40 protein-coding genes and 3 pseudogenes are annotated in these 57,671 nt (G+C 44.2%); 18 read left to right on the top strand and 25 right to left on the bottom strand.

The features are described from left to right. Nucleotides 1-114: 114 nt before the first annotated feature. Nucleotides 115-930: a phosphate ABC transporter substrate-binding protein gene (locus AB4517_RS01390; protein WP_017064361.1), complete on the top strand. Its 816-nt coding sequence runs from the start codon at nt 115-117 to the stop codon at nt 928-930. An 80-nt stretch (nt 931-1,010) separates the two neighbouring features. Here AB4517_RS01390 and AB4517_RS01385 read toward each other — a convergent pair whose 3' ends face one another. The 3 genes from AB4517_RS01385 to AB4517_RS01375 form a co-directional block, all read right to left on the bottom strand. Further along, nucleotides 1,011-1,697, bottom strand: coding sequence for a MaoC family dehydratase (locus AB4517_RS01385; RefSeq protein WP_017059493.1), 687 nt, complete (start codon nt 1,695-1,697; stop codon nt 1,011-1,013). Between the two features lie 334 nt (nt 1,698-2,031). After that, entirely contained in the window at nt 2,032-5,184 is a 3,153-nt protein-coding gene (locus tag AB4517_RS01380) for an efflux RND transporter permease subunit (protein WP_372147775.1), read from the bottom strand. 11 nt (nt 5,185-5,195) lie between these two features. Further along, nucleotides 5,196-6,332, bottom strand: coding sequence for an efflux RND transporter periplasmic adaptor subunit (locus AB4517_RS01375; protein ID WP_017059491.1), 1,137 nt, complete (start codon nt 6,330-6,332; stop codon nt 5,196-5,198). 259 nt (nt 6,333-6,591) lie between these two features. Here AB4517_RS01375 and AB4517_RS01370 point away from each other — a divergent pair, with 259 nt between their 5' ends. Further along, nucleotides 6,592-7,035: a dCMP deaminase family protein gene (locus AB4517_RS01370; protein ID WP_017059490.1), complete on the top strand. Its 444-nt coding sequence runs from the start codon at nt 6,592-6,594 to the stop codon at nt 7,033-7,035. A gap of 86 nt (nt 7,036-7,121) precedes the next feature. On the opposite strand, the gene AB4517_RS01365 is transcribed toward AB4517_RS01370, so the two are convergent. The 3 genes from AB4517_RS01365 to pepT all read right to left on the bottom strand — a co-directional run bounded on the left by AB4517_RS01365 (nt 7,122) and on the right by pepT (nt 9,877). Beyond that, nucleotides 7,122-7,964 carry a mechanosensitive ion channel family protein gene (locus AB4517_RS01365; protein ID WP_102320731.1) on the bottom strand — a complete coding sequence of 281 codons (843 nt, stop codon included), beginning with the start codon at nt 7,962-7,964 and terminating at the stop codon, nt 7,122-7,124. Between the two features lie 136 nt (nt 7,965-8,100). Beyond that, nucleotides 8,101-8,568, bottom strand: a complete 468-nt coding sequence (locus tag AB4517_RS01360; protein ID WP_136979234.1) for a DM13 domain-containing protein — start codon at nt 8,566-8,568, stop codon at nt 8,101-8,103. Nucleotides 8,569-8,644: 76 nt separating this feature from the next. Further along, nucleotides 8,645-9,877 carry a peptidase T gene (pepT, locus tag AB4517_RS01355; protein ID WP_017059487.1) on the bottom strand — a complete coding sequence of 411 codons (1,233 nt, stop codon included), beginning with the start codon at nt 9,875-9,877 and terminating at the stop codon, nt 8,645-8,647. Between the two features lie 348 nt (nt 9,878-10,225). Between pepT and AB4517_RS01350 the strand changes: the two genes are divergently transcribed. From AB4517_RS01350 to AB4517_RS01340, 3 genes are all read left to right on the top strand, one after another. After that, nucleotides 10,226-10,372 (top strand): hypothetical protein, encoded by a 147-nt coding sequence (locus tag AB4517_RS01350; protein WP_017059486.1) that lies wholly within the window; start codon nt 10,226-10,228, stop codon nt 10,370-10,372. Nucleotides 10,373-10,745: 373 nt separating this feature from the next. After that, complete coding sequence (locus AB4517_RS01345; protein WP_032545660.1) at nt 10,746-11,798, top strand: aldo/keto reductase; 1,053 nt, start codon at nt 10,746-10,748, stop codon at nt 11,796-11,798. Between the two features lie 175 nt (nt 11,799-11,973). Further along, nucleotides 11,974-12,708, top strand: coding sequence for an RNA methyltransferase (locus tag AB4517_RS01340; protein WP_017067486.1), 735 nt, complete (start codon nt 11,974-11,976; stop codon nt 12,706-12,708). Nucleotides 12,709-12,805: 97 nt separating this feature from the next. Here AB4517_RS01340 and fdxA read toward each other — a convergent pair whose 3' ends face one another. Next, nucleotides 12,806-13,129, bottom strand: coding sequence for a ferredoxin FdxA (gene fdxA, locus AB4517_RS01335; RefSeq protein WP_017064356.1), 324 nt, complete (start codon nt 13,127-13,129; stop codon nt 12,806-12,808). Nucleotides 13,130-13,382: 253 nt separating this feature from the next. Between fdxA and AB4517_RS01330 the strand changes: the two genes are divergently transcribed. Continuing rightward, the gene (locus AB4517_RS01330) at nt 13,383-15,014 is read left to right on the top strand and encodes an NAD(P)/FAD-dependent oxidoreductase (protein ID WP_048606003.1); all 1,632 of its coding nucleotides are present in this window, start codon (nt 13,383-13,385) and stop codon (nt 15,012-15,014) included. Between the two features lie 124 nt (nt 15,015-15,138). On the opposite strand, the gene AB4517_RS01325 is transcribed toward AB4517_RS01330, so the two are convergent. Further along, complete coding sequence (locus tag AB4517_RS01325; RefSeq protein ID WP_017064354.1) at nt 15,139-16,599, bottom strand: hypothetical protein; 1,461 nt, start codon at nt 16,597-16,599, stop codon at nt 15,139-15,141. Between the two features lie 197 nt (nt 16,600-16,796). Then, entirely contained in the window at nt 16,797-18,452 is a 1,656-nt protein-coding gene (locus AB4517_RS01320; RefSeq protein ID WP_372132857.1) for an ABC transporter substrate-binding protein, read from the bottom strand. A 400-nt stretch (nt 18,453-18,852) separates the two neighbouring features. On the opposite strand from AB4517_RS01320, the gene AB4517_RS01315 reads away from it, so the two are divergent. From AB4517_RS01315 to AB4517_RS01305, 3 genes are all read left to right on the top strand, one after another. Next, a complete protein-coding gene (locus tag AB4517_RS01315; RefSeq protein ID WP_372147774.1) occupies nt 18,853-20,049 on the top strand; it encodes a DEAD/DEAH box helicase in 1,197 nt (398 codons plus the stop codon). Nucleotides 20,050-20,182: 133 nt separating this feature from the next. Then, nucleotides 20,183-20,584 (top strand): PPC domain-containing DNA-binding protein, encoded by a 402-nt coding sequence (locus tag AB4517_RS01310; protein ID WP_372147773.1) that lies wholly within the window; start codon nt 20,183-20,185, stop codon nt 20,582-20,584. A gap of 70 nt (nt 20,585-20,654) precedes the next feature. Then, complete coding sequence (locus AB4517_RS01305; protein ID WP_017059480.1) at nt 20,655-21,278, top strand: PolC-type DNA polymerase III; 624 nt, start codon at nt 20,655-20,657, stop codon at nt 21,276-21,278. Nucleotides 21,279-21,350: 72 nt separating this feature from the next. Here the strand turns inward: AB4517_RS01305 and AB4517_RS01300 are convergent, their stop codons facing one another. Beyond that, entirely contained in the window at nt 21,351-22,187 is an 837-nt protein-coding gene (locus tag AB4517_RS01300) for a DUF6279 family lipoprotein (protein WP_372147772.1), read from the bottom strand. A gap of 303 nt (nt 22,188-22,490) precedes the next feature. Here AB4517_RS01300 and AB4517_RS01295 point away from each other — a divergent pair, with 303 nt between their 5' ends. Then, nucleotides 22,491-22,664 (top strand): hypothetical protein, encoded by a 174-nt coding sequence (locus AB4517_RS01295; RefSeq protein ID WP_017064349.1) that lies wholly within the window; start codon nt 22,491-22,493, stop codon nt 22,662-22,664. A gap of 140 nt (nt 22,665-22,804) precedes the next feature. On the opposite strand, the gene dbpA is transcribed toward AB4517_RS01295, so the two are convergent. The 10 genes and pseudogenes from dbpA to AB4517_RS01245 form a co-directional block, all read right to left on the bottom strand. Beyond that, a complete protein-coding gene (gene dbpA, locus AB4517_RS01290; protein WP_017064348.1) occupies nt 22,805-24,184 on the bottom strand; it encodes an ATP-dependent RNA helicase DbpA in 1,380 nt (459 codons plus the stop codon). A gap of 148 nt (nt 24,185-24,332) precedes the next feature. After that, complete coding sequence (locus AB4517_RS01285) at nt 24,333-25,241, bottom strand: aldo/keto reductase family oxidoreductase (RefSeq protein WP_017059476.1); 909 nt, start codon at nt 25,239-25,241, stop codon at nt 24,333-24,335. 217 nt (nt 25,242-25,458) lie between these two features. Beyond that, nucleotides 25,459-26,046: a hypothetical protein gene (locus tag AB4517_RS01280; RefSeq protein WP_372147768.1), complete on the bottom strand. Its 588-nt coding sequence runs from the start codon at nt 26,044-26,046 to the stop codon at nt 25,459-25,461. Between the two features lie 210 nt (nt 26,047-26,256). After that, nucleotides 26,257-27,201: a PstS family phosphate ABC transporter substrate-binding protein gene (locus tag AB4517_RS01275; protein ID WP_017059474.1), complete on the bottom strand. Its 945-nt coding sequence runs from the start codon at nt 27,199-27,201 to the stop codon at nt 26,257-26,259. Beyond that, nucleotides 27,201-27,839 carry an OmpA family protein gene (locus AB4517_RS01270; RefSeq protein WP_017059473.1) on the bottom strand — a complete coding sequence of 213 codons (639 nt, stop codon included), beginning with the start codon at nt 27,837-27,839 and terminating at the stop codon, nt 27,201-27,203. Before AB4517_RS01270 ends, AB4517_RS01275 begins: the two co-directional genes overlap by 1 nt. Further along, nucleotides 27,839-29,152: a TolC family outer membrane protein gene (locus AB4517_RS01265; RefSeq protein WP_017059472.1), complete on the bottom strand. Its 1,314-nt coding sequence runs from the start codon at nt 29,150-29,152 to the stop codon at nt 27,839-27,841. The genes AB4517_RS01270 and AB4517_RS01265 overlap by 1 nt, the downstream gene beginning before the upstream one ends. Before the next feature lie 34 nt (nt 29,153-29,186). Continuing rightward, nucleotides 29,187-30,512 (bottom strand): HlyD family type I secretion periplasmic adaptor subunit, encoded by a 1,326-nt coding sequence (locus AB4517_RS01260; RefSeq protein WP_017059471.1) that lies wholly within the window; start codon nt 30,510-30,512, stop codon nt 29,187-29,189. After that, the gene (locus tag AB4517_RS01255; RefSeq protein ID WP_372147766.1) at nt 30,505-32,664 is read right to left on the bottom strand and encodes a type I secretion system permease/ATPase; all 2,160 of its coding nucleotides are present in this window, start codon (nt 32,662-32,664) and stop codon (nt 30,505-30,507) included. Before AB4517_RS01255 ends, AB4517_RS01260 begins: the two co-directional genes overlap by 8 nt. 33 nt (nt 32,665-32,697) lie before the next feature. Beyond that, a complete protein-coding gene (locus AB4517_RS01250; RefSeq protein WP_372147764.1) occupies nt 32,698-41,874 on the bottom strand; it encodes an RTX toxin in 9,177 nt (3,058 codons plus the stop codon). Between the two features lie 167 nt (nt 41,875-42,041). After that, a pseudogene (locus tag AB4517_RS01245) lies at nt 42,042-42,503 on the bottom strand (IS5 family transposase); the annotation flags it as partial. 64 nt (nt 42,504-42,567) lie between these two features. On the opposite strand from AB4517_RS01245, the pseudogene AB4517_RS01240 reads away from it, so the two are divergent. Next, nucleotides 42,568-44,102: pseudogene (locus AB4517_RS01240) on the top strand (IS3 family transposase). Nucleotides 44,103-44,141: 39 nt separating this feature from the next. On the opposite strand, the pseudogene AB4517_RS01235 reads toward AB4517_RS01240, so the two are convergent. Beyond that, nucleotides 44,142-44,444, bottom strand: a pseudogene (locus AB4517_RS01235) (transposase); the annotation flags it as partial. Between the two features lie 209 nt (nt 44,445-44,653). Between AB4517_RS01235 and AB4517_RS01230 the strand changes: the two are divergent. The 3 genes from AB4517_RS01230 (at nt 44,654) to AB4517_RS01220 (ending at nt 47,711) form a co-directional block, all read left to right on the top strand. After that, complete coding sequence (locus AB4517_RS01230) at nt 44,654-46,501, top strand: M3 family metallopeptidase (protein ID WP_372147763.1); 1,848 nt, start codon at nt 44,654-44,656, stop codon at nt 46,499-46,501. 263 nt (nt 46,502-46,764) lie between these two features. Continuing rightward, nucleotides 46,765-47,250 (top strand): hypothetical protein, encoded by a 486-nt coding sequence (locus AB4517_RS01225; protein WP_017062728.1) that lies wholly within the window; start codon nt 46,765-46,767, stop codon nt 47,248-47,250. A gap of 137 nt (nt 47,251-47,387) precedes the next feature. Beyond that, complete coding sequence (locus AB4517_RS01220) at nt 47,388-47,711, top strand: hypothetical protein (RefSeq protein ID WP_017062729.1); 324 nt, start codon at nt 47,388-47,390, stop codon at nt 47,709-47,711. 330 nt (nt 47,712-48,041) lie between these two features. Here AB4517_RS01220 and AB4517_RS01215 read toward each other — a convergent pair whose 3' ends face one another. The 3 genes from AB4517_RS01215 to AB4517_RS01205 all read right to left on the bottom strand — a co-directional run bounded on the left by AB4517_RS01215 (nt 48,042) and on the right by AB4517_RS01205 (nt 51,131). Next, nucleotides 48,042-48,245: a hypothetical protein gene (locus AB4517_RS01215; RefSeq protein ID WP_004736343.1), complete on the bottom strand. Its 204-nt coding sequence runs from the start codon at nt 48,243-48,245 to the stop codon at nt 48,042-48,044. A gap of 243 nt (nt 48,246-48,488) precedes the next feature. Continuing rightward, nucleotides 48,489-49,322 (bottom strand): RecX family transcriptional regulator, encoded by an 834-nt coding sequence (locus AB4517_RS01210; protein ID WP_372147761.1) that lies wholly within the window; start codon nt 49,320-49,322, stop codon nt 48,489-48,491. A gap of 204 nt (nt 49,323-49,526) precedes the next feature. After that, nucleotides 49,527-51,131 carry a mechanosensitive ion channel family protein gene (locus tag AB4517_RS01205; RefSeq protein ID WP_017064335.1) on the bottom strand — a complete coding sequence of 535 codons (1,605 nt, stop codon included), beginning with the start codon at nt 51,129-51,131 and terminating at the stop codon, nt 49,527-49,529. Nucleotides 51,132-51,382: 251 nt separating this feature from the next. On the opposite strand from AB4517_RS01205, the gene AB4517_RS01200 reads away from it, so the two are divergent. The 4 genes from AB4517_RS01200 (at nt 51,383) to AB4517_RS01185 (ending at nt 56,036) form a co-directional block, all read left to right on the top strand. Further along, complete coding sequence (locus AB4517_RS01200; RefSeq protein ID WP_017062732.1) at nt 51,383-51,631, top strand: hypothetical protein; 249 nt, start codon at nt 51,383-51,385, stop codon at nt 51,629-51,631. Nucleotides 51,632-52,552: 921 nt separating this feature from the next. Next, complete coding sequence (locus tag AB4517_RS01195; protein ID WP_136974700.1) at nt 52,553-54,616, top strand: protein-disulfide reductase DsbD; 2,064 nt, start codon at nt 52,553-52,555, stop codon at nt 54,614-54,616. Between the two features lie 3 nt (nt 54,617-54,619). Continuing rightward, the gene (locus tag AB4517_RS01190; protein ID WP_372147759.1) at nt 54,620-55,189 is read left to right on the top strand and encodes a protein disulfide oxidoreductase; all 570 of its coding nucleotides are present in this window, start codon (nt 54,620-54,622) and stop codon (nt 55,187-55,189) included. Between the two features lie 127 nt (nt 55,190-55,316). Beyond that, nucleotides 55,317-56,036, top strand: coding sequence for a DsbA family protein (locus AB4517_RS01185; RefSeq protein WP_372147757.1), 720 nt, complete (start codon nt 55,317-55,319; stop codon nt 56,034-56,036). Nucleotides 56,037-56,350: 314 nt separating this feature from the next. Here the strand turns inward: AB4517_RS01185 and AB4517_RS01180 are convergent, their stop codons facing one another. Beyond that, complete coding sequence (locus AB4517_RS01180) at nt 56,351-57,367, bottom strand: succinylglutamate desuccinylase/aspartoacylase family protein (protein ID WP_050632901.1); 1,017 nt, start codon at nt 57,365-57,367, stop codon at nt 56,351-56,353. Between the last annotated feature and the right edge of the window lie 304 nt (nt 57,368-57,671).

The following is a 57,671-nucleotide window of genomic DNA, read 5'->3' as shown; positions in this document are numbered from 1 at the left end:
AGAAAGCTACGACTCATCAAGCGAACAGCTATACATCGAGAGTATGGAATTTCACAAAAGTGTCATATAACCGACCTATCATATGCGACAAATGTTATTAACTAGGAGTTGTTTATGTTACGAGTCGCGCTTGCCTCTCTTTTATCCTTAGCCCTGTCTTCTCATGCTGCTTTAGCACAAGAAACCACTATTTCGGGCTCCACTTCAGTATCACGAGTGATGGATGTATTAGCTGAGGAGTACAACAAGACTCACCCTGATAACTATATTGCGGTTCAGGGCATTGGTTCTACAGCAGGTATTACCATGGTTAATAAAGGTGTCTCTGACATCGGTATGAGCTCGCGTTATTTAACCGACCGCGAACAAGACGAGAAGTTGAAGGTATTTCCAATTGCCTTTGACGGCCTAGCTGTAGTAACTAACCGCTCAAACGCTGTAAGCAACGTTACACGTGAGCAGCTGTTCGATATCTACAAAGGCAAAATCACGAACTGGAAAGCTGTGGGTGGCGCAGATCAGCCTATCGCAGTTGTCACTCGCGAAGCGTCTTCTGGCTCACGCTATAGCTTCGAAAGCTTGCTTGGTTTAACGAAGATCATTAATGACCGTCTAGTGTCTGACATCAACCCAAATAACTTGGTTGTAAACAGCAACAGCATGGTTAAAACGATTGTTAACCATAACCCACACGCGATTGGTTTTATCTCTGTTGGTTCAATCGACCGTTCGATTAAAGCAATTACATTTGAAGGCGTAGAGCCAACATCTAAGAACATTGCTAACCACAGCTATGAATTGGCTCGCCCATTCTTGTTGCTGCACAAGACAGACTCAGTTTCTGACGAGAGCAAAGACTTCATCAAGTTCGTGAAGTCAAAGCAAGGGCAAGACCTTATCGAAGAGTACGGCTACACTCGCATTAAATAAGTGAGTGAGTGAGTTTTATCTTATGAAAAAAAAGAGAGAGCATTAAGCTCTCTCTTTTTTTTGGAATCTATATGGTTCGTTTAGAAGTGAAGTTGAATCACTGAAACGATCACAGCGCCAGGACGACGAATACCTTCGATTTCGACGCGAATTTCGCGTTCAATCTCTAGGCCTTTCTTAATTGGCGTTACTTTTGTTAGCGTACTTTTAGCACGAACATTACTGCCCGATTTAACAGGGTATGGGAAACGTACTTGGTTAAGACCAATGTTTACGACCATCTTCGCTGTTGGGAATTGAGACTTGTCAGGGTCAACACTGTCAGTCAATCGAGGAAGCAGAGATAAAGTTAAAAAACCATGTGCGATGGTTGTTTTGAACGGAGAGTCTGTTTCCGCTTTTTCAGGCTCAGTGTGAATCCACTGCATATCTTCAGTAACAAGGCCGAACTGGTTAATACGGTCTTGACTTACATTGATCCAGTCGCCAGTATGGATGACTTCACCGATCTGTTGATTAAGCTCATCAAACACAAGTTGTGCTTCTGGCTTAAGTACGATCGGCTGTTCCACCGGCATCTCTGGTGCATCTTCATTGACAGCAGGTTTGTGGTGATCACGAACCCACGCAAAGAAATGGCTATTTTGCGTACGATTAAGAAAGTCGCCCCAGTAATCTCTAAGAGCTGGAGACATCCATTGCATAAACTCTGAGTGTTGCGAAGACATGCTATCGCCTCGGTGTTTAAATAAATCAATGACTTTCATAAGAACCTCAATGCACAAAAAATTTCAATATAACTTCGTAATTTTGAAACACTTCACACTATTGTGCAAATGTTTTCGAGCATACAACCGTTAGCTGAACCTTGTTAAAATCATATTAAACATATACTTACCAATAAAACATCATTTTATTACAAAACCCAAATTAGAGTGTTAGCTCTATCACATGACAAACATTTGTTTATATAAAAGGCGTTTTTATTCATAAGTGGAATAAAAAAAGGCTTAGCGCAATGCTAAACCTTAGTTTTTACAAGGAATTAGTTTTCCGAGGGTTGGTCTTGTAAGAGACGAATCTTACAAGACACTCAATCCTCTATTCGTCATCAAGCGGAACCAGCTTGGTATTACCACCGTGTGCTTTCTCACGCTTACGTTGCACGAATGCGTAGAAGCCAGGGATTAGGAACGTACCCGCCAGTAATACACATAACAGGCCGCCGATCAGTGAAATACCCAGAGAGTTCTGACTCACGTGACCTGCGCCCGCAGCGAAGATAAGCGGGAAGATACCTAAGATGAACGACCAAGACGTCATGTTCACAGCACGGAAACGTAAAGTACCGCCCTTCACCGCCGCATCTTCAATCGGTGCGTCTTTCTCTTCACGCTCAACCTTTGCGAATTCCACAATCAAGATTGCGTTCTTCGCGGCCAAGGCTATCAAGAGAACCAAACCTATTTGTGCATAAAGGTTCAGCGGAGTGCCCGTTAGATTCAATGCCAAGAAGGAGCCTAAGGTTGCGACAGGTACCACGAGGATAATCGCAATCGGAATTGTCCAACTCTCGTATTGAGCCACCATAAACAGGTATATGAAGATCAGAGCCAGTGCGAAAGCAAAGATCGCTTGGTTACCTGCTAGTACTTCTTGGTAAGCCATGCCTGTCCATTCGTACTGATACCCCTGAGGCAATACTTCTGCAGCTACGCGTTCCATTGCCGCAATCGCATCACCACTTGAGTAACCTTCTGCTGGTTGACCTTGAATCACGGCACTGCGGTACATGTTGTAACGCCATGCTACATCTGGTTCAAAGATCTGGTCGTAAGTCACCAATGTGCTTAACGGGATCATCTCGCCATTAGACGAACGAACGTGGAATCGTTGTAGGTCGTCCATGCTGCTACGGTGTTCACTGTCAGCTTGCATGGTTACGCGGAAGTTCTTACCAAACATGGTGAAGTCGTTCACGTACAACGAACCAAGGTTACCTTGTAGTGTTTGGAAAATTTCCGACAACGGAATACCTAATTGCTGCGCTTTCTCACGGTCAATATCGACATAGTAGTGAGGTACGTTCGCACGGAAAGTACTGAATGTGTGTGAAATCTCAGGCTGTTTGCTCGCCTCAGCTATCACGTCATTCATCACCATAGCAAGATCAGTACGGCTTCGGCCTAGCGTATCTTCAAGTACAAACTCGAAACCAGACGCGGCCCCCATGCCCGGAACTGCAGGAGGCCCCATCGCAAACACGACAGCTTGAGGAAGTTCAGTCGCAGCACGACCATTAATACGCTGTGAGATAGCCTGAGCAGAGTGTTGACCATCCAGTGCATTACGCATGTCCCAATCGTGAAGCTTGATGAACATTGACGCACCATTCGACGCAGAAGCGCCCGTCATAAATGCGTAGCCGTTAACCAGTGTTACGCCATCAACACCCGGCTCTTGTTCAACCATTTCAAGCAGCTGCTTAGTCACTTCTTCGGTTCGAGACAAGGATGCCGCGTCAGGAAGCTGAACGTTAACCAGCAAAATGCCTTTATCTTCTTGAGGTACAAACGCCGTAGACGTTGTCTTCGCAAAATAAGTCACAGCCGCCAAAGCCACAAAGAAGAAAGTGAACAGCAGAACGCCTTTCTTAACTAAGAAGCCAGCCACTTGACCGTATTTGTTAGTAACAGACTCTAGACCACGGTTAAATGCTTGGTACCAACGCGCCGTGTTACCACCACCCTGCTTAAGAACCAGTGAACACAATGCAGGTGATAGCGTTAATGCGTTAATTGAAGAGATAACAACCGCGATACAGATAGTCAGAGCGAACTGACGGTACATGATGCCAGTAATACCAGGAAGCATTGCAACAGGGATGAATACCGCAAGTAGAACCAAGGTCGACGTAATGATCGGCCCCGTTACTTCTTTCATCGCAATAAGCGTGGCTTTACGCGGTGAAATGGTTGGGTCTTTAGCCATTGTGGTATCAACGTTCTCGATAACCAAGATCGCATCATCTACTACGATACCAATCGCTAGTATCAAACCAAACAGGGTTACCGTGTTGATGGTGAAACCCGTCATCTGCATGATGGCAAACGTACCAATCAAAGATACCGGAATCGCAACTACAGGAATCAAGGTTGCACGCGCACTACCCAAGAACAGGTACGTTACCGCAATAACCAGCAAGATGGCTTCGATTAAGGTCTTTACTACCCCTTTGATCGACTCAGCAACAAACAGTGTAGTGTCGTAACTTGCTTCATACGCCACGCCTTCTGGGAAGTTCTTGCTTAGATTGTCCAGCATCGCCATCACAGCTTTGCCACTTTCCAGCGCATTAGCGTCTGACTGAAGTGACAGCGTTACGATCGACGCATCTTGACCACGGTATTTACCATTACCGTCGTAGAATTTTTTACCAAGCTCAACACGTGCAATGTCTTTTAAGTAAACCGTTGAACCGTCTTGAGTTGCACGAAGAACAACATTTTCAAACTCATCAGCTGTTTCTAATCGGCCTTTTGTTACCAAGTTGAATTGTACTTCTTGTGCGTTGTTATAAGGTGCAGCACCAATACGGCCTGCAGCAACTTGAACGTTCTGCTCTGCCAACGCGCGATTCACGTCTGAAGTGGTGATATTGAGGTTAGCCATTTTCTCAGGATCTAACCAAACACGCATCGCGTATTCACCACCACCCAACACGTTAACTTCACTGATGCCCTTCACACGAGCCAGTTGGTCTTTAATGTTTAGGTTAATGTAGTTGATCAAGAATTGATCGTCGTACTCACCGTTTGGCGAATAGAAGTTCAATACCATCAAAAGGTCTGGTGAACGCTTTTTAACGGTGACACCCACCATTCGAACTTCTTGCGGAAGCTTCGATTCGATTTGAGCAACTCGGTTCTGAACGTTGACCTGAGCCATATCTGGGTCAGTACCAACATCAAAGGTCACATTAAGGTTGTATGAACCATCGTTAGCGCTTTTAGAAGACATGTAGATCATATCTTCAACGCCGTTAACCGACGTTTCTATGGGGTCGGCTATCGCCTGTTCCACCACTTCAGCACTTGCGCCCGTGTAGAATGCCGACACACTGACCGACGGTGGACTAATTTTTGGATATTCAGCCACTGGCAAGATAGCGAGAGAAATCGCACCCGCCAGCGTTAAGATTATGGATATAACAAGGGCGAACTTAGGCCTTTGAATAAAGAAACGACTTAACATAAATAGTCCCCTTACTCAGCTTGTTCAGCAGAAGCTTGAATACGAACAGACATACCATTACGTACACGCTGTAGGCCTTGAGTGATGACTGCGTCGTTTTTCTCTAATCCAGAATGAACAATCACACCACCTTCAACCTGACGACCCATTTCGATGTTTCTGCGCTCAGCAACGGGTTCGGCTTCTCCTTCAACTAATACCATCACGAAGTCGCCTTCGAGGTCGGTTTGCACTGCACGACGAGGAATAGTCACAACATCAATAGGTTGTTTTTCACGTAGATCAACGCGAACGTGTTGGCCTGGAAGTAGTTGCTGATTCGGGTTATCAGCAATCGCACGCATCGCGATCGTACCAGTATTAAGGTTGATACGGTTGCCCAAGAAGTCAAGCTGACCTAGATGTTCGAACGCTTCACCGTTCTCAAGCATGATCTGAACTTCAACACCTGCAGAGTCGCTGCTGCCATCGCCTTCGATGCGGTCCATACCCAGCTCAATACGCTCTCGCTCACTGATGCTGAACGATGCGTGGATTGGGTCTAGGCTAACCAAAGTCGTCAGTACACCTGAAGACGGCGAAACCAGATCACCCGTGCTCACTTTGGTATCGCTAATACGGCCAGAGAAAGGCGCGATGATTTTGGTATGAGAAAGCTGAACATTCGCAGCATTAAGCTGTGCTTGGCTTGCTTCAAGCTGTGCTTGAGAACCTAACAAGTTTGCGGTTAATGCATCGAATTCAGATTGAGAAATACTGCCTTTCGGAAGTAGGTTTTTACCACGGTTAAAATCAAGCTCGGCTTTCTTAAGGTTCGCGTTTGCTTGAGCAACAGACGCTTTTGCGCTTGCAACTTCAGCTTCAAACGAAGATGGCTCAATGGAATATAGCAGCTGGCCCTTTTCGACCATTTGACCTTCATTGAAATGACGGCTTTGTAGGTAGCCAGAAACTTGTGCAGTAATTGCCGTGTCTTCAACGGCTTCAATACGACCGATGTACGACTTACTTTGCTGGTGAGAAACAACGCTAACATCCTGTACAGCTACGAGAGGTAAAGGCGCTTGCTTAGCATTTTGAGCATCTTGCCCACATCCAGCAAGAATAAGAGAGCTTGCAAGAGCCGTAAGGATCAACTTTTTACGCATGGTTATACCGTCACTTATTAGTATTTGAACAGCATAAAATTTACGTAACACCTCTGTTACCATTGTCCGAGGAATATCAATTATAACTGGCCAAAGTGTATCAATATGTTAATTGAAACCAAGTGCTTATAAAGTGATTACAAACACGCTACAATTCCTAAGTAAATCAATCTCTCAGCTTTTGTTCTCTATGGATATTGTCTAACATAATGTATTGTCAGACAGATAAGCATTCACATTTAATTGTTAAGGAATTCTCATGATTTCAAAATGGGCTAAACGTTTCTATCAAATGGCGGAATTGGTCGGTTCTTGGAGTAAAGATCCTTCAACTCAAGTCGGCGCCGTAATCACTAAGCACAACCGCATTGTTTCTGTTGGTTTTAATGGCTACCCACATGGCGTGTCTGATAGTGCGGATACTGATGACAGAGAGATGAAGTACCTCAAGACACTTCACGCTGAAGAAAATGCGATCTTATTCGCCAAGCGTGATTTGGACAGCTGTGAAATCTGGGTGACTCACTTCCCTTGCCCAAACTGCGCAGCGAAAATCATCCAAACCGGTATTTCTGCGGTTCACTGCCCAGAGCAAAGTGAAGACTTTCTTTCTCGCTGGGGAGACAAAATCAAAGTGAGCCAAGATATGTTTGAACAAGCAGGCGTAAAAGTCGATTGGTTGCCACTGGCTGACCTAGATTAAACGAACAGATAGTTAGAACAAAAAAGCCGAGAGTCGATATTATCGCTCTCGGCTTTCTTTTGTTTGGGGCTCAGCGGACTGCAGGATTAAGCACTGACAGGAAATGCTTCAGCGTATGCTTCCATGAAATCTTTACGAATCTCTTGCTCTAGATGAACCGCCTTCTCGGTTGGACAGAAAATCATAAAATGGACTTCTTGCTCACCTGTCGAACTGCTTGTGATATGGATGTGAGGCTCAGAACCCGGAAGGTCAACACCAGCGTGCTTTTCGATCACACCGTTGTAACGGCGAGCAACATCGATAAACTCTTCGCAATGCTCTTCAATTTTCACAATAAGACCCGGCACCATAGGGTATAGGTTTACAAAGTCTTTCACCGTCACAAAAAAGTTATGATAAACATAGCGCTTCATAAAGTTGAGGTTCTTTACCGGATAGGTGAAGAACATACTATTAGGCAGCGTGGCTGTCTTACCAGTGAAGTGATATTGCCCATGATACAAATCGATTTCTTGAATCACAGTCGCCATCAAATTGTGCTCAATCACCTCACCGCTTATTTTACCCACTTCGATCCAGTCGCCGATTCTAAATGAGCGAGAACTCGCACGCTGAATAGAACCGGTGAAACACAAAATGATCTCTTTTGAAGCCACTACTATCGCAACAGCAATGGCCGTGACAGATAGCGCAAACTCGCTGATTTCGGATTTCCACAACACAAATAACGTCACAACAATAATCGCGAATGTGCCGTTTTTGGTTCGTGACATCCAGTTACGTTGGTCTTCACTAAGGAAAGCAACATCACCTCTTATTTGAGATAAGGTGATTCGGCGAATGATTAATATAAGAGTGATAATCAACGCACTAAAAATAAACTTATGAGCGAGTAGAAAATCAATTACTTGCCACAACTTTTCCATTACTTATTCCTTAGCATTACAACAGTTAGCTTTACAACGGTTAGCTCTACAAGAAAGCCGCTAATATCTTTTCTATGAAAAAGCGCTCAACTCCTGAGCGCTCGTTTACAATCTGGTATTAGCCTAGCTAAGGCTATCATTTTATCTTGGCAGAAGTAATAAATTGACCAAAAGTTTCACACCAAATCACAACCGTATTAAATCGATTAAGATCAGTACCTTCGGGAAGCTCAACCATAAAACGGTCGAATGTTTTCACATCTCCGACTCTCAGTAACTCGCTCTTGCTGTCATTGAAAGCTTGCTCGGTTTCAATGAACTTAGGTGAGAGGTAGACCTTGTAATCAGGCCCCGGCGCCAATTCACCTTCAAAAGCGATCGCACTTTCGGATACTGAGACGATGCCTTCTCCCCAGTGCAAGAAGTCACTGTCTTGTCGATCTTTAGTGAACTCGCCCGTGTAGATAGCCTGCTCACTGATCGCTTCAACAGAACTTGAGGAAGGAGAATCAGGCTCAATCAAGATAGGCAATGCGTAAACACCTAGCCCAAAACCAACAGCACCCACGGCTAAGTGGGTGCAAAGTAAAACTAACTTTTTCATCGCGTACTCCCTTATGCTTAAAGAGAGTATTATTGAATACTCTCAAAAATACAAAGAGATATAACGCTCTGATGTTCTATTTTTGGTAATGCGTTGCTGTACGTTGAGACAATTCGACAATCACTTTTACCGCTTGCTCCATGCCTTGAATGGTAATGAACTCATGAATACCGTGGAAGTTGTAACCGCCAGTAAAGATATTCGGACATGGTAGCCCCATGAAAGATAAGCGAGCACCGTCTGTACCACCTCGGATTGGTTTAACCATTGGCTCGACATTGCACTCAATCATCGCCTGCTTGGCCAATTCAATAATATGTTGATGCGGTTCAACCATCTCTTTCATGTTGAAGTAGCTATCGGTTAGCACCAGCTCAACACGGCCTTTCTCAAGGCGCTCATTCAGCTCATCGACTTTCTGCTGCATGAATGCTTTACGCGCTTCTACACCCTCACGTTCAAAATCACGGATGATGTATCCCAGTTCAGAGCGAGCCACACCCATTTCCGCCGATTTCAGGTGGTAGAAGCCTTCATAACCTTCTGTGCACTCTGGTGTTTCTTGCGCAGGCATCATCAATTGGAATTGCGCTGCAATGTTCATCGAGTTCACCATTTTATCTTTTGCGGTGCCCGGGTGAACGTTCACGCCATGACAGATAACATCGGCGCTCGTGGCATTGAAGTTCTCAAATTCCAACTCCCCTACTGGGCCACCATCGATGGTGTACGCCCACTCGGCGCCAAATTTTTCAACGTCAAACAGGTTCGCACCGCGACCAATCTCTTCATCCGGCGTGAAACCAATGCAGATGTCGCCGTGTTTGATGTCTGGATTCGCTTTCAGGTAAGCAATTGCACTGATGATTTCAGCGATGCCCGCTTTGTTGTCGGCACCAAGCAGAGTTGTGCCGTCAGTCGTAATCAGGTCGTGACCATGTAAAGAATCAAGATCTGGATACTGGCTTGGGTTCAAACTCTCGCCACTTTCCCCTAATTCAATCGTTCCACCTCGGTAATCTTTAATCACTTGTGGTTTCACGTTGGCGCCTGATGCGTCAGGAGCGGTATCCATGTGCGCCACAAAGCCAATCGCAGGCACATCGTAATCGACATTCGACGGCAGTTTCGCCATCAAGTATCCATTGTCATCTAAAGACACATCAACTAAGTCTAATGCCACCAATTCTAACTTTAAGGCTTCAGCAAAGGTAATTTGACCCGGTGAACTTGGGCATTGCTGATTAGAAGGATCGGATTTGGTATCAAAAGTAACGTAATTCAGAAAACGTTCTACAAGCTTTTCCATAATTCATCTCACCATGGATTAAGTAATTGATTTACTGACTTAATTATTATGTCGATAAGTGATACATCGTTAAATAAATACGAGCACAGAGTCAGTAGCGAGGGTTTTCATCTTACGCCCCTGACCATGTATGTAATTGCTCTAAATCATTATTGTGCGAAATTAGATGCGCTTCCTATACTTGAAAACAGAGGGTTTCGTCAGTTCAACATTGCATACGGATGATAAGAGATCGCTTTGTACGCATTCTACGCCCTCCGCTCTCAGCCTAACAAAAGTACAAAGTGGATGATGATCACAATTTATCCTTGATGCAGAATCTGTCATACGTTACACGGAGACACAGTTATGACGATTAATAAATATTTCATTTTCTCTCCTCAAGCCTCTGAGGAAACGCTTCGACCAGTATTAACTGAGAAAGAAGTTCAAAGGCAGGAAGCTCTAAGACAGGCGCAGATCCAGGGTGGATTAGACACAAACGCGACCTCGTAACTCAATGAATACCTAGCACTATTAAGACCCCTATAAAAAAGCTCTACGCTCTATCCGGTAGAGCTTTTTTTTATTTTTGATCTGTTCTCCTCTCCCCCACTCCCAAACAAGCTGAACATTAAACCTTCGCTCATTGCTTGTTGTTCTTCACTTCTCGATCACCAATTGGCTCATAGTTTCTCGCGAATGTATTTTCACGCATTGCACACACTAGCTTGCAGCGCTGAGGAATGACTCACTAAACTCCCCGATGCCATACCTTGTCGTGTCATTTTGTGCTAATAATTCATATTCGTTTTCATTCCTCACTCGCCCTCTTTTCAAAACTATAATGCGAGTACCAGAGAACCTAACCACAGGAACCCCGAATTCAATGGAATATTCAAAGCTAGGAAGTAGTCAAATTCCCGTTTCCCGTATCTGTCTTGGCAGCATGACTTGGGGGCTACAAAATACGCAGCAGCAAGCCGACCAACAGATCGAATACGCATTAAGCCAAGGTATTAACTTTATCGATACTGCAGAGATGTACGCGGTTCCACCTTCTCCAGATACCTACGGAAAAACAGAAGCGATCATTGGTAACTGGTTATCGCGTAACCCACAGCGTCGACAAGAGTTGATCATTGCGAGCAAAATTGCCGGGCCAGGGCTTCCTTGGGTTCGAGATGGCGGCCCGATAACGGGTGAAGCGGTGATCGCAGCCGTTGACGCATCATTAAAACGCCTACAAACAGACTATATCGACCTTTACCAACTTCATTGGCCAAATCGTACAACGCCTCACTTTGGTAAGCATTTCCCGAATCACATTCGATTCAGTGATATTGACCGCAAGCAGCATGAAGCTGAGATGTTGGAAATCCTACAAGCACTGGCAAGCTGCATTAAGGCGGGGAAAATTCGCCATGTCGGGCTTTCAGATGATTCTACTTGGGGCATTAACACTTACCTCAAGCTGAGTGAAAAACACGATTTGCCACGTATGGTTTCGATTCAGAATGAATTTAGCCTACTGCACGCAAAAGACTGGCCATATCTGATTGAGAACTGTGTGCATGAAGATGTAGCTTACCTGCCATGGTCACCTTTAGCTGCAGGCATGTTGAGTGGAAAGTACATTGATGGCGCAAGACCGGAAGGCAGCCGTTGGACTTACATGCAACGTAAAGGCATTTTCCGTGACACTGAATCTGCCAACGAAGCGGTTAAAGGCTATGTTGAAGTAGCAAACGCTCATGGATTTACTCCGAGCCAACTGGCATTGGCATGGTGTAATCAAGTTGATGGGGTGACGTCCACCATCATCGGTGCAACGACCATGGAGCAATTAAAAGAGAACGTAGCCGCTTTTAGTAAACCGCTATCAGAAGAAATCCTGACTGATATCAACACAGTATTTAAACGCTATCCAGCTCCGTATTAGGCTGTCAGTTCAGCTTAACTTAGGTGAGTAAATCCCATAAGAGCGCGCTATTTAGTGCGCTTTTCTTTTTTAAGTGAGTTGCTTTTGCTTTTTATGTAGATCGCATTGAGTCATCACGCTTTTGGTTCGCTAACCTTTGCTCTATAATGCGCGGGCTTATATCTAGGATAAAAACATGATTTCAAAAAACCAATTAAAACTCCTTCGTGCTTTGGGTCAAAAGAAACAACGTAAAGCCCACGGCCTGTTTCTAGTTCAAGGTGAAAAGAACGTTCTTGAGCTGTTCAATAGTGACTTAGTGGTGAAGAATGTCTTTGCTACCGCTGATTTCTTATCTGAAAATCATGCTTCACTGATTGAGTTTGATTGTGTTGAAGCCTCGCTGGATGATCTAACCAAAGCGAGCACTTTGGTCAGTAACAACGCAGCGATTGCGGTTGTTGAGATCCCAACGTTTGAACTACCAGAAGCAACAGGACTGATGATTGCGCTTGATGGCGTTTCAGACCCTGGCAACCTAGGTACGATTATTCGCGTAGCAGACTGGTACGGCATCAAGCATATCGTTGCGAGCAGCGATTGCGCAGACCCATACAACCCTAAAACGATCAGCGCGACTATGGGCAGCTTTGGCCGCGTACACGTAAGCCAAACAGACTTACCAGCTTACTTAGAGCAAGCGAACCTACCGGTTTACGGTGCTTTCTTAGAAGGCGAAAGTGTTCATAAGACTGAGTTTACTGCTAACGGCATTTTATTGATGGGCAGTGAGTCTCACGGCATCCGTGAACACGCGGCTAAATACGTGACTGATAAGATTACGATTCCAGCATTCGGTGGCGCAGAGTCTTTGAACGTTGCAATGGCGACAGGCATCATTCTCGACAACATGCGTCGTCAGCACAGCTAGGTCTCATAAGCTAACGATCCAGTCGACAGTGTTCAGATATTAAAAAAGGCGTATTGATTAAATCAGTACGCCTTTTTATTTGAGTTCTTTTCAACAATTACTTTTCTAGCATTGCCAACTTATCACACACACCATTCCACTTTTCAGCGTCATCCATTGGTGCTTTTACTTCCGTTTGCACAGGCCAAATCTCAGCGAGCTCTGCGTTCACTTCGATGAAGATCTTTTGATCTTCTGGCAGTTCGTCTTCTTGGAAGATTGCTTGAGCATCACATTCAGGTACACACAAGCCACAATCAATACATTCGACTGGGTTGATTACCATGAAATTTGGGCCTTCATGGAACGCATCTGCGGGGCACACTGCCACACAGTCTGTGTATTTACATTGAATACAATTATCGCCTACGACAAATGCCATGATGCTCTGCTCTATAAGTTAGTCAAAATTGAAGAATGGGGATAATACTCATCCCAAAGCAAAATTCAACATCATACGGCTCTAATATCGTGTCTATTTGCTCCATGTTTCCAAATTAGTATGACAGATAAATCAATTTCTCGTAAAATGCGCGCCATTGTGAGCTTATCGCTTCTTTGAACATCAGCGTTTCCATCAAACTCTGTATTAAGAAACGATCTAGCTAAGACACCTATAAAAACGAGACATCGAAATGATACGTTTAACCGAAATTAAACTCCCACTAGACCATGAAGAGTCTGCTATTCAAGACGCTATTGAAGCGAAACTTGGTATTAACTCTGATCAGGTACTCTCTTTTAATATCTTTAAACGTGGCTACGATGCTCGTAAGAAATCAAAGATCTTACTTATCTACACGCTTGACGTTCTCGTTGAAAACGAAGCTGAGTTGTTAGAACAATTCATTAGCGACCCGCACGTAAAAGTGACTCCTGATATGGAGTACAAGTTTGTTGCTAAAGCGGTTGAGAACCAAACTGAGCGCCCTGTGGTTATCGGTTTTGGCCCATGTGGTCTATTCGCTGGCCTAGTGCTTGCTCAAATGGGTTTCAACCCAATCATCGTTGAGCGTGGTAAAGAAGTTCGTGAGCGTACGAAAGATACCTTTGGTTTCTGGCGTAAGCGTACGCTGAACACAGAATCAAACGTACAGTTTGGTGAAGGCGGCGCAGGTACTTTCTCTGACGGTAAGCTGTACAGCCAAGTTAAAGATCCAAAGCACTACGGCCGTAAAGTAATTGAAGAGTTCGTTGCTGCGGGTGCACCAGAAGAAATTCTATACGTAAGTAAGCCGCACATCGGTACCTTTAAACTGGTTACCATGATCGAAAAGATGCGCGCTTCTATCATTGAACTTGGTGGCGAAATCCGTTTCAGCACTCGTGTTGACGACGTTCATATGGAAGATGGTCAAATCACTGGCCTAACGCTTTCTAACGGTGAAGAGATCAAATCTCGTCACGTGGTATTGGCTGTTGGCCACAGTGCTCGTGACACGTTTGAAATGCTGTACGATCGTGGCGTTTACATGGAAGCGAAGCCTTTCTCTGTTGGTTTCCGTATCGAACACAAGCAATCGATGATCGATGAAGCTCGTTTCGGTAAGAACGCAGGCAACCCAATCCTAGGTGCTGCGGACTACAAACTCGTTCACCACTGTAAGAATGGCCGCACTGTATACAGCTTCTGTATGTGCCCAGGTGGTACTGTGGTTGCTGCAACGTCTGAAGAAGGCCGCGTAGTAACGAACGGCATGAGCCAATACTCTCGTGCAGAACGTAACGCAAACAGCGCAATCGTTGTAGGTATCGACCCAGAGCGTGATTACCCAGGTGACGCACTGGCTGGTATCCGTTTACAACGTGAACTAGAAAGCGGCGCTTATGTTCTTGGTGGTGAAAACTACGATGCACCAGCTCAGAAAATCGGTGACTTCTTGAAAGGTCGCGATCCAAGTGCAATCGGTGAAGTACAACCGTCATTCACGCCGGGTATCCACCTGACTGATATTTCAAAAGCGCTGCCTGATTTTGCTATCGAAGCGATTCGTGAAGCAATCCCAGCGTTCGAGAAGAAGATCAAAGGTTTCTCTACGCCAGACGGCCTACTTACCGGTGTTGAGACACGTACGTCTTCTCCTGTATGCATCAAACGTGGCAAAGACTTCCAAAGCATCAACCTTAAGGGCTTCTTCCCGGCTGGTGAAGGTGCAGGCTACGCAGGCGGTATCCTGTCTGCTGGTATCGACGGCATTAAGGCCGCAGAAGCGCTAGCACTATCAATGGTAGAGCAGAACCAAGCTGAGAAGATTGAGATCGCTTAAGCGCTTTCGATAAAGCAAAGCTAGATCGCGATCAACCAAAACTAAAAATCCAGTGCCTTGTCGACACTGGATTTTTTTATTGCATAAAGGTATCTAAAATTATTTAGTCACGACTTCGGCAGCGTTACTTACAAGTCTCTTTTGACCAATTCACACCATCATTTGAACACTCAAATAAACTTGTCCCATTCTGGTAATAATAACCTTTAGTCCAGTTCCCTTGAGAATATTTAGACGTTATCGTCTGAGTATAATCAAACGGTGTATTTTCAATGAACGCATACTTATGTCGGTTCCAGCTGTCAGAACCATATGAACTGTTGTCATTAAAATCTACCGATAGGTAGTTGAGTGCATCAAAGTCGCTGCGCGACACTCTATCCAATGAATCACCGAGATTAACCCACTCGGGATGTGGTGCGTTATTCTCAAAATTAAATTTCGCTTGTACTTGGGTAAACTGATCTTTGTAGTCACCGACAAGATCTGCCGACAAGGTTTGCATGAATCCAGCACCGACATTTTGACGTGAACAACTGTCCCAATCAGGTTGTTTAGACCAACCACGGTTCAACACACCAAAGGTCGCGAGTGAGTTAGGTAAAATCTGTTGCTTGATGGTCTCTTTCACCGAACATGAATATTCCGTTCCATCACTATCCAATGAGAACCAAGCTTCTTTGTCATATTCCAAACCATTTTTCTTTTGGCTATTACGCTCAATATGCTTATTTAACGCCAGTTCTGTCTGCAAGTCAGCTGAAACTTCATGTTCAATGACAATCAGCTTATCCGCAGTCATCACTGTTTTAACTTTATACCACTTATTAATTTCGTTCTTCTTGGAGTAATCCCAATGCTGCCAGTAATAGTCAACATAAGCTTGCTGGGCTGTCGGGTTCTCTTTTTGAATCTCTTTGGTCTCTTGATACGACTTTTTAATGGCAGGCATCATCTTCTGCGCTAAATCGTAGAGCTCAGTATTTTGATCTTTAACGAAATCACCATACAAGTCCTCTACTGCGATATTGTATCGGTTCGCAATTCGGAAGTCATGCTCTTTCACATTTTGGATAATGCTATTTTGGGTGTTCACGGCTTGCTTCAAAGCAGAGCAACTGTTCAAACCACCTTTATACAAGTCGGCTTGGATCTGATTCCATAAAACAGTTGTCAGTGGCGTAGTCGACTTAATTTCTTGCTCAGAACTCACCGTCATGACTGGCGGAAAGATTAACTGATAAGGTTCAGTAATCGGTGTGTTTGGGCTGTCTGCATCAATAGCGCCTACTGGCACGTTCACTACGATTGGAGCGTAGTCCATACAGTCTGAATTAGAGCCCGTCAAAGATAGCTCATAGCTGCCCTCATCGTCCGTGACACTGCTAGGCTCACCTTCATCTAATACGCCATTATAATTGATATCTAGAAACGCGGTCGCCCCGGAAATATACCCGTCAATGGCGACACCTTGTAAGGTTCTCGTTTGAGGAGCAGGAGCACTTGTGTTGCTACCACCGCCTCCTCCGCCACAAGCCGTAAGGCCAACAGCTATAAGTGCGATAGAAATAAGCTTAAGTTTCATTCGATTAGATCCTAATGAAATACATTATAAATGGAATTGTCATTGGGGGGATGACCGGAAATGACTGTGATAGTCATAGCCAGCCATAATAGCGATTGGCATTAGAAAGAAACACGAAAGGGTGATAGCCGATTCGTGCATGTTTTCATTTTGAACAGAAACTAAAAGATAGGGAAATGGGGTTAAAAATGGACTAATTACTTCTCGTTCGAAGCTATCCAAAGCTTATAAAAATCACTATAACCGGTTTGGTTAATCTCTACCCCATGAACCTCAACACTATTAAAAACCTTCTCTTTGCCGTGAAATAACGGACAAAGTAACTTCTGTTGATAAAGCGAACCTTCAATCTCTTTCAACTCGCGCATTGGGTCCTCGCCACTGACAGCAGCTCTAACTCTCTCGCAATGCGCCTTCATCTCAGAATTGTTGAAAATGAATCTGAGCCCAGAGGAAGCAAGTAGCCAATCGTAAAGGCCATAATCGGCTGGCTGTTCGATAACTTCTTCAATGAATAACAAGTCTGCCGACTCACTCATGGAGCTAGGGTCACTGATATTGGTAAGCTCAACAACTTCAATAGCGACACCCGTTTTTACAATCGTTTGTTGCAGCCAGTCCGCCATATCTTGAAGTAAAGGAATCGTCATTCTAGGTCGTGTTAATACAACCGTGCCCGTCAAAATAGGAATGGGATTGCTGGATGTTAATTTACTCGGCGAGAAAGACAGATCATCCGTCACCATATCAGCATCAAACTCTTTACTGCTGGACTTGATAAACGATACCAACCTGTCGAGTTCTTCAGGGGTTATGCCCGAGTTTTCTCTACGATTAACCGCAAGATACGAAAGTGCATTGATTGTGGTTTCTTCTGCTACGCCAGATTGATTAAAACTCAGGGTGTGATCATTCAAACCTTCTATGTCGGTGAGCGTTATCTGTTCTAACAAGGCATTTTGAGCAAAGTAACCTCGGTGACGTTTAAGAACCAAGCACTCTTCGCTCCAATCGTCTAATGAGAAAGGTCCGGTTCCGATATAGGCACTGCGCCCGCTCGAAAAATAAGTACGCTTGCAGCGGTAAATAGACGCGTGTGGGCTAGTCAAAGCATAGAGAAACATTGGGTTTGCGTGTGTCAGCTCAATAGTCAGTTGTTTATCACCCACCACTTGAACATCACTGACCTGATCAAATAAAGACTGTACTGGCCCTTCGATATTTTTTAGCTGCAACAAACATTGAGCAACATCTTTGGCCGTTAAAGTTTCACCGTCATGGAATAACACATTCGGTCTCAACCAAAAATGCAGAAATCGCCCTTCCACCTTCCAATGGTGCGCGAGGCTCGCTTGGGGATTTCCCTCATGGTCTTGGACGAGTAACGTATTGTAGAGACTTCTTAAGATGTGATGTTCGGCGGTTCGGTATGTTTTTGCTGGCTCAAGGTTATCGACCCACGGATATTGAGTGATCAGCAAATGGTCATGTTGTTGATTGAACAGACTATGTTTTTCAGTCGCTAGCGTCAGTGCCTTTATTGCAGCATCACCATAGCTTTCTAGAAGGCGGGGAATAACGTTAAAACACCCTTGCTCTAACTGAAGCGCTAACACTTGTTCTAATGCTTCGGGAAAGCTGACCAAAATTCTAAACTGGCTAAGCTTCCCTCTTCCTTTGGACGGAATCCAACAAATCCAGCGATATTCTGATAAGCATTTAAGAATGATCGAAGTGTTTCGACGAGAAGTCGATAGCGAGTGTTCTAGGTCATCGATCGTTAGGTGATACTCTTCACCTAGTTCATACTTTGCAATAAGCTGCTGAAGTCTACGTAAGTTAGCGTCGTTCAATGGATATCCGAATTAAGCGTCTAGAGGAACGAGAATAGCTGTAACCCAAATGGGAGGTCTATTTACTCATTCAAGTTGGAATATGCTGTATGAAACTGTTGATATAAATAATATCAAGATCCAACTTAATTGATAAACACCTCTTTTAGCAAACCAAATAATCACTGATCGTGCATATTCAGTGGCAAAAATAAGTGGGAGATTAATCCTCCACCGGATTTGCTATTTGCTCTACATTCCTGCCTTATCGTTGTGCTATTGAGCCAGTATTATCCAACTAAAGTGTCTATGTTACTAGCGGTACACAAGCAACATGGTAGAATGCCGCCATTAATCTTATCCTTGTATAAGATTGTTAAACCTTTCCATCGCTATTTAGCCAAATCATACCGAGAAACTTATGCCATTTTCCAAGCTTGGATTAAGCTCACCTATTGTTAAAGCCGTTGCAAAACAAGGCTATGAAAAGCCAACCTCTATTCAAGAAAAAGCAATTCCGATTGTTCTTTCTGGTAAGAACCTTATTGCTGCAGCACAAACAGGTACAGGTAAAACTGCGAGCTTTGTTCTCCCTATCTTAGAAATGCTAAGCAAAGGTGAAACGCAGCGTAAAAAACGTATCCGCGCAGTTATCCTGACACCAACGCGTGAGCTGGCAGTTCAGGTTGAACAGAACATCACTAAGTACGCGAAGTTCCTAAACCTAACATCACTAGCGATGTACGGTGGCGTGTCTTACCAACACCAGAAAGATCGTCTTATTGAAGGCGTGGATATTCTTGTGGCAACACCAGGTCGTTTGATCGACATGTACGGACAACGTGCCGTTCACTTTGATGAAGTGGAAGTACTGGTTCTAGATGAAGCTGACCGCATGCTAGACATGGGTTTCATTGAAGACATCAACAAGATCATCGCGCGTCTACCACAAGACATCCAAAACCTGCTGTTCTCGGCAACGCTTTCAACGCCAGTGCGTGCACTAGCGAAAAGTGCAATCAGTGAAGCGGAAGAGATTTCGATTGCCAAGACTGATGCGTCTAAAGCGAACATTGAGCAATGGTTGGTAACGGTAGATAAAGACCGTAAGTCAGCACTATTGAGCCACATGATTACCGAAGGTAACTGGGACCAAGCGCTTATCTTTATCGAAACCAAGCACGGCGCGGCTAAGTTGGTTGCTCAACTTGAGAAACGTGGTATTCAAGCGGAAGCTTTCCACAGTGGACGTAGCCAAGCGATTCGTGAAAAAATCTTGGCTGACTTTAAGAAAGGTCGCCTAAAATACTTAGTCGCGACGGGTGTTGCTGCTCGTGGTATCGATATCGACAACCTAAGCCGCGTAGTGAACTACGACATGCCATTCCCAGCAGATGATTATGTTCACCGTATTGGTCGTACAGGCCGTGCTGATGCATCTGGCGAAGCGATCTCTTTCCTATCAAAAGATAACTTCAAAAACCTGTGCATTATTGAAAAGCGTCTTGGTCACTTGATTGAACGTCGCGTTGTTGTAGGTTTCGAACCACGCAAAGAAGTACCCATTTCAGTATTGAACTTCGTTCCTAAGAAGAAAAGAGAACAGCAACAAGGCTAAGTAATTTCAGCGACAGAAAATGCAAAGTTGCATTAACCAAAAGAAAAGTCGCGTTAGCCAAAATGAAAATAAAACGAAGCCCTATGTGGCTTCGTTTTGTTCTTTGAAATACATATAACGTTGAGGCAATAAGATGATCACTCCTATCGCAACGAGATTAACCCGCGGCCAAGACCTAAAGCTTGAGATCCAAAGGTTAGTGACCACACACAACATCTCCGCGGGCTCTATTGCGTCTTGTGTCGGTTGTGTCTCTCAACTCAATATTCGTTTAGCTAATGCGAACAACACCAAGCTAGTTCAAGCTCCGTTCGAAATAGTCTCGGTGATGGCAACGCTAACCCCAAACCACCAGCATGTTCATATATCCGTTGCTGATGAGAATGGCAATGTAATTGGTGGGCATTTGCTTGAAGGGACGATTATCGCGACCACGGCTGAATTGATTGTTCACCGCTACGATACCTTGACCTTCAACAGAGAGCATGACGATTCGACGGGTTACACTGAACTTACTATCAGCAATAGCAAATAACTGATTTACCCATAGCAACACCAAACGCCCCATACAAAGCGATACTACCAAACAGCAATTAGGAAACACGATGGCTCCAAACTCCGCAGATTCCGTTATCGTTCTCGATTTCGAGACCACAGGCTTATCACCAAATATGGGCGACCGAGCGATTGAGATCGGTGCGGTTAAACTCGTTAACGGCGAAGTCGTCGACACCTTCCAGCAGCTCATGAACCCGGGATTTCGTGTGAGTGGATTCATTGAAGGTTATACCGGAATCAGTAACCGTATGTTAAGCACAGCGGCCAGTTGTAGTGAAGTGATGGATGAGTTTGCAGACTTCATTCAAGACAGCCAACTTGTCGCTCACAATGCCTCATTTGATAAGCGCTTTCTTGATGCGGAATTAGATAATATTGGTCGCGATTACAATGGACAGTTCGCTTGCTCAATGTTGATAGCTCGTCGTCTAATCCAAGACGCACCAACTCATAAGCTAGGCGACCTTGTGCGTTTCAAAAATATCGACAACGACGGTACTTTCCACAGAGCGTTAGCCGATTCAGAAATGACAGCAAGGTTGTGGTTATTAATGATCGATGAGCTGCAGAGTGACCACGGTATTCAACAGCCGAGCTTCCAATTGATGCAGAAAATATCGAAGACAGCCAAAGGTTCGATTCCAAAACTACTGATGAGCAACAGGGGTTAGGTTCCGAAATTCACCTTAAAGTGGGATGAAAGGCTAGCTCGACAATAACCGCTAGCCTTTAAAAGGGACGCTCTACTCTTGCAATGACTTCAACGTTCCTTTGAGGCTTTCTAATTCATTCATAAAATACGCCCACTGCTTGTTACTGCTGGTCGCGGCGATATCTACTAAAAACTTGGCTGATGTTTCCATATTTTGGTTGAGTTGTGACTCAAGTTCATCAGGATAATAAGCTTCATTGTTTAAAAGCAACTTCATGATAATCGGCTGAGCAATATGCAGATCGCTCTTCTTTGCCATCAGCGTCGTTAGCTCTTGATAGGTGTTGTTTTGATATTTTCGCCAACTGCTATTGGTATTTACCCACTCTTTAGACCAAGCCAAAATAATCTGTTTTTGTTCTTTCGATACTGAACCTAACCACCGTTCTGCGCGCTCTTCTATTCTGCTTCGGTATCGCTCTCTCGAATCGGCATCGTTCAACGACAACCTTTCTTCATAATAGTCTTGCTGCTTTTCACGAAAGTTCTTTAAAAACTCCCTGTCTTGCTTAGGGCTAAGCTGCATACTCAAGGCGTAAATATCTGGAGCGAACTTATTGACGATTGAGCGAATATGCTCTTTCGTTTCTTCACTTTGGCCAACAATAAAAGCGGGATTCATATCCGACCGTTCTACGTTTTGAATCGCTTCTAATTGCGAAATATACAGAGGTAGCTGAGTTTCTTTATGCCATTTCTGTAATATATCTAATCGCTCTTCAAGCTCTGATTCTTGGCTATTTGAGAGGGAAACAAAATCTTCTATATAGCTAACGACAAACCAACCTATATTGTTATAGGCGAACTTGGTCCCGCACCCAGTAAATAGAAAACAGATCACTAAAACTAACCACCGGCACTTTCTCATTCTACCCTCTCACGACATTCAACAAAGCCACAAACCGATTAACTCATCCCTTTAAGGTTAGCCCAGTTTTTATAACGCTAATTCTAGCTCTTATAAAAGTAGTCTTAATAAACAGTGGTCGTAAAAACTTTGAGATAAATTGAGACCCAAACTTGCTAATCTAGCTATTTAGGCAAATGATTAAACTAAAAATAATTAATGGCAGTGATGTAACTTGATTTTATTACTCATTTGACGTGATACGAGCCCTATAAATGAGTTGGGTTGACGTATTTAAAATGATTGATATTTGGGAGGGAAGCTATGGCCGCTATTCCTGATCATCCAAGCGATTTAGAATATGAGCTTTGTTATTTTGACGATGGATCAATAACCACAATCACGATATTGGTTCACAATCGACAGGAAGCGATGACTTGGTATCTTAGCGAAGGAAAACATATCAACGATCTTTATTCGATAAGACCCGATGAATAATGCTTTGGTATAGAGGACTAGGTCGATAAACCTAAGATAAGAAACTTAAGTGGCATTTTGTGGAACACCCTTTACTGCAATGCCATTAATTAGCAATGTCGTTAATTAGACATATCGCAGCAAAGGGATTCAGTCTCGAATTACTTCAGGATTCGGGCGCGGAATTGACGACCCTTCATTTTACCTGATTCGATTTTGTTCAGTGCTTTTTTAGCCACAGATCTTTCTACCGCTACGTAAGCACGCATTGCAAACAGATTGATCTTACCTACTGATTTACCATCAATGCCGCCTTGGCCCGTCAGTGCGCCAAGAATATCACCAGCACGAAGCTTAGCTTTCTTACCGCCATCAATTTGGATGGTAACCATGTTTGAGTAGTACGGCTTAGCAATTGGTTTTGCTGGCAGTTCAGATGGCTCGATTGGCATGTCCATGTACTCATCAATTTGAGCAACACGGTACATCTCTTTTTCACTAAAAAAGCTGATCGCTACGCCTTTGCTTCCTGCACGGCCAGTACGACCAATACGGTGTACGTGAACTTCAGGGTCGCGAGACAATTCAAAGTTGAACACAGCATCTAGGTTATCAACATCAAGACCGCGAGCCGCAACGTCTGTCGCCACTAGAATCGAGATGGTTTTGTTTGAGAACTGAACCAAAGCTTGGTCACGTTCACGCTGTTCCATGTCACCATGAAGTTCGATAACACTGAAACCGCGGTGGCTTAGCTCATCGTTTACGTTCTGCACTTCTTTCTTAGTGTTACAGAACACAACCGCAGACTCCGGTTGGTGATGCAACAACAGCAGCTCTAGAGCGTCATCACGAGCTTCAGAACCTTCTAACTTGTAGAAGTGTTGTTGGATGCTTGAGTGATCGTGTGTTGATTCAACCTTCACCATTTCTGGATTGCGCATAATGCGGTCTGCAACAGATTTGATCTGTTTAGGGAAAGTCGCACTGAATAGCAGAGTTTGGCGTTCTTTTGGCGCCGCTTCAATCACAGCATCCAAAGCGTCTTGGAAACCCATCTCTAGCATGCGATCCGCTTCATCTAACACAAGTGTGTTCAGCTCAGACAGGTCAATGCGGCCTTTCTCTAGGTGATCAAGAATACGACCAGGTGTGCCTACAAGAATGTGTGCGCCATGCTCTAGTGAACCAATCTGTGGGCCCATTGGCATACCGCCACATAGTGTCAGCACTTTAATGTTGTGAATACCACGAGCAAGAGTACGAATCTCTTTTGCTACTTGGTCTGCAAGCTCACGAGTCGGACATAACACTAAAGACTGAACACGGAAACGCTTAACGCGTAGGTTCTGCAGCACGCCTAAACCGAAAGCAGCTGTTTTACCTGAACCCGTTTTACCCTGACCGATAACGTCCTTGCCATTTAGGATAGTAGGAAGACTTAACGCTTGGATAGGCGTCATTTCAGTATAACCAAGAGAATCTAACGTGTTTAGAAGCTCTGGTTTAAGGGCGATTGAAGAGAATTTTGAAGTGCTCAATGGAAATATCCAACTGGTGAAAAACAGAGTGCATTATGAGTGTTTTTGAAAATTATTCCACCTTAATCACAGTTTTGGAGAAACATGTTAGGCGAACACAAAAAAGCCAGCTTTGTTAGCTGGCTTTAACTTCTATACGAATTGCTTTCTATGGCACACCGTGACCTTTAGATGCCACCCATACGCGATACCACTGTTCGCGCGTCAGCTCGATTTTCAGTGCATCAACGGCCGTCTTCACACGCTCAATCTTACCAGAACCAATAATTGCAATTGGACTAGATGGTAAACGACGAACCCAAGCGTAAATCACTTGATCAATGCTGTCTGCACCGACTTCTTGACGAATCGCCTCTAGCTCATCACGAACGCGAACCGCTTGCGCTGAATCACCACTGAAGATGCTACCACCACCGAGACAAGACCACGCCATCGGGCGAATGCGGTTCATCTGCAGTTGATCTAGCGTGCCATCATGAGCCACTTCAAAGTTCAATGGGTTGATTTCAACTTGGTTAGTCACTAACGGCTTACCGAGTCGAGATTGAAGCAGTTCGAACTGACGCGGTGAAAAGTTAGAAACACCGAAGTGCTTAACTTTACCTACTTTGTGTAGCTCTGCGAACGCTTCTGCTACTTCATCCGCATCCATTAAAACGTCTGGGCGGTGAATCAACAATACATCGATATCGTTAACACCTAAGCGCTCTAATGAGTTATTTACTGATTGGTAAATATGCTGCGCGCTGGTGTCATAGTGATTGATCTTACGATCTGGAGTGTGGTCACCACATAGGTTGATATCGCACTTGGTGACGATTTGAATATCATCACGAAGGCTTGGTTCAAGCGCTAACGCCTCACCAAACAACTTTTCACATTGGTAGTTACCGTAAATATCCGCGTGATCAACAGTTGTGATGCCAAGATCAATATGTTGCTTCAGGAAAGTCAGGCGTTGTTGCGGGGTCATGCCCCACTCTGCTGTACGCCAGTATCCTTGCACCAGCTCAGAAAGTTCTGGGCCTTGTGGCGCTATCGTTACTCTTGCAACCATGGGTTGTCTCCTTTATCAATACTGAACGTATCCTAAGCTCGTTTTACCGAAGGCTCAACGTATAACAAATGGCAAAGCTAAACGCTTATTAAAAATGTGAGAGCCGCAGAAAAACGAACACTTAAATGAATTATAACTTGCTGTCTGCCCGCGAGCCGTTCTCCTGAAAGGCTTGTTTAACCTAATAAATAACGAAACTATCTATAAATTTGAGCAATTAAAAACGATTAAGTTCAACCGTTAAGTTGTCACCATCACTCTGTAACTGAATCCAAGGAGAAGTAGAGCTAGAAGAAGATAAGCTAGGCACATTCCACACACTCAGTTGCTCTGCTGAACCGTGAGGCGCGTTGATGAATTCGACCAGCTGTTTATCCACCTTATCGAAACCAACACCTTCATTTCGATCTTGTTCGAGTTGAGCTGTAACATCGAATTCATCTTCACCAATACGAATTGAACTGAGAGCAAAGCCATCTTGGCGAAGGTATGCCTGAAGCTTTGTGTAACTTAGGTCCGAATATGGCAGGTTTAAGCGAACCGTTTCGACACTTGAGTCCCCCAACTCCAGTTCAACATACACATCCAGGTCGTAATATTGGGTTAAGTCACTGCACAACAAAGTACCTTCGATCTCACCACAATCCATCAACTCGATATCATTAATATAGTTTTGAGAATTCGGCAGACTTGGGCTGCTGTTAAATACTGTTCTTAGCCACCAGCTTTCGGTTGCTTGCGCTGAAAATGAAATAGCATTGAGGGACAGCATTAGAGGCAAGATTAGAACTTGAAAGATTTTCATCGACTGGGCTTATTTAGCGCTATATGAAGTGTCCATTATACGTGACCAAACGACAAACAACTGCTCGAGTCGCAAATTTTAGGCGAAAAAAAACGGGCATACATGCCCGCTAGATAATTTCATCACCGAATAACGTAATCCGTCACGTTGAGAACCATTACGAAAGAGAGAATATCACTCTCCCACAACATTTACAACATGACATACCCATTACTTGTAGCCACCTTCAATAGCAGGCTCTTCAAGCGACAATCTGACTTTGTTACGTTGAATAGCTTCTGGCGGCAAGCTGATGAAGCCGTATTGGTTCAAAACGACTTGATGATCTTGTGACAAGGTAAGCCCAACAAAGAACTCCTCTTGTTCCGTAAAGCCTTTGCGATGCGCTGGAATATTCAAGTACATGTAATAAACCGTTGCTAACGGGTAACGACCAGAGAGGATCGTTTCTTTGTTTAGGTCGTAGTTCACACCTAGGTTATCAACCACGCTCAACCATTTCACATCAGAGATCTGATCTGAGTAAACGGTGTAACCAATGGCGGCATCTTCGTCTTCAATCTTATTAATCAGATCAGGTAAATCCGCTAAGAACTGAGTATGGGCATATTCTCCTTCTGTTCCACATTCGACCCAACTTGAAAAGGTAGTATGGCCTTTCAGGTTGTGATCAATGGCAAAGGGCAACATATGAGTATCTAGGCTTTCACCGTTACGAATATCACTACTTGCTGACCATTTTGGATGTTTAGGATCGTTAGAACAACCAAACACATCAATTAATTCAGCGACGGTGATTGATGTCGCAGGGTTATTTTCATTGGCTAGAATCGCAATCACGTCAGCGGTAAACATCAGCTCTGTTGGCCTATAACCGTAACGCATATCAAACCTTGCCATCTCTTTGTCAGTCCACTTTTTGGAAGTGATACCAACACGCGAGCGCTGCATGATCATCTGTTCTGGGACGCTGTCACTCAACAAGATTTCTAAGTCGATCTCTTGGCTCTTAAGCAGATCTTCTACAAGCCCCTGCATATTCGGCTCAATCGCGACCAAACCAATGTCACTGGCATCATTCGCAAATGTCGATACAGAGAACAACGCAGGTACAGCAGCAAGCAGCAAGCCCGATTTATTAGCTAGACATTTCATTACTGGCCTCCTACTGGATCAATCGACGTTTTAGACTCAACATCGCTATTACTATCGAGCTGCATTTCTGAAGTGAAGATGTTCCAAGATGGGTTCACTTCCATGCTTTCTGTTTTAATCACCGCGATCGTTCTACGCTTACGCTTGTGAAGATGCTGAGTTAAGCTGGTTATCTGAGTAAACTCTTGTTCAAAGATTCGCTCACCATTGATGCCTCTATCAATCAATGCGTCTCGAATCACGCCCGTTCTTTTCTTGGCCAATGCTTTGTTATACACGTTTGTACCTTCAGCACTGGTATCTCCGACCAAGGTAACCGAAGCATCAGGCTGCTCTCCTAGTAAACGCACCAACTCATTTAATACAGCGGTATGATCAGGTTTAAGGTCATACTTATCAAAATCAAATGCCACACTTAATACTTCAACGTCTTCGACAATTTTCCAATTGGCACACCCTTTAATGTCTACCGTTACACCTTCTGGCGTATCGGCACATAGATCTCGCTGGTTAATCACACCATCTCGGTCATTATCCGCTAAGTCATCAATTTGGTGGCGTGTCATTGTCGTATCAGGCGTTTCTGCACATCCCATTAGCAAGATAGAGCTAAGTAGCGCTAGTTTAAAATATCTCATTACTTATTCTCCCCTTGCCACTCTTCTGGATGTTCAATCCTCAACGCATACGTCAACATACCCATCGCATTTAACACTCGATAAGCCGCTAACGTTTGATCATATTCAGTGCTGATGAAGTTTCTTCGAGCCAAAAACACTTCTACTTTTGCATCCAGTACATCAAGAAGGCTTCGTCTGCCAACATTGAATTGCTGGATATAGCCAAGCTCTGCAATTTTCGCTGCATCAACATTCTGTTGAAGTAAGGATTTTTGCTGCTCAAGCATTTTGTAAGCGTTCCAAGCCAGTTGTGTACCTTCTCGAACCTCACGCTCTGTTCGTAATCGGATCGCCCTTGCCTCTTCCACTCGCCAAGCTGACGATTCAACCCTGGAGTCGGTAGAGAAGCCATTAAACAGGTCATAATCCATCGTCAACATGATACGTGCATCTTCATCGACACCGCCTGGCGGGTTAGATACGTTGTCATTCTTATTGGCATGAAGCTCAAGTTTTAGTTCTGGGTAGTAATCCCCTTTCTCGCGGCGCATCTCTTTACGAGCCGCGTCGATATCAAGCAAAGAGGCTTTGATTTCAGGGTGATTCTCGACAGCTTGTTCAAGTGCGACCTGTGCTGAGCTTGGTAATAGAGCGTAATCAAACCGGGGGTAAACCAAGTTCACCGCAGGTTTGCCAACCAAGCGTAGATACTGAGTTTGCAAATCAAACAGGTTGTTCTGAGCGGCGATAAGTGAAGACTGCGCGGTCGCGACACGGGCGGAGATTTGAGCCAGATCCGAGTTGCTACTCAAGCCTTTGCTCTTTTTATCTTGGATATCTTGATAGATCTCTTGGTGCTCTTTTACATTACGCTTAGACAATTCAAGTAGCGTCTCTGCTTTTAGGATATCGAGGTAATTTCTCACCACATCTAACGATACGTTTTCAGCTCGCGAAATCAGAGTTAGACGCTCAGCTTCTGCTTCGAACGTCAGTCGATCGACATTCGATGTGGTTTTAAAACCATCAAATAGTAACTGGGATACTTTAACGCCAATTTCCGTTCTCGTTAGGCCTCGATCATCGGTATCAAGTTTGCTACCACTGTTGTAGCGCGTTTCTTCATAACCTGCTGCCGCGTACAAGTTCACTTGCGGCATATACAAACCACTCGCCGCGTCTCCGTCTCTGACCACCGATTGGTATCGGGAGTATTGCGCCAATATCTCTGGGCTATAGTCGATGGCAAAGGCCACGGACTCTTCTAATGAAGCTGCTTGAGACAGCCCACTCATTAGCAAGCAAGAAGAGAGTAAGAATTTTGAATGCATTACACTTCCTTTTATATTTATGCTTTAACCCACTTCATCGTTCACGAAGTGAGTTTTCCTTAGCTCGTAAAATAGGTTTTAACCAATAACTCAATACTGTTTTCTCTCCGGTTAATATATCGACCGCGACTTGCATCCCTGGGATAATGCTAAAGGCAGAGTTTTGTTGCTGGTCTTCGTTTAACTGAATATGGGCACGATAATAGGCGTTTCCGTCTTCCGTTTGTAAGGCGTCGGCACTCACGTAAATCACCTCGCCTTTAAGTCCGCCATAAATGACGAAATCGTAGGCCGTGAATTTCACTGTTGCACCTAACCCGTTATGAACAAACGCAATATCTTGCGGAGAGATTCTCGCTTCAACAATCAGGTCACTGTTTGATGGAATGATCTCAATGATCGGCTCGCCGGGACGAACTACACCACCAATGGTACGCACAAAGATCTCTTTGACTGTGCCATCAACGGGCGCGACAATTTCAGTACGCTTGAGTTGGTCGGCAATCGCCTGCTGGCTTTCGTTCAGCTGCGCTATCTTGCTCGCCACTTCATTCAACTGGCCTTGCACTTTGGTACGAAAATCTAAAGCGATACTTCGATGATCCGCTATCGACTCTGAGTAGGCAGCTATCTGCTTCTGCGCTGCTACTTTTGAGCTAGCAATATCACCTTTGAGTTTGACTACATCACGGTTGAGTTTAAGTAGCTCAACTTCCGCAACAGCACCGCTCGCTACCACGTCTTTCAGCATGTTGCGCTCACGAATCACAATCTCGAGGCTGCTTTCAAGAGTCTGGATATTGTTAAACGTATCGACACGAGCTTGGTCTTGTTGCTCGATACGAAGTGCCGCCTCTTCCAGTTCAGACTTCAACTGTCCTAAACGTTCTCGGTAGTTCGCCTTGGCATTCATTAACGCAGGGTGGCTTGATACATCAACCGCAATATCTTGAGGCACCAAGACCACTCGCTCATACCACTCTTTCGCATCGTTATTTAAAACGACCGTCGACAGCTCAGCCTTTAATCTTAATTGCTGAGCAAGCAAGGTATCCGCTTGTTGAGCCGACTCTAAAAACGCCGCCTTAAAACGTGTGTCTTCTAACTTAGCTAGAGGTTGCCCCTTCACTACAGATTGGCCTTGTCGCACCATGATCTCTTGAACCAGTCCACCTTCTAAGCTCTGAATGGTTTGCACCGAAAGACTTGGAACGACTTTACCTTCACCGATCACGACTTCTTCTAATGTTGCCCACGTAGCCCAACCGATAATTGATACAATGAGTAGAGCACTCAACCAAATCAGCTTTCGAGAGCGGAATGCTAAGTGGTTGTTGGTCCATTGAATATCATTACTCATGACGACCTCCCTTCACCACAGATACCGTCTTAAACCGGCTCGTACCTTTAGGTACACTTTTCTTCTGTAAAGAGAGAATTTCTTTAGGTTCACCTTCTGCCACGATTTGACCTTTATCCAATACAATCACTCGATCACACATCATCAAGAATGAAGACTTATGGGAGCTGATTAGCATTGAGGTTTCTCTCGGCATACTTTGAAGTGCATTAAAGAACTGAATCTCGGCCTGATTATCTAGCGCGCTGGTGGGCTCATCCATGATCAATAACTTTGGACAACGATACAGAGCTCTCGCAATGGCAACGGCTTGGCGCTGACCACCAGAAAGTAACCGACCACCCTCACCGACAGGTGTTTCAAGGCCATTGCTTAGGCGCCCCATGTAACCATTCAAACCCGACTGTTGAAGAGCTTGTCTTAGCTTTTCTTCATCAACGTTGGTCGCACCAAGCGTAACGTTGTCGTAAACACTGCCAAAAATAAGATTAGTGGTTTGCCCTACCCAACCCATGCCACTACGCAGAACGCTGGTTGGCCATAATTGCCCATCGATTTCTTGATAGAAAGCTTGTCCTGTTGTTGGCAAATACTGGCGCGCAACAATCGATAGTAGAGTTGTTTTACCCGCGCCTGCCGCACCGACAAGACCAACTCGCTCACCCGGTTTGATCTCTAGGGAAATCTCCTTTAATGCAGGGCTTTGAGTCTCTGGATAAGTAAACGTCACTTCATCTAACCTAACCCCACCATCAAAGTCTCCTTTGTCGATAACTTGGTGTTTGGACTCTTCCTGAGGTAGCTCCATAATCTGATTCAGCCCTTCAACGGCCGAACGTGTTTGCTGGAACCTCAGCAATAGAAGAGAAAGCTGGTTCACCGAACTTGCAGCGCGCCCACTCAACATCACAACGGCTATCAAACCACCCATACTCAGCAAGCCTTCAGAGATCTGATACACGCCGAAGATGATCAGAGTGATGGTAACGATCTGCTGACTGGACTGAATAGAGTGCGTCACGATATTGGAGTAATGACGAGATTGAGTCTGCCATTGAGAAAGCGACGAAATCGTCTGTTCCCAACGTTTCTGAGTGATTCCCTCAGCATTATTTTGCTTGATATCCGGAAGGGTTGTTAAGCAATCAAACAGCTGTGCTTGTCTTTGTGTCGAGAGACGTGCGGTTTCATCGAATGTTTTCTCAACTTTGCCTTTCATCGCAATGCTCAGCACGATCAAGACCAACATGATCGCGACAGGGATGAACATCATCGCGCCACCAAGCCAGCCGATAAGCAGTAGGAATAACAAAGTGAATGGCAGATCGACTAAAGTGACTAACGAGATAGAAGTGAAGAAATCTTTCACGCTATCGAAGTCTTGAAGCTGTCTGGCAAATGCGCCTACCGACTGAGGTCGATTTTCCAGCTTCATACCAAGGACTTTAGAGAACAGTTGAGAAGACAACTTGTTATCAATATAGCGCCCAGCCATGTCAGTCACAGAGCTTCGTGAGCTTCTCAACACCCAATCAAAAATAACGACAATACCAACGCCTGCCGCCAACACCCAAAGCGTGTTAAACGCTTGGTTTGGTACAACACGGTCGTACACATTCATGGTAAAAAGAGGCACGACTAGCGCGAGCAAGTTGATCAAGAATGAAGCGATAAACAGGTCTCGATACCAAGGTTTCACTTCCTTGACGACACGCCATAACCAACGGGTGTTGGACTTATTCTCGCTACGTTCATGGGATTGAACACGCGCATCATCAAGCGCTTGAGCACCCACTTGCCACACATACGATTCCACTTGAGCAACCAAGTCTTTTAACGATGTTTCTTGGCTTGAGTTGTTTTCACAATCCAATACTTGAAAGTCGCCACCGGAGCCTTGAGTGACGACAACGGGACTCCCTGTCGCGGAATTAACAGCAACAACGGGGAACTGACATTGAGTCAGTAATTCTTTTTTAACGTGGCTCAGCGTTAACCCCGATTTCTCAATGGCTCTTGGGAAAAGGGATTCATTGAGCCTTCCTTCATTTAAAGGTAGGCCAGACACTATTTTGGAAGGATGGCTGCGAACATTAAAATGCTCACATAACCATTCAACACAACCTAGCCAGCTGTCTTTTTGTTCTACCAATCTAAACTTCCTTTTATAGACTGTACATCCAACTTACAGCGTTAAATTATTGTCTTCTATCATTTTTTGTAAAATTTGTGCTTCTAATGCACTGCTACTGTCACCTTGATACAGATCGTCGTACGTGACATCGGCTATTAAGATGTTTTGTTGAACGTCTTCGTCGCCATTAGGTTTAATAGAAATGGTCACGCCTTCACCAGATTCTTCTAAATCTAGATATTGTGTTGCCCCTAGCCCTGTATTAAGCCCTAGGCTTCCCAAAATACCCGAGAGGTCAATTGCATCAGTATCTGGAGACGCATCAAAATCTTGAATCACATCGTAGCTTGGTGCTTCTGCACTCCCTAAGCCTGAAGAGGCGAACACAAAATTATCTGAGCCCGTCCCGCCAATCAGCAGGTCGTTATCATCTGTCGCGGTAATCGTAGAATCCCCTTCAACAACAAATTCAACCGATACCGTTTGAGGTAATCCTACCGCTTGGTTGTTGCCTATTTCAGCAGAAGGTTCGATGGTAATTTCAAATGGGTCAACGCCATCATAGCCACCCGTAATCGCTAGATTCGGTACATCTGCCAAGTCCACCACATATTGACCATCGACCATAGAGCCATGTGAGAACGTCAAACCTGCGGGAATATCATAAATTGTAATGAAGCCCACTTCTGAATCAGCAGGGTTTACAAGAGAAAGATCTAAACCAAGAGGAATCGTGCCACTTGCTTCTGCCACGATCGAAGAGTATTCAACGCTCAATAACGGTGCATCAGGCTCTGGTGTGATAATAAGCGTCATGTCTTGCGAGCTCGGGTCACCCGTGTCGACCACTAACTCACCGAGTACCGTATTTTGATCAACCGTTCGGCCGGTAATCGTAATATCGAGGTTACCAAACGCATCGCCTGCAAAGAATTCGAGCTCATCAACAGAACTTGATTTAACGAGGATCGTCGCCTGTATGATGCCACCAACACTGGTGAAAGAACTGGTTTCTGATCCAATTCGAATTCGGTCTAACCCAACTAACCCTGATGGGTCCGAAGTTCCATTCACTGTTACCGTAATTGCTAAAAACTCATCACTGTTAGTTTCAAAGCTATTGGCATCAAGAGGAATCACGATGCCATCATCTTCACTTCCAGTGAGCTGTTCAGGTAAATCGAAGAACTCAACTTTGTCACCTATAGGGTTAACACCTACAGTAAATTCAGATTGTGTATAACGGATATCCGTCGTACCAATTTCTTGAGTAATCGCCTCTAGAGACAGATTAATGTCACCACTAAAGTCTCTTGGTGGCAGAATGACTAGATTAGATAACTGACTTGGATCTAACTGCCACTCATAGGTAGGGTTTCCATCGAAGGTACCGCCATCAGCACCATTGTTTGGAACCAACTCATAGTTGTCTCCGATTTTAATCGCGACAACTGCGCCTTCAGGAACTCCGTTTAACGAAAGCGACATGTTTTCAGAACCATCTTGGTCAATGAGCTCTGCGCTAAGTGATGACAATGAAATGTAGTTATCCTCGTCGCCGACTATATCCTCTGTCACCAAGTTCGCCGCATCAGCGACTGGCTCAACGGTGATCGTGACTACGGTCGTTTTATCTTGCGTATCCGTTTCAACGACACAATCCGCTTCATCGGTAATATTTGCAGTTACCGTGAAGGTGATATCGCCGCTGTAATGTTCAGGTGGTGTTACCAACACATCACTCAAGCGGCTAGGATCCGTTACCGTCCAAGTACCATTGCCATTATCAACTAACAACCCGGTGTCAGTTGGAGTTTCAGACAAGGTCGCTCCATTCGAAATACTCACAGTTAGAGAGTTAACGGTTTCTTTACCGGTAGCGCTATTGCCTTCACCAGTGATTAATTGTCCATCTTCAACGCTATCACCAAGAACCAGTTCAAGGTTAAGGTCTGTCGCGATGTCTTCTTGAATGGTTGTGGAGTCGGCTTCAACCGTAATGTCATCGACCACAGGCAGAACTTGGATACTAATGGTTTGGGCCGTCGTCACCGTATCACCGCTACATGGTGAGGTCTCAATTGTCTCTATGGTGAAATCAATACACCCTGCAAAATCTTCATCCAAGCCCGTTAACGTTAGTTTCGAGAGTCCATCTGCAGTGATCGAGTAACCAACTACTTCGCCAGCCGCGTCATATTCCGCAATAACACCATCACCCGAAATCTCGACGCCTTCAGGAAGAGAATCGGCAGGAATATAGAAAGAGATTTCATTGTCTGGATCACTGCCAACATCGGTGTTTAGCAAGCCAGTGAGATCAATATCTTCCCCTTCAGGTGTTTTAATTTCGCCATCGGGTTGAATCGGGCTTGGTGGGCCAACAGGGTCACAAGAACCGCCACCGCCGTCATGACCAGTAATTTGCAGCGGGAAAGTCGCATCAATATATCTCGCATCTTCACCATCAATCACACGAGCACGAACCACAATATCCAGTACCGGAGTATCACTTGGGCTGGAAATCGTCGCATTATCTAAAATGTACGCTGCGAGCTCTTGGAAAGAGTCACTCGTTAGCCCATCCGCCGATATGATCCAATTCCCAGAGCTATCTTGCGCAGCACCATTAGGGTGCTCAACAATCAACGAATAGCCGTCGGGAATCTCGATCAAAATATAATCTAGGTACTCTGACCCATCGATATCCGCGTCGACGAACGTCACGGCGTTAGAGATATCAACAGGCGAGCCGTCTGTACTCTGTAACAGCTCTGTAGAGCCTTCTAATCGAGTATCTAGCTCGACACGAGCATCTACAGTCACGCTAATAGAACCAGTAATATATTTAATATCCGTTGCACCAGTTGGAGAGGTATCCGTGACTTCATAGGTGATAGGAATTGAGAATGTTCCGCTTAAATCTTCTGTCGCTGTAACAGAAAGCCTGCCGCTGCTTAGAAGATCCGAAAGCGTTGGCGTTGTTGAGTCCAGTAGAGTATCCAAATCTAAGCCTGAAGCTGGGACCTGAATAACACTCCCATCAAAATAAAGAGTGAGATCTGCAGGTAGGCTATCAATGACATATCCCGTCAAGGATTCGCTGCCATCAATATCCTGATTCACTGAAGGTTCAAGGTTCAGGCCGATTTGACTGTCTTCGATGCCTTGAGTACTGACCACTTGACCGTCTTCTTGATCAACGACCGGCGCTAGCTCTACTTTAAGTGTCATAGGAAACTCGCCCGAATCACCATCGGGCTCAGTTGAGATAGCAATAACGGTGAGTTCTAATTCACCACTAAAATCAAGAACTGGCTTGAGATACAGATCATCCAGTTGAGCGTTAGAGACTTGGAATACGGGCCCTGTCACATCATCAACATACGCAATCGTCAGCGATACTGGTTCACCCAACGCATCCACCAGCAAAGTGCCTTCAGGAATGTTAGTAAGCAGTATGTTGATCTCTTCTGAAACATCGTCATCCGTCGTTTGTATGAGGAAGTCGAGCTGTATTAACCCATCTTCATTCAAGACCGATTGGTTGCTGATGACTTTACTGTCACTGTCGTATTGCCAATGACCATTACCACCGTCTACCACGATAGGTTCATCCACAACACCTTTCAAAAAGATATTGATGGTTTTTGTATCACTTGACGCTTGCCCATTGATAGGAATAAGTGAATCGATCGTCGACTCAGTCGCTATTGCTGTTACGTCTATTGACAGATCTTCAGTAAAGGAACTGATGTCTTCTTTAGGCTGAATATAAGCAACACCATTGGCGATAGCTTCGGCAGTGACTGAATAGGAGTTATTGCCTATCTTTGCGGTACCATCACCTTCAACAGACCAGCCATCTTGAACTTGGATAATATAACTTAACGATTCAGAACCATCGGTGTCCGCCAAAGCGCCTTCAATAACGTCTTTGAGGTAAATAGCTTCATCCTCTAGTCCCTTGTAGTCTTTAACAGACACATGAGGAGTATCAGCATCAGGTGAAATATCGACAGTAACGGTATGTACAATACTTGCCGTTTTATCATCTGGGTCAGCGAATGAATTGCCAGACTCTGTTGCAACCGCAGTAATCTCAAACTCAAAGCGACCCGCTAGGTTGTCGTCAGCCCTGATTTCCATTTTATCAATCTGAGCCTGTGTGTAAGATTTCCCTTCTTTGACTGCGTTGCCATTTAACGTCAAATTCAAGCCGTCAGGAATCCCACTAATCTGGTAGCTCAATGTTTCTGACGTATCTTGATCCACCAGCTGAGCTGTTATGTCCAAACTGACTGGGTCTGAGTCATCTTCTACTGAATGATAGGAGAATACGGAAGCCGACCAATCCGGTGCATCAGCCACCGGTAAAACAGACACTGCAACATCAGCCGTCAGTTCTTTAGGATCCGTATCAGTGCTAATGATTGCGTTGATCGCTAGGATAACCGTTGAGGTGGTATTGGATTCATGAAGCGCGGGACGATAAGTCAACTGTCCATTAGGCCCAGTGAACTGACTATCAATCGCTGCCAATTGACTTCCAGACAAGGTGACCTTGCCGTCTACAACTTGAAGCAACACCCCATCAAGGTACAAGCTACCACCGTTTAGCGATGCTTCTGAGAACTCGATAGCAGTAACGGTTTCGCTTTGGTCGACATCGCCGGTTGCCACACTTACAACGATAATCGCGTCATTGTCTTCTGTGGTTTCAGAATCTTCATAACGAATAAAACCTTCGTTATCATCCAGAATAAGCTCAGCAGTACTGGTAACTTTATCACCGTCCGCATCTCGCACCAGATAATCGATGTCATCGACGATCTTAGGATCTGCAGGGTTTGTTGATACATTGGGATTTGTAGTCAGCTGGTAGCTACCATCTGAAGAAAGCGTAAACTGACCGTAAGTAGACCCACCATCATAATCATTAATTAGATTAATCGTGATAGGAGTGCCTGCGTTATCAAAGGTATAGGTAGTACCGCGATAGTCAAAACTTACAATGGTTGCGCCATCGGCACCTGCGAATTTTTCTGTTAGAAATTGTCCATTAAGGTCATCACCCTCAACCATTTCAATTGCCCCTGAACGCGCAACTGGGACAGCATCTGTTACGTTGACAGAATAAATTGCCGGATCAGAGCTATCGCCGTCCGCATCGTTGACCACCAATTCAAAATTGAGGGCTAGATTATTCTCTCCATCAGCATTGGCGTGATCGAGAGGTGCATAAAGGTCGAACTCTGCTGTCCCGTCAGTATTAAAACGAATCCTAAATATATTGTTTCCATCAGAATCTTGACCGTAATACCAACCATCAGAATCGACAGCTTGCAGTGAAATGTCTTTCCCTGCACTCGAATATGAAAGTGCATCAAACGCAGCGGTGTCGACCGTCACAGAGACAACATCATCGGAACCTTCGATGATTCCTAACGAAGGGCTAGAATCTTCAACACCAACCTGTTCGCTGTCTCCAAGCAGACCGTCTTCATCAACAGAAATGCTTCCGATAACAGTAATTTTAGGGTTTGCACCATCGTAAATCTTAATATCAGATTCTTGTGTATCTCGTGAACCGTCTGAATCGATGGTGACGATTGAGGCTGGAATCGACAGCTCTGTGTCCTTCACACCGGTTCCGTGGTCTATTGACTGGTACAAATCAATCTCAACCGTGACATTCGTGGAACCATTGGCTTCTAAGCTAAAATCTTCAGGAAGTCTCACTTGGAAAACAGCATCGCCATTCGACAATACCGCATCAAACGTTCCATCCCCATTATCTCGCCAAGACAATGCTTCACCATTACGTGTCACCGCCTCACCGTCACTATCAAGAACGGCTTGGCCAGTTGTCACATCTAACCCCAAGAACACGAGTGGATCGTTGCCCGCACTCACGGCTAAGCTTGTACTCGCTGTTGTTCCAACACCAGACGGGGTTGTATCAGCAACAGGGTTTTCACTCAACTCGACCATGCCAGAGCCAATCGTAGGCTCCCCACCATCCGTAATCGAGACGTTCAAGGTTAATTGAGTTTCATCGTTGTCATCATCTTTTGCTGTGATGACAAAAGGAATTTGGTCGGTTCTATTCGTTTGGTCGAGGCCCTTGAATAGTTCAAAGGTGTAAGTGACATCAGTATCGGTCTCACCTGACAGAGAGGTAAAGCTCAAGGTGAACGCTTTATTTTCAGCACTTTCAGAGCCAACATAACCAGTAAGTTCATTTCCGTCTGCAGAGACCACATAGATGATCTGTACACCCCCACTAAACAACTGCGGCTGATCTCCAACATCAAAAAATACAGACTCAACAAAGTCACTTCCGACGTTGAGATTGAAAGTGCCAGTATCTGAAACACTGCCGTGAATAAGATCTGATTCGTCCACAGCAGCATTGCTAGTTGAAGTTAATATTGGGTCGGCTCCATCCTGGATGATCCAGTCGAATTGCCCTTGTTTTAAAGAAGTGCCATCTAAATCCGTTCCATCAATAATAAGTGGCAGGGTGATGGAGTCGTTGCTGAACAGGTGGTTGATAGGCTGTTCTAACACTAATGTGACATCTGCTAGAACATCGATACCACTAGCGACTGCACTCAACGTTAGCGTGAATATCGTTTCACCATTTGCTTGTGCGGTAATCGTTTTACCATCATTCGCTAACGTGTAGGTTAGAGGAAAGTTCTCATCTCCGGTCGTCAAGCCCAAGGCGTCTAACTGCACCAGAGTATTAGCATTAAATACAATAGAAGCGGGATCTGGATTATCTGATCCAGCGGAAACGGTAAACTGGCCGACTACAGTTTGAATTCCATCAGACACATCACCTTCAGAGCTGGTCGTTGTCCCATCAACAACTAGCCCTGCATCACCATCAAAAATATCAATGACCGCAGTGCCGTTTCCGAAATCATTACTGATGTCGCCAGCAACATAGTTGAAGGTGATGTTCTGATCAACTGTGTGGTCCAAATTCCTGTTGGCGACGAACGTCCAGTGGCCATTCGCAAATACGGTCAAGGTGCCTTCGCTAGTAGCAAATGAAACCGGAGAGCCACCAACAATCGTCTTGGTCGTACCATCAACTTCAACACTTTTTATCGTAAGTTGAGTATCCAAATCGATGTCGTTATTCAACACGTTCCCTGACGCAATCTCACCCTCGATCATTTGATAAGACTCATCAAAAACCAGAGGTTCAGAATCTTTGATGACAATAGGTAAACGTCCTATCACTAACTCCGTTGTACCATCAGCATCGGTTTGCAAACCTTCGATGAGCAAAGCCGTCAGAATTGAATCTAACCCAGCTTCCTGATCAATCGCCTTATAAAAATTGATATTTACGTTGCTGCCGGAAATTGACGCATCGAATACTTTTTGCCCATCGCTTCGTGTGCCAATGAGGCTTTGTTTATCAGCCGATACAGCAACGGTTATCGATAGGGTTTGAGAAGTTAGTGACTCTGCGATGCTTTGATCATCGCTAAAAGAGAAGTCCGCATAATCGATGCGAATATCAGAGGTCTGAGTTTGATTTCCAAAAATCCCGACAACAGTTTCTGAGAACACAACCGACTCGGGCAGTATAATGCTTGGCATATCATCGATAGCTTGATTGCCTACCGTATTGAAAACTTTGGCATCAACCGTCCATTCTGACGCCAAGTTTAGGGACGAGACATCTATATTTTCAACAACCCAATTACCTGATGCATCAACAACACCCTCAAACACAAGAGTCTGAGAGCCATCATTAACTTCAATATAAACAGGAAGACCTTCGGCAACATTGGTTGTGCCTTGCATGGTTGTAAGTTGGCCGCCACGAAATGCCAAAATACTAAAACCGTCTAGCGTATCAATGTCTATAACAGGCGAAACAGTATCAATAACAATTTGCCCTGCGCTATTTATTGCAGAAGCAGGGTTACCGGCAACGTCAACAGTGTCAGCCTCAATTTGAATGCCACCATCGGAAAAGCTGGTTAGATCCACGCCTTCAACTGACCAAGCACCATCAATCACAGTTGCCGTCAGAACAATGACATTCGTTGTGCTGTCAGAAATACGAATATTGACCGTTTGGCCATCTTCTACGTTCTGTACCGTACCAAAGAATTTAGCCGACTGAATTTCGAAGCTATTGAGGACACCGTCGCCACCATCATCAACCGCAGCGGTGATGTCCGCTAGCGTATCTTTCACGATCGTGTCGGTCGCTGTTGTAGGGTTTCCAGCAATATCGATAGTATTGGCAACAACGGTTAGCTCACCTTCTGCAAAGCTTGAGTAGTCTTGAAGAGTCAGAGTCCAAGTTCCGCCGGATACTTCCGTTGTGTATTCTTGTATCGTTCCTTGGCTATCGGTAATTGAAATGTTGATGGTTTGCCCATCTTCTACATTGGCAATCGTACCAACTAGCACCCCATTCGATATTTCAAATTGATTGTAAAACTCATCACCAAAGCCATCGAAGTCAACCTCAATGTTGGCTAATGTGTCTTTGATTGTGGAATCGTTAGCTGCAATGCTATTGCCAAAATCATCAGCAATGACAGCATCGACTTGAAGATCCCCCTCCTCCAATGAAGAGAGGTCGACGCCATTGACGACATACGTTTCATCGCTTGTGATGGCTGTGGTGGTTACTGTGTTTCCGTTAACATCAGTGATGGTCAGAACAATGGTACGCCCGTCTCGAACATCCACTGCCGTGCCCGTAATCGTGACACTTGGTACTTCAAACTGATTTTCGTAACCGTCTCCACCATCCAAAATATCAACGGTTAATAGTGCACTAGGTAACAGAATATCAAGGTTACCCTCATTCGAGGTTGTATCTTCGTCGGCATATTCTGCAGGACGCGTATCAAAACCCGCCTCAGCGAGCGTTTCATCTAAGGTGGAACGAACATAAACAATAAAAGAGGCGCTGGAACTAGGTTGGTCATTTACTGAGTTAGGCTGTTGAGGTGCGCTTTCAATGTTGTTGACGAGTTCGGTGACCACCTTTTCCAACTGTTGTTCAACTGCGGCGATTTGTGGTTCGGTTAGGGGCTGAGCCTCTTGTAAATTCTGAGGTTCAATGCTGACGACTTGCACGCCTTCAACTTTTGGCTGCGTAGCAGGTAATTGAAGCCAAGTCCCATCAGGGAATACTTGCCACACAACACCACCAACTTCGATATATAAAATAGGATCCATCCTAAACCTCTTCCTTACAAAAACGCTGACCTTGAGAACATCAATTTACTCAATAAAAAGCCGGAGAAATCAGCACACTCTCTTTAGTTAATACTAGCAAACAACAAACCATTAACAGTTAATTAATTATCACTAGGGCGTGTTGATCTTTGCTGTGCATTTCGCGTTCAACAATACATCGGTAGCCACATTAACATGAATGCCAGCGATAACATGCTGGCATAATTCCTTTCTAGCTTGTCATATCTACTTGAAATAGCTCGATAATGCTTAATTCTCCCAAAGGCATTTTCGACCAAGTGACGATACTTGTATAAACACCAATCCATACTGTCTTTGTCTATATCTTGTCCGTAATTGCGTTTAGCAATTACCGTTTCTCCGCCACGTTCCTTAACAAAAGTACGGAAAGGTTCGCTGTCATATCCTTTATCACAAACGATGGTATTAACTTCATCGAGTTGCTCAACTAAGCTTTCGGCATGCACTATATCGTGGCGTTGTCCCTCTGATAAATCAAAGCAAATCGGCAGGCCACCACTATCTACGGCTAAGTGAATTTTGGTTGAGTTGCCCCCGCGACTTTTTCCTATTTGCTCTGAACTTTCAGTAGCTGCACCTGTACTATGCCCCTATCTGGCAGGGTAGATGTCACTGTTAAAATTTAACCAGTTTGGGCGATAAAGAGTAATTGTGTCTCGTATCTCAGTAGAAAGAAAAGAAGCTATATTGAAGAAGCTATTACCTCCCTATTCAATGTCAGTTAAAGAAGTGTCGGAAGAGGAAGGAATTAGCACTGCGACCCTGTATCATTGGCGCCAGTAACTCAGACGTTCAGGAGCCGCCGTGCCAAATAGCAACACTTCATCAGAGCAGTGGTCAGCTCAAACTAAACTTGCCATTGTCGCTGAAACCTACTCAATGACAGAAAGTGAACTCAGCCAATATTGTCGTGAAAAAGGTCTTTTCCCAGAGCAAATCCAAAGCTGGCGCAGCGAATGTATGCAAGGGTTTAAGTCGAGTAAAGAGCAGGAAGCTGAAGCAAAGAAGCAGGCTAAAGCTGACAAACTTGAAATCAAAGAGTTGAAGAAAGATTTACGACTCAAAGAAAAAGCACTCGCTGAAACGGCCGCTCTCTTGGTACTAAGAAAAAAGCTGAGAGCCTTTTACGGGGAAGAGCCAGAGGACGACTAACCTCAACCGATGAAAGGCAGACCATAGTGACTCTTATCCTTGAAGCGAAGCAATGCGGGTGTCGTTTAGAGCCAGCTTGCCATGAAGTTCAAATCGACTTGAGAACGTATCGTCGCTGGTATCAGCAAGGTGAAGTTCAAGCTGACAAAAGGCCAATATGCCTCAGACCTGAGCCTGCTAACAAGCTGTCGCAGGAAGAGCGTGATGCGATAATCGAGGTGTGTAACCGCTCTGAGTTTGCAAGCTTGCCTCCAACTCAAATCGTCCCGACACTGCTTGATAGAGGTGAGTATATCGCCTCTGAGTCGAGCTACTACCGAGTGTTGAGTACGCAGGGGCAACTTCACAAACGAGGTCGTCAGCGGAGCAGACAGAAGCAAGCGAAGCCAACCAGTTACACAGCGACGGACTCGAACCAAGTCTATACGTGGGATATCACTTACTTACCTTCAAAAGTTCGAGGCCAACATTATTACCTGTATGTCATTGAGGACATCTACAGTCGAAAAATTGTTGGTTATGAAGTGTATGAGCATGAATGCGGTGAGCTGGCGTCACAACTTCTGCAACGAACGTTGATGCGAGAGCAGTGCTTCAATCAAGCTCTGGTTCTTCACTCCGATAATGGTGCGCCGATGAAGTCGTTGACGTTCAAAGCCAAAATGGAAGAGTTAGGTATTACTTCATCGTATAGTCGCCCAAGAGTCAGTGATGATAACCCGTATGTTGAGTCATTGTTCCGCACGGTAAAGTACATGCCAAGCTGGCCAACGAAAGGCTTTGAAACAATCGATAGTAGCCAAAGTTGGGTTGAAGCCTTCGTACGCTGGTACAACACCGAGCACAAGCACAGTCAGCTAAATTACGTCACGCCTTCAGAGCGTCACAATGGAAAAGATAAAGAGATCTTGAAGCGTCGTGTAGAGGTATTGCTCGCTGCAAAACAGCGAAAGCCTGAGCGGTGGTCTGGTGATATCAGGAATTGTGCGCCTGTTGGTGACGTTCACCTAAATCCAGAAAGAGAAGCTGCTTAATAAGTAAGCAAATGATGACAACTACCTTGAAAAACACCGATGCTGATGTGCTCTAACTATAGAGCCATCAAGAAATACCCATTCAAAATCAGCCATGTTAGATAAACTTTTGAAAAGATTATCTAAAATCCCTTTCTTTGACCAAAGATTAAATCGTCTGTAAACGGTACTCCACTCTCCGAACTCAGAGGGTAGATCTCGCCAAGGAATACCTGTTCTCATTCGATAAAGTATTCCTTCAAATGTCATTCGATGTTCAGTTTTATCGTAAATACGACCTGTACTTTTCATAACTTGGAGTAGCAGTTCCCAGCGAATATCAGTTAGCATTGTTCTTGGCATGGTATTGGTTATGGTTTTACTTTTGGCGAAGCAAATTATAACTCTTTACCATGCTGTTCAAAAAACACTCACGAAAGATCAACACGCCCTAATACGCTGTAAAGTAAACCGATAGGCTGTGACTGCATTCAGTTATATCTATCGTCACAAAATACATTCAATGAATGTGTCATAATGTTGAAATTACTGGTTAAATTTCAAGGAATGTCATGACTGCAACGAACTATCTCAACCAATTGAATCAAAAGTATCTTGCGACTCATAAAGCGAAAGAAGACTTCTTTTGGGATACATATATGGGTATCAGTGACGACCACGATGGTTCGACACTCGCACAGACTCAGTGGACGGAATTTCTAAGCTCTGCCGAACAGATTACTGCTATCGAAACGCAACTCGCTGCTATTGATGAAATTCAAGATCCTCTCGAAAAAGAGAGTACGCTGACAGGCTTGAATGGTTGGTTGGCGACCTTTAGATCTCACGCTATTGAGTCTGAGCAGTCACAGAAGCTTAAATCCGATCTCATAAAGTTTGAGGCTGAACTGTTTGAGAAAAAACAGAATCATGTAATGACTTACGTAAATGAAACAGGTGATGAAACAGAAGGATCGCTGCCCGTTTTAGGTTCAGCCGTTAGAAGTAATGGTAATGAACAAGTTAGGCTTTCTGCACATCAAGCATTATTAGATTTAGAGCAATGGCTGCTGGTTAACGGCTTTATTGAGCTGATCAAAAAACGTAACCAATTTGCTCAATCACTGGGGTTTAAAACCTTCTTTGATTACTCGGTGGTAAAAACCGAACAGATGACGACAGAACAACTGTTTACGATTCTGGATGACTTCGAAGCACGCACGCGTGATAGCCATCAACAAAGCCTAGCGAACTTAGCTAAGCAGAAAGGCAAAAGTGCACTCGAAGCTCATAACTTCACCTACTCTTTCGCTGGTGATGTTATGAATGACCTTGACCCGTATGTTCCGTTCTCAAAATCATTAAGACGCTGGATAGAGTCTTTTGGTCGCCTCAACATTGAATACTCTCAAGCGACATTGAAACTCGATTTACTTGATCGCAAAGGAAAATACCCTAATGGCTTCTGCCATGGCCCTATCCCTTCTTTCTATGACCAAGATGCTTGGGTTGCGGCCCAAGTTAATTTCACTAGCAACGCTAAGCCCGATCAAATAGGCAGTGGCTATGATGGGATTAACACACTATTTCACGAAGGTGGTCACGCGGCGCATTTTGCTAATGTAAAAATGAACGCCCCTTGTTTCTCTCAAGAGTTTGCGCCGACTTCGATGGCTTATGCTGAAACACAATCCATGTTCTGCGACAGCTTGTTAAATGACGCTGACTGGCTAAAACAGTACGCTCTAAATGCGGACGGGCAACCTGTGCCAGATGATCTAATTAAAGCCATCATCGACAATAAACAGCCCTTCCGAGCTTACCAAGAACGCAGCATTCTTGTGGTTCCATATTTCGAGCGAGCCCTGTACGAATTAGCTGATGAAGACCTCACGCCTGAAAAAATCACGGCACTTGCTCGTAGCAGTGAAAAGGCAATTCTTGGATTGTCTTGCAGCCCTCGTCCACTGATGGCGATCCCTCACTTATTGTCTGATGAAGCATCTTGCTCATACCAAGGTTATCTATTGGCTCATATGGCGGTGTATCAAACACGAGCTTATTTCACCGACAAGTTTGGTTACTTAACAGATAACCCAGAGATCGGGCCTTTGTTGGCGAAACACTATTGGCATAAAGGCAATAGCGTGAACCATAACGGTACAATCGAAAGCCTGACTGGGGAAGGTTTTAATGCCAAATATCTCGCTGACGAGTGTAACTTATCGCCAGAGGAGGCTTGGGCGATTGAGGAGCAAAAAATCAAACAGCTGTCGACAAGAGAACGTGCACCAGTCGCGGATTTGAATGCGAAGGTATCGATCGTTGATGGAGCAACTGAATTAGCGAATAATGCAAAGTCGAATGACCAAATGTGTGATGATTTTGAGCACTTTATTATTGAGCAATACGGTCGATAGATTGAGTTTTAATGCTAATGAAAAAGGCAAAAATGAGTAGTGACATAACTCATTTTTGCCCCAAAATCACTTAGACCTTTTGCTCATTCGCATCCTGTTCATGGTTTTTCCCCTACTAAAAATTATCTGAAACTAGCACACAGAGTGATTCCCAACGCTTGTCACTTTTGGTGTCATCGTTGGGTTTTGTGTTTATAGTGCAATGAGTTAGGTTTGGTGATAGCGTTGCTCACCTTAATGCGGCTATGGCTACCTGAGGAAAGATGAAAGCTGATAAATCAATTTACATTATTATGATCGTTTTTATACTTAGCTTTTATGCTGGGCAAGCAACAAATTCCCCTGAACTTGATAACTGGAACTTTTTAGTCCAATTGAGTACGGTTTTTAGTGGGTTTGGTTCTTTAGGTGTACTGATCATTGCATATCAAGCGATGGTAAATTGGAGGCGTCAGCAATCTCAAAGCATAGTGATCCAATCAGCAATTGAAGTAGAAGACCTATTAACCAAATTTCATCTTGCGTGTATCAGTGACAATTTTGTAGGTAATCATGACCTGAATTTGTTCAAAGATATTGGGTTAATAAACTGGCGCTTAAGACGCAGAGGATTCAGTGTGCAGGAGTTAAAAAAAATAGAGCAGACAATGAGTGAAATTGCTCAATCGCTTAGAGTAACTCAGACTATACCTCAGGATTTAGCAGATCGTCTTTTGGAAGATATTAATAACTTTTCACGCTCTTTTTAGCATGATGACAACAATTACTTCAAGACAGACTCACAAATGTGTACCATTTTCGCTTCGCTAAAATTTTGGCACATATTCATTCGCCACTTAAGCGAACGTTATAGCGCAATATTAGATTTGAATTTGGGAAAATAATAATGAATAAATCAATCATAGTTGGTTCATTGGTGATTGGAGCTTGTGTTGTCGCTAGCCCCTTTATTTATGATTCGGTAAAAAAGGCGCAGCGTGAAGAACAGCGCGAAAAAGTCGCAGTGCAGATAGAAATTACAGATGTCACAGCTCTAGAAAACGCTGCAAACCTTTACAAAGAATCAAAAGGTAAATGCCCAAGTAAAGCTTCTGAGATGGTAGGAGTGACCATAAAAAGAGAGCCTAAAGATCGCTTAGGTTTGGAATACGAAACGGCTGGAGACTGTCAGTTTAAGTCTTTCAAAGGAATAACTTCGAGTAGTATTTAGTTTAAAGTTGGGTCGCTATAACACATTTGAACCTCCCTTTCTTCGTGCATAATAGCAGCAGTATCTTTTGGCTGCATAAGCAGCCAATGCTCTGAATCCGCCTGCTTCACTTTCCCAAACTCAAGTTATCCGAAGTTGGCAGTCTCGATAACAACCCTTAAATTGAAAATGTCCAGAAACGTTTTTAAAATTGATCAAACTCTATTGTCCTCCGACAACAATGGCTAGATATAGAGCGAGCATAGGGTCAGATAGAGTTTAAAAGTAGGTAGTGTTTAGGGGGGAATTGGTGATCTTAATTACACATCCCTGTGTAACGTATTCTGAATGTCAGCTGGCTTTAAAGCGCTTCATAAATTGACTAAAGCGTGGAATCAGGTTTTGCACAGTCGGCGCATCTGGAATCTCATTTACAAAAATCATAAAGCGCTGTGCTTTACTTTTATCACCTTGAGCAGTCCCTGCTAGTATTGCTTGAGCTAAAATTACATGCTCAGCGGTAACGTCCTTATTCGAAAATTCGTGAATCAACATAGAAAATCCTAATAAGTATAAATACGGATATAATAATACAATATATTGATGTTTATATCGATAGCTTATGGCATTCATCAATGTCAGATTTGTGTAAAAACAATACTGGACAGTGAGCTTAGTGACTTTCCATACTTATGCTAATTCGTGATTTGCTAATACTTGGTTCTTCGAAACTCATTTATGTCCAATAGTTACTTAGGACAAACCAACATACTACAATAGGAAATTTTTCCGGCTTAGTTATTCGTTATCTTCACTCAATGCAAATTTGATCTCGTCTGAAGAGAACCCCTTTCGACTTAGCATCGCGTAAGCCTTGGAGCGTTCTTTATGATCGTTTAGGTCATAGGACTTCTTCTGCAACTGTTCTAAACACGAAGAATAGAAATCTAGCTGCTCTTCATTAATCAATCGGTCGATGAGCGATGACAGCTCACTTGTGTCGATTTGTCGTTGTCTAAGTTCTTGCTGAATGGCGGTCAGGCCCTTGCCTTTACGAGCATACTTGAGCACCTCTTTTTCCAAATCGGCTTTCTCGGCCTTAATTCGAATGTTACTTTTCAGTTGATGCGCTTGTGGGTGCTGGTCAATCGCTACCTTAACTTGTTGATAGCTAAAGCCACGCTTTTGCAGTGTCGCAACCAGCTTTTCACGGCTCATGGTAAAGCTTGAATAGTAGTGGTTGATTCGGTCTATCAAGATGGTTTGTTCATCAATAGACTTTTCGAACGACACTTTATGGATTGCATCAGAAATCACTGAATCGGTCAGCCCCTTCTTCTTCAGTTTTTCGACAATGTATCGAGAACCGAATTCACCAGAGAAAGCTTGTTCCACGAATTGTTCTGCAAACACTTGGTCAGACTTGAGATACCCGAAGCCTTTCAATGTCCCTAGAGTTTCATCGATCCATTCTTGATTGTCGGTTTTGACTTTGAGCTTCGCCACTAACTCGCTTTCCGTCATGTCTCTCTGAGTTAAATGCCACATCGCAGAGTTCATAACACTTTCAATTCGCGTCGCTTTTCTTACCGTTGTATTTCTAGTATTCGTTTTTTGCTGTGAATCGTCCATTCGATTTCAACTTTCCAGATTAAGCCTACCCCATCATAACGTAATTCTAAGGTGGTTGAGTGACATAAAAGAATGAAGCTCAACATAAGCGGCAGCCAATAAAAATGGACGCTTGTTCAGCGTCCATTTGATATCACATTAAGAATGATGGCTCTAAGCCATGCTTAGCTTTTTCGTAATAGCTTTTCATACTAGATCTTTCGTTTAGTTCTCTTCGTGATTGTAAATATGTACATCTCGTTGAGGGAATGGAATCGTGATGCCTTCTTCATCGAAGCGTTTCTTCACGGTTTCCGTTACATCCCAGTACACATCCCAATAGTCATCAGTCTTAACCCAAGGTCGTACTACGAAATCAACAGAAGACGTATTCAAGGTATGAAGCTTGATCATATGCTCTGGTTTTTTCAACACTAGAGGGTGTGCAAGAATGATGTCGTTCAATACCGCTTTCGCTTTATCGATATCATCTGAATAACCAATACCGAAAACCATATCAACACGTCTTACACGTTCTGCCGTGATGTTGTTGATCACGTCACCCCAAATCTTGTTGTTTGGGATCACCAAGCGTTGGTTATCAATGGTTTGAACAGTCGTCGATACTAAGCTCATGTCTTTTACCGTGCCTTGCACGCCTGCCACTTTAACCATGTCACCGACGTCATAAGGACGGTAGATCAAGATCATCAAACCCGATGCAAAGTTAGATAGTGTGTCTTGCAATGCGAAACCAATGATGACACCGGCTACACCGAAACCAGTAAGAAGAGGTGCTAGCTCTATCCCTATTTGAGACAGTGCGATAAGCAAACCAATAAACACGACCGCTTTAGATGCGATGGATACAAAGAAGTCCTGCATCAATACACTGAAGTCCATTTTAGAGTGCGAAACACTCTTACGAACGGTTTTGCGAGCCACGTTAGCAATAAGGCGAGTTACATACAAAATACCGAGAAACAGAGCAAGTTTAACGATAAAAGAAGGGGTATTTTCAAAAGCCCATGAACTGAACGAACGAAGCCAACCATCCAACAGCTCCAGTGCAACATCAACATCCAACACATCGGCGTTAATGTCACCTGTCGTCGCTAGCAAAACACGTTTGTACGAAGTCACATCCACGCCAAACGGTTCCATTAGCGTGATGGTTTCTTCTAAGCTCGCGACCATAACGCTAGTTCGCTCACTGAAGCGTTCAAGCTCAGTTTTAATCGTCGCTTTCTCTTCTTCACTTACATAAGATAACCGGCGTTCTAAATCTTGACGTTGTGTATCCGTGTATAGAATTGCATTAGTAAGATATTGAGAACGAGAAACAAGTGCCGTTTTGAGCTCACCTTCAGGAACAGCAACATCAACACCACGCTCTTTCGACCAATTTAAGGTCTTAGCAAGCTGCTGATAATAGACATCCATCATTCCGATTCGTTTTTGAATACGCAATTCAAGGCGTTTTTTAGCGTCACCTTCAGCTGAACGGTTTTCTTTACTCATTGAAACGATTTTAGTTTCATTCAACGACAGCAATTTTTGTAGCAGTTCGACCTGCTGAGCAAGAGTGACATCCAGCCCCTCTTTTTTATCTGACGATAGCTGTGAAAAAATCTCTTCGCGTAGGCCCTGATTCTTACGCCTTAAGATATCTTCAAGAAAGGGCTTCTCAGCATCATGCGCCGTTTCTAATGTTGCTAGATCGAGCATTAACTGATCTTGTACTTCTGCGATTTTCTCAACGCTCTGCGCATAACTTCCAAATGCGACAAACGCCAACATTAACAATAGACAACGCCAAACCTTCATCATATTAATTCCTATCACTGTCTAAATTGACCCTATAAATAGTAGTAAAAAGAATATGGATAACAAGCATTTAAACGTATGTTATGTTAAAAATTCGCAAATTATCAGCCTGCTTCTAATATTTGAGAGTTCCAATCCCCTCTTATGACCTGTAGAGTACGCATCCAACAAAGAACAACAGCCAATATCTTCATTCGAGCACAGCACTAAAGCGCCCTAAATACGATGTTGGCTCACAGCAAGAGAGCATAAAAATGAACAACGAACTTGATATTATTGAGTCTCTAGAAGAACTAGAGCAATTCCTAATTTCAGTGGAAGCTGGCGGTTTAGGCCTTGAAGGCGTTGAAGGTGTAGGCATGGCAACCAATAATTCAGATGGTCGTCACTTCGTTGCTGTATTCAATAGCAGCCATAAAGTTCTGCTTGCTCGCTGGATCACCAAAGAGGTGTTTGATAACGGTAAAGACTTGGTACGTAACGGCCCTCGCCGCACTCACTAAGCCTTTCCAATAGCACCAATGATTAAAGCCCAACACGTTCACTGACGATCTGTTGGGCTTTTTTGTATCGCCTGTCCCGTCCTGATAGTTAATAAACCACTCAATACAGAATAATTAGCGATAACTTTCAGTTGTTGTGAACTTTAGCTACAGCTCAATGTCGTATTCGCGTGAATTGGTGTTTATGCGTCTTTTATCGTGTATCTGCCGTTTCCCGCATTTATACATAGTTTCACTTTAACCATTTTATGACTTGTGGCACGAAGAGAACTTATCTAAGCTAACCACAATTCAATGAGCTTGCTTTAACGACTAACAGATTTGATTACTGACTAATTTGCTGAACACATCGCTACTTTTCTTATCCACACAGAACCGCCGACAAAAGCATTCGCTTTGGGCGCTCTTCCTTACCGGACTGGTTATCGTAACTTGTCTGGCGAGCACTCTGGCCGTCAAGAAAGTATCGTTATCTGCATCCGCTAATGGCCAATCAGTCCTAGTTGGCACACAAACTCATACAGAAACCAGTAATCCCCAAACCAACATCGCTTCTTCAGAAAAAATGGCTGCTCTATACGCCAGCGTTTTCGGCTTAGAAGCCTCAAAAATGTTAACGTCCCCCAATTCAAATTCATGCAGCCTAAGTTCGAAAATGCTGACCTTTGCCGCCCCAAAAACCGGCTGGCTGATCCCATTCGTACTTATTATTGCTGTTGCGTTTAACTTACCTCCTCACATCTCGAGATTATCTAGAGACAATCATCGCTCTACTCGACCGACAAAACACCGATTGCATCTAAAGCACTGTATATTTAGAGAGTAAATAACCGGGCTACTACACCCTTTTATTTATTTTTTGGAGATACATTTGTGTACAACACACTACTAACTAAGTTTGTCGATTCATTGGCATTCTCTATGCGTACATGCGCGAAAACCTTAGTCACTGCCCTTTTGGTTATGACGTCATTTACCGCCTTGGCACAGACAACGGGCTGGCTTAGTGTGCCTGAGCATCCGCCTGTTAAAATGCGAATGATGTCGACGGGTGAACAGTCGGATGACGGCTCTAAGATCCAAACCGTGCTCGATGTCGTGCTCGACGGCGACTGGAAAACCTATTGGCGCAGCCCAGGCGAAGGTGGCATTCCGCCAAGCTGGGACTGGTCTGGTTCAACAAACATTGAGTCAGTAGAGTGGCACTGGCCGATACCTAAATACTACGAGCAGCTTGACGTCATGACGTTAGGCTACAAAAAACATGTCAGCTTTCCTGTCACTTTATCCCTGAAAGACAACACGAAGCCTGCGATATTCAGGGCATCGTTTACCTTTCCGTCGTGTACCAATATCTGTGTGTTAACCGATTACGATATCGAACTGCCGATTGACCCACAAACTTTAGCGCTCGATGAAGAAGCGATGTTCTTGTTCAACCAAGGCATGAGCCAATCTCCACGAGAAGCTAATCGCACTTCAGTCAATGGTCTATTTTGGGACAAGAGCAAGCAGCAACTGGTTACTCAGCTGACAAGTAAAAATGGCTGGGATAAGCCGATGGTGTTGATTGACGGGCAAGAAGTGATTGATGACTTCTTCTCTCAACCAAGCGTCCACATCACAGACAATACAATGACGGCCGTATTTGATGTGAGCAACTGGATAGGTGAAGTCGACTTAACGGACCGTAACGTGAGTGTCACCGTTTCAGACACTAATTTCGCCGAAGAGATGACGGCCAAAGTTGGCTCAGAACCGATCGCTTACCAAACAAGCAACAACGGCTTTTTGGCGATGATAGGCTTCGCTTTAATTGGTGGTTTGATCCTCAACATCATGCCATGTGTGTTGCCAGTCTTAGGAATGAAATTAAACAGCATCATTCAAAACCAAGGTGCATCTAATCGTCATATTCGACTCTCATTCTTAGCTTCTGCTTCAGGTGTCATTACATCATTTGCGCTGTTAGCCCTAGGTATGACCGCTCTAAAAATGGGTGGTAATGCAATTGGCTGGGGAATCCAGTTCCAAAATGTTTGGTTCATCGGGTTCATGCTGATCATCACTTTGCTGTTTTCGATTAACCTGCTTGGGTTATTCGAATTCAGACTACCATCAGGTTTAAACACCTGGATGGCAACCAAAGGCGATGACTCACATTCAGGCCACTTTGTTCAAGGCATGTTTGCAACGCTGTTAGCAACGCCGTGTAGCGCGCCATTCCTAGGAACCGCTGTCGCGTATGCACTTGGAGCAAGCTACCAAGAGTTATGGGCTATCTTCATCACGCTTGGTATCGGTATGAGTGCGCCTTGGTTGATCTTTGCGCTATTCCCAAGCCTAACCAAATTGCTTCCAAAGCCTGGGGCGTGGATGTTCAAAGTTAAGCTGGTATTTGGCTTAATGATGTTCATTACCAGCCTATGGCTAACAAGCCTCCTTAGCCCATTCATTGGTAAATTCCCAACTATCCTGCTGTCGCTATTTATCGTGATTTCAGTATTGATTTGGATTGGCCGTAAGTTGGGTCGCAAGGTGCTTATTCCTATCGTCGCAACCACAACCTTGGTGTTTGGTGCTGCATTGATCGTCGGTAGTGTCACCGCTGATAACTGGGCGACTCCGATTGTTGACGATCTCGCTTGGCAAAAGCTGGATGCGAAGCAAATCCCTCAGCTCGTTGATGAAGGCAAAACGGTGTTTGTTGATGTGACTGCTGATTGGTGTATCACTTGTAAAGCCAACAAGATCGGCGTCATCCTTCAAGACCCTGTCTACAGTCACCTACAGCAAGAAGACATTGTTTTGATGAAAGGTGATTGGACAACACCAAGTGAAAGTGTCACTCAATACTTACAAAGTAATGGGCGATTTGGTGTGCCATTTAATATCGTCTACGGCCCGAGCTATAAAAGCGGTATTCCACTGCCTGTCATTCTCAACAGTGACACTGTCGTTCAAGCCATCGACGCTGCGAGATAACTGATGAAGACTCCCAACAATGAAGATAAATCTAGCACGATTGAAGACGACGCTGTAAAGGGTGAGGCCAAAAAGCCAAGTCGTCTTAAGAAGTGGGGAAAGGAACTGGTTTCAATGATATTGATCGTTGGCGTGGTTTCATTTGCCATGGACTTTTATCACAGCAGAAGCATGCCTCAGGGCGATGCGATTCCAATTGTGGGTCAATCGCTCCAAGGCGAAGATATTGATGTTATCGAGCTAAGCAAAAATGGTAAGCCAGTCATTGTCTATTTTTGGGCGACTTGGTGTGGTGCCTGCAAATTTGTAAGCCCGACGGTTAATAGCTTCAGTGATTCCCATCAGGTGGTTTCGGTCGCTCTGTCATCTGGCCCAGACGAACGTGTTCAGCGTTACTTAGAGGCGAAAGAGTATGACTTCCCTGTGATCAATGATCTCTCTGGATCGATCAGCAGAAGTTGGGGAGTCAATGTCACTCCAAGCATCGTCATCATCAAAGATGGAAAGATTAGCAGTATCGCAACAGGCATTACTTCCCCGATAGGGCTTTGGTTGAGAACCTACTTTGCCTAACTCGCTTACAAAGAAAAACAGAGCAAAGCAAGGTGAATAACTCGATTTAGCCCGTTTAACGAACAGAATTTCCGTGAGCGCGACCCAATGAGCGCTCACGATTATCAAGAATTAGAGAATAAATAGCATGAAAAAGCATCTGATTAGTACACTGATTTTAGGCTCACTAATGAGCACCACTGCCTTCGCTGAGTTAAGCACAGAACAAACCCAGCAACTTGAAGAGATTAACCAATTTCTGAAAGAGAACCCTTCTACGATCTCTGGCTTGCATACCAGCCTAGAGCAGTACGTAGCAGGGCAAGAACAGTCGAAGAAGGCTCAAGCAGGAAGCCATGATTGGTTGTACAACAATGACGCTCACCCAATCACGGGCAATCCGGATGGCAAATCGGTCATCATTAACTTTACCGACTATAACTGCCCTTACTGTAAGCGCTTGGAAAAAGGCTTGGTTCAATTAGCCTCTGAAAACAGCGACATTAAAGTGATCAACGTTTACTTATCGTTTAAGCAACAACAAGTTGCAGGGCTAGACACCAACGCGGCGCTATACGCGATGAAAGTATGGGAAGATAACCCAGAAGCATTCCCTGAAGTTGATAGATTGCTGATGGCGAAAAGCGGTATTCACTCGAAAAGCTCACTAGAAGCCGTTGCCAAGAAGACGGGAACAGAGGCGGAACTAAAAACAACTCAAGAACAAAACCAGGTTCTAACCACTAACCATCAAACGTTCAGTGCACTCGGCTTAACGGGCACTCCAACCATGATGATGAACGGAAATGTTTTACCAGGATATGTGCCTTATGACCGATTAAAAGAGATCGTGGACGACGCTTTTTAATCGAGTGTAGATAGAGATAAAAATTCGAAAGAGAAGTGAATAAAAAGCCGACCTGCGTAACTCACAGTCGGCTTTTGATGAGCTTAAGGTAATGTTTTCAATATTATTTTTGAAACAGAAAAGCAGTCGAAGTGTCACTATCTTGCAATGGATTCTTAATCTAGCCTCGCTACTCTAAAAGCAGTTCTCTCGATGAGTCAAAGACGTGTTAACTCAAGACAACTGTCCTTTGACCGAGCCTAGCTCGGTCTTTTTTTTACGTGTTTTAGATAGCAACACAGTGCATTAGCACAGAAACGTCCAACCGACTAAGCCTAACTTAGCAAGCGACAAACAAGCGCACCCGGCTCCCTTAACGCATCCACGTTATAGCTAAGGACACGTCCGGCAGACGGCGCGTGATAACGGCGACACTCATTACCAAAAGCGTCATATTGAATAGCCAACAGATCATCTTGTTCTACGCTCTGCAGAAGCTCAACCTGCGGCAATACGAAACCACCAATATCAGCGCGGATAGAAACCACATCATTACCCTCTATCCAATCCATACTCGGCAGCTGCATTTTCTCGGGATGATTTATTTCAACCTCGAACATTTCATAATAAGACAGCATGTTAAAAACACCGTCTACCGCTCGTTGAATCATGTCAGGCTGAGTAAATTTCCCCATCCCAACTTCCACCGTGATGCTCGGAATTCCACTTCGATTCCAAACCGTTTCCAAAATACCTGGGTCACCAGGGTCATTCAGAACACAATCGGGCTGCATCAGCCTCGCCATCTCCAAACATTGTTCTATGCGGTAATCAGCAAACACATAAAGTGGATAAACTGCGCCACGAGTTTGAGTGTGGAGGTCAACGGCGAAGGTGGCATTATGCTTAAGCAAACGCTCCCACAAAGACGCAACAAAGCGCTCCGCAGCCAAGCCATTCGCGTCACCCGGAAAGAGTCGATTAAGATTAGCAGGGCAAGAACCCGGATCCGAAGAGATGAAATCACGGCTATGGTTCAGCAAGCCAGACAGATTCACAGTAGGTACAATCGTTACCGTGCCTTTGAGCGTTTTACCGACTAAGTCCCTGATAATTTGCTGTGCAGCCAACACTCCGTTTAGCTCATCACCGTGAATACCGGCGGTGATCATCAACTTAGGACCTTCTTGACTGCCTTTGAAAACAGAAACCGGCATGTTCTTAGGTTGCCCTAGCCCATCACTGGTGACTTGAAACCAAAACTGGTGCTCTCCAACGGGTAGGTCTTCAACATTCAAGGAGCCAATAACCTGCCTACCTTGTAAAACATCGCCTAAGTACTCTGTTTTCATCCAACGTCTCCATCTTGTTGAGCAAAATCTATTCTCTTCTAAGTTTTTGCATCATAGAGGATATCTTAATCAGTACAAACAGTTAATAAGATGAACAAGCTCTGACTTTCCCATAATACTCACGTATATCATCATCACTTCTCCTAAATAGAAGCTTGTGAAAGTCAGCACTCAAGATCAGATAAGTTGTATAACCATTCACAAACCACTCAGTCTATTGAAATAAAAGTGCAATAAAATCAACACTTAAAAAGTTCCCTATTCACGAAAATGTAATTTTATAGAAATGAAAGCTTAATTTAGC

The sequence above is a fragment of the Vibrio sp. 10N.222.52.C3 genome, assembly GCF_041474195.1.
In the GTDB taxonomy this organism is placed as follows: Bacteria; Pseudomonadota; Gammaproteobacteria; order Enterobacterales; family Vibrionaceae; genus Vibrio; species Vibrio crassostreae_C.
This window is presented reverse-complemented; position numbering and strand designations above follow the sequence as displayed.

Coding starts and splice junctions, on each gene's coding strand:
- AB4517_RS01295 (WP_017064349.1), top strand. CDS start 22,491: ATGGCCGCTATTCCTGATCATCCAAGCGATTTAGAATATGAGCTTTGT.
- AB4517_RS01345 (WP_032545660.1), top strand. CDS start 10,746: ATGGAATATTCAAAGCTAGGAAGTAGTCAAATTCCCGTTTCCCGTATC.
- AB4517_RS01380 (WP_372147775.1), bottom strand. CDS start 5,184: ATGTTAAGTCGTTTCTTTATTCAAAGGCCTAAGTTCGCCCTTGTTATA.
- AB4517_RS01330 (WP_048606003.1), top strand. CDS start 13,383: ATGATACGTTTAACCGAAATTAAACTCCCACTAGACCATGAAGAGTCT.
- AB4517_RS01200 (WP_017062732.1), top strand. CDS start 51,383: ATGAACAACGAACTTGATATTATTGAGTCTCTAGAAGAACTAGAGCAA.
- AB4517_RS01225 (WP_017062728.1), top strand. CDS start 46,765: ATGAAAGCTGATAAATCAATTTACATTATTATGATCGTTTTTATACTT.
- AB4517_RS01280 (WP_372147768.1), bottom strand. CDS start 26,046: ATGAAAATCTTTCAAGTTCTAATCTTGCCTCTAATGCTGTCCCTCAAT.
- pepT (WP_017059487.1), bottom strand. CDS start 9,877: ATGGAAAAGCTTGTAGAACGTTTTCTGAATTACGTTACTTTTGATACC.
- AB4517_RS01300 (WP_372147772.1), bottom strand. CDS start 22,187: ATGAGAAAGTGCCGGTGGTTAGTTTTAGTGATCTGTTTTCTATTTACT.
- AB4517_RS01285 (WP_017059476.1), bottom strand. CDS start 25,241: ATGGTTGCAAGAGTAACGATAGCGCCACAAGGCCCAGAACTTTCTGAG.
- AB4517_RS01360 (WP_136979234.1), bottom strand. CDS start 8,568: ATGAAAAAGTTAGTTTTACTTTGCACCCACTTAGCCGTGGGTGCTGTT.
- AB4517_RS01265 (WP_017059472.1), bottom strand. CDS start 29,152: ATGCATTCAAAATTCTTACTCTCTTCTTGCTTGCTAATGAGTGGGCTG.
- AB4517_RS01215 (WP_004736343.1), bottom strand. CDS start 48,245: ATGTTGATTCACGAATTTTCGAATAAGGACGTTACCGCTGAGCATGTA.
- AB4517_RS01325 (WP_017064354.1), bottom strand. CDS start 16,599: ATGAAACTTAAGCTTATTTCTATCGCACTTATAGCTGTTGGCCTTACG.
- AB4517_RS01305 (WP_017059480.1), top strand. CDS start 20,655: ATGGCTCCAAACTCCGCAGATTCCGTTATCGTTCTCGATTTCGAGACC.
- AB4517_RS01205 (WP_017064335.1), bottom strand. CDS start 51,131: ATGATGAAGGTTTGGCGTTGTCTATTGTTAATGTTGGCGTTTGTCGCA.
- AB4517_RS01350 (WP_017059486.1), top strand. CDS start 10,226: ATGACGATTAATAAATATTTCATTTTCTCTCCTCAAGCCTCTGAGGAA.
- AB4517_RS01375 (WP_017059491.1), bottom strand. CDS start 6,332: ATGCGTAAAAAGTTGATCCTTACGGCTCTTGCAAGCTCTCTTATTCTT.
- AB4517_RS01210 (WP_372147761.1), bottom strand. CDS start 49,322: ATGGACGATTCACAGCAAAAAACGAATACTAGAAATACAACGGTAAGA.
- AB4517_RS01185 (WP_372147757.1), top strand. CDS start 55,317: ATGAAAAAGCATCTGATTAGTACACTGATTTTAGGCTCACTAATGAGC.
- AB4517_RS01275 (WP_017059474.1), bottom strand. CDS start 27,201: ATGAAATGTCTAGCTAATAAATCGGGCTTGCTGCTTGCTGCTGTACCT.
- AB4517_RS01260 (WP_017059471.1), bottom strand. CDS start 30,512: ATGAGTAATGATATTCAATGGACCAACAACCACTTAGCATTCCGCTCT.
- AB4517_RS01315 (WP_372147774.1), top strand. CDS start 18,853: ATGCCATTTTCCAAGCTTGGATTAAGCTCACCTATTGTTAAAGCCGTT.
- AB4517_RS01190 (WP_372147759.1), top strand. CDS start 54,620: ATGAAGACTCCCAACAATGAAGATAAATCTAGCACGATTGAAGACGAC.
- fdxA (WP_017064356.1), bottom strand. CDS start 13,129: ATGGCATTTGTCGTAGGCGATAATTGTATTCAATGTAAATACACAGAC.
- AB4517_RS01195 (WP_136974700.1), top strand. CDS start 52,553: ATGCGTACATGCGCGAAAACCTTAGTCACTGCCCTTTTGGTTATGACG.
- AB4517_RS01370 (WP_017059490.1), top strand. CDS start 6,592: ATGATTTCAAAATGGGCTAAACGTTTCTATCAAATGGCGGAATTGGTC.
- AB4517_RS01390 (WP_017064361.1), top strand. CDS start 115: ATGTTACGAGTCGCGCTTGCCTCTCTTTTATCCTTAGCCCTGTCTTCT.
- AB4517_RS01310 (WP_372147773.1), top strand. CDS start 20,183: ATGATCACTCCTATCGCAACGAGATTAACCCGCGGCCAAGACCTAAAG.
- AB4517_RS01365 (WP_102320731.1), bottom strand. CDS start 7,964: ATGGAAAAGTTGTGGCAAGTAATTGATTTTCTACTCGCTCATAAGTTT.
- AB4517_RS01220 (WP_017062729.1), top strand. CDS start 47,388: ATGAATAAATCAATCATAGTTGGTTCATTGGTGATTGGAGCTTGTGTT.
- AB4517_RS01270 (WP_017059473.1), bottom strand. CDS start 27,839: ATGAGATATTTTAAACTAGCGCTACTTAGCTCTATCTTGCTAATGGGA.
- AB4517_RS01250 (WP_372147764.1), bottom strand. CDS start 41,874: ATGGATCCTATTTTATATATCGAAGTTGGTGGTGTTGTGTGGCAAGTA.
- AB4517_RS01340 (WP_017067486.1), top strand. CDS start 11,974: ATGATTTCAAAAAACCAATTAAAACTCCTTCGTGCTTTGGGTCAAAAG.
- AB4517_RS01180 (WP_050632901.1), bottom strand. CDS start 57,367: ATGAAAACAGAGTACTTAGGCGATGTTTTACAAGGTAGGCAGGTTATT.
- AB4517_RS01230 (WP_372147763.1), top strand. CDS start 44,654: ATGACTGCAACGAACTATCTCAACCAATTGAATCAAAAGTATCTTGCG.
- AB4517_RS01385 (WP_017059493.1), bottom strand. CDS start 1,697: ATGAAAGTCATTGATTTATTTAAACACCGAGGCGATAGCATGTCTTCG.